The organism is Psychrobacter urativorans (assembly GCF_001298525.1).
Classification (GTDB): Bacteria; Pseudomonadota; Gammaproteobacteria; order Pseudomonadales; family Moraxellaceae; genus Psychrobacter; species Psychrobacter urativorans_A.
In genome coordinates this window covers 1,672,471-1,730,141 of record NZ_CP012678.1, presented here as the reverse complement: position 1 = coordinate 1,730,141, position 57,671 = coordinate 1,672,471, and the positions used below count along the sequence as shown (strand labels likewise).

The window sequence follows — 57,671 nt, the reverse complement described above, 5'->3', positions numbered from 1 at the left end:
TGAGCTTACGCGCAAAATAGCCATCAAGCCAATCCGTAATCGCCGCAATAATAAAAACACCGGTCAATAATAAATGCCGCAGTAAACTGTCGCTAAATTCGCTCATACCGACGCGCGCGATAACGTTATCAGGAATCGCCGGCATATTAATGCCCATTGCAGGCGGCCAATAGGCAATCGCCACAAATAGCGGAATCATTAAGATACGCGCAATGGTCAGGTTATTCGGCAAATTAAAAATGCTTTTATTATTTTGCAGAGGTGGCGGTTCTGGCGTGTGCAAGTGTGTGCTCTCGGTCATGACTAACCCAGTTTAGTGTGGACGTAAGGTTGACTGCTAGCTTAGCATTTTTCAGCCATGCCGTCATGCCTACTCTGTAGGTTCAAGGTTTAAGCAGGAAAATTCTATTATTCCCAACATCTTTCAAAGTGTGACAATGTATTAAAATATCGTTTAACGTAATGGCATGTAACTGAGCGACACTCACCACGCTACATTCCGTTATTATTATTTATAGAAATACAGTTGTACACTCGATATTATCATTAACAACCTTATCATAAATTTTGTAATGAAACCTAAGTACTCATTGAATTGTCAGCCAATGTCCTTATATTTATAGTAAGCATAGATAATCATTAACAATAATAATAAATAATATAATCATCACTTAACGCTATACTTGCTTTCCTCAGCCCACAGTTTCTCCTCTGTGGGTCTTTTTTTTATCTGTTAAATTATTGATATATAAATCTATTCTTATTGTTATGTTTATATCGAAAGACTGTTTATCAATTTTATACATTAAAAAAACCCTTTACCTGTTATACAGATAAAGGGGTTTTTTGTTTTACTGCGCTCATAAAAATAGCGATATGTTATTCATTAATACGCTTACTTAAATGCTTATTTAATACGCATATCGCCAGTTTCTACATAGCGTTGATGCCATGATAACGATTCGTTCAGGATATGCGGGGTTTGCATACCGGCTGTGCTCGATGCGCGATCAAAATAATCTTGCAACATCGGACGATAGTCAGGATGCGCACAGTTATCGATAATCGCTTGCGCACGTTGACGCGGTGCAAGACCACGTAAATCCGCCAAACCTTGTTCAGTTACAATCACCATCACATCATGCTCAGTATGGTCATGATGCGATACCATTGGCGTGATACAAGAGATAGCGCCATCTTTCGCCACCGATGGTGACACAAAGAATGAAGTGTAAGCATTACGCGCGAAGTCACCTGAACCGCCCAAGCCATTCATCATGTTGGTGCCCATGACGTGGGTTGAGTTAACGTTGCCATACAGATCACACTCAATCATGGCATTGATTGCCAATACACCTAAGCGACGCGCCACTTCAGGGTGATTGGTAATCTCTTGTGGACGCAATACGATACGCGCACGCAATTCTTCAAGATTGGCATTGAACGTCTCTAACGCATCTGGGCTTAATGACAGTGCAGTCGCCGATGCCATGGTCATTTTGCCTGACATGATAAGGTCTAACATGCCATCTTGTAACACTTCGGTGTAGCCAGTTAATTGTTCAAACGGGCTGTTCTGCAAGCCCGCTAATACAGCATTGGCAACGTTACCGACACCAGATTGGATTGGTAATAAGTTTTTTGGCAGACGACCCTTTTTAACTTCATCATGGAAGAAATCAATGATATGACTGGCAATTTTGTTTGAGGTTTCATCAGGATCAGCAAATTTACTGTTGCGATCTGGTGAATCAGTCAAAACAACTGCCACCACTTTATCCATATCACAATGTAAGTACGGTACACCAATACGCCCACCTGGAGTGACTAGTGGAATAGGTTTGCGATTGGGCGGCATACCAATGTCATTATAAACGTCATGCATCCCTTCTAACATCAAGCTTTGCTGCGCGTTGACTTCTAAAATAATATGTTTAGCATTGTCTAGCCATGCATTACTCGTACCGATTGAGGTCGATGGAATCAGGCGACCGTCTGGCAAAATACCCGCCACTTCAACGACAGCCATATGCATATCGCCATAGAAACCAATGGTGCTTTGCTGCGCTACATGCGATAAATGCATATCAAAATAATAGGCTTCACCGGCATTGATTTGTTTACGCAGTGCAGGCTCTGATTGATACGGCGTGCGCCATTTGATGCCCTTGGCATCCGCCAACACACCATCACACTCAGTCGCCGTAGAAGCGCCCGTCAACAGCCCGATTTGAAAATCTTCGCCACGCGCGTGTGCCGCTTCCATGTGTTTGGCAAGCGCTGCTGGTATGGCTTTGGGATAACCGGCACCGGTAAAGCCGCTCATACCGACGTTCATATCATTTTTAATAAATTTAGCTGCTTCATCAGCAGACATGATTTTTTTACTCAAACCGTCATGCAGTACGCGACCTTCATGGTTAAGTGATGTCATACCGTTTCTCCTAATAATGTCCATATTAAAATAAATCCTCATATCAATGAGGGAAACATAAAACAAAACCACAAATCCAGTTTCGTCTCAGAATTTTGTGCCATCTTATAATAAGAAACCTCAGACCTGAGGCACTTGGCGTGAGCACCATTATAACGATACTGGTTGTCTCAACAACTGTTTTTTTCATGTTGGCTTAGATTCGACTTAATTTCAGCTTAGTTTCAGCTGAGATTCGGCTTGGATATCGTGATTTATGCCAAATAACCCATAAAATAGGCTTAACAATTCTAACGAGAATATGATTTTAAGCAAGGCTGTCTATCGGCTACTGGTAGAATCTCTAAAAAACCATCACTAAATAGTAGATATCTAGTGGTTATTTTTATAAAAAATTTGCTTCACTCAGTTATTAAGCGCTTCCGTTAGGACTTGCACCGTATGTGCTGCCATCTGATAGCAACTTTCGATATTGCCTTGTCCGCACCAGTCGCCACTGACAATCCATTGATGAGTGTTATCCACTAAGATGCCCAATGCTGGTTTGTTGCCATTGCCATTAGTATCCATAATCGTGGCGGCATAGCGCCAACGATGACAGTCTATTTGGCTCGGTGCAGTATCACTATTCCAGTGTAGGGCTTGCTGTGTAGCTTCTAATAATTGCGCTTTTACTACCTCGATATTTTCATCAACGTGCGCCTCTGACCAGTCGTTACTCGCATGAATGGTGATACTTGGTAACAGTTCGCCATGCGCAGGTTTATGATGTTCGATAAATATTCTATCGAGAATAGGACTATTTATATAAGCCACATCCCATTTTGGCTGAGCATTATTTTTTAAGGTTTCAGGTAGTTGTTCTATATTATCCCAACCAAGCATTAGGGTATAACACGCCTGCATTGTTGGCTGACTAATTTGCGCTTGCTGCGTGAAACCGCTATTTGCCATCAATTCGACTGCTTGACCGTTTGGCGCGGTACAAATGACCCAATCAAAGCTGCCTAAACTTGACCCATGTTCATCAAACAGCTCAGTTTGTTGCTCAGTGTTATGGTCTAAAGCATCTTTTGAACCACTCAGCGGTGCCACGCGCGTTTTAAATTGCATGGTAGTGAAACGTAACTCGTCAGCTAACGCGCGTCCCCAACTGGTCATTTTTGGGGTGCTGATATAGCGGGCATGAATCGTATCCCACTGCTCTTTTTGCTTAATCTCAGGCAACTGGCTATTATCGTTGGTTGGGATTAAATCAACCACTTCTGCGCACCACGGCTGCAATAACCCCGTCGCTAACCACGGCTGAATAAATTGTAAAAAGTTATCGGACTTGGCGGTAAAAAACTGCGCACCAAACGCCCATTGCCAGTTTTTTTGCGTGTGCTCATCAGTGCGATAACGTGTGGCTAAGCGTCCAACGCTGCGAGATTTTTCAAAGACGGTTATCTGTGGCAATTTTTTACTTTCTTGCTGAGCGGATGATTGACCGAATGAGCGCTCTAATAAAGTCGCGGCAAACAATCCGGTTAAGCCACTACCAATAATGGCGATTTTGGGTGCTGTGTTCTTTGTATGAATATCATTGTTATTAACAGTAGAATTAGTGACAGAATAATCGGGCATAGTGATAATAAGCCTTACAATAGTTATTTTGATGAGAGGTTTAACGTATTAAAAAGTCATATTAGGTTCACTAATATGACTTATTTTTATGGTCAGATTGGCTATGTTAATGCGTTATTAACTGAACCGTTAACGGCAGACTTGGCGTTCTGCTTTTACGACCTCGATGAGCTTATTAATCACTGAGCTATCGGCTAAGGTAGATAAGTCGCCGAGTCCAACATATTGACCAGCGGCAAGGTTACGTAAGATACGACGCATGATTTTACCAGAGCGCGTTTTCGGTAACACATCAACGATATAAATGGCATCTAAATTAGCAATCGGACCAATCTCAGAGCGCACATGGCGATTGAGTTCCGCTTTTAATTGCTCACTTGCCACCTCACCCGCTTTAAGAATAATAAAGGCGCAAATACCCTCGCCGCGAATCTCATGTGGCATACCCACCACCGCCGCTTCAACGGTAGAAGGATGGGAATCCACGGCACTTTCAATTTCCGCAGTGCCAAGTCTATGCCCTGAAACATTGAGCACATCATCAACGCGACCCGTAATCCAATAGTGCCCATCTTCATCACGCTGCACACCATCACCGGTAAAATAATAGCCTGGATAAGTGGTAAAATAAGTCTCTAAAAAGCGCTGATGGTCATTATAAATAGTACGCATTTGTCCCGGCCAGCTGTTACTAATGACCAAGTTACCTTCCGCAGGTCCTTCGAGTGCCGTACCATCGGTATCAATAACATCCGGCTTGATACCATAGAGCGGATTCATCGCTGCGCCCGGTTTGAGCGCAACCGTACCCGGTATCGGTGCGAGCAAAATGCCACCGGTTTCTGTCTGCCACCACGTATCGACGATTGGGCAATGCGCACTGCCAACGACATTATAATACCAGTCCCACGCTTCAGGATTAATCGGTTCACCGACCGTACCCAGCAGACGCAAACTTGAGCGATTAGATTCCCGCACGAAGTTATCTCCTTCTTTCATCATCGCACGAATGGCAGTCGGTGCAGTGTATAAAATACTGATATTATGCTTATCAATAATGTGCCCAACACGTGCCCATGTTGGATACTCGGGAACACCCTCGAACATCACCGTGGTCGTGCCATTCGCCAATGGCGCATAGGTCGCATACGTATGCCCAGTCACCCAACCAACATCCGCCGTACACCAATAAATATCGTCATCTTTGATATCAAACACATCACGGAACGTCGATAACGCATACGTAATATAGCCGCCGGTGGTGTGTAAAACCCCTTTTGGTTTCCCCGTTGAGCCAGAGGTGTATAATAAAAATAACGGATCTTCGGCATTCATAACTTCAGGTTTGCAGACCTCACTTTCGCCTTCCACCAAGGTATGATACCAAATATCACGGCGACCACTCATCGGTACTGAATTGCCTGTGCGATGGACGACGATGACATTTTTAACACTGTCTGTGCCTTCCATATCCAATGCGCGATCGACGTTTGCTTTGAGCGGTGTGCGTTTATTACCACGCAAACCTTCATCCGCGGTAATGACCAATTTGGATTGGCTATCAATAATGCGATTGCCCAAACTCTCCGCAGAAAAGCCGCCAAATACCACCGAATGCACCGCTCCAATACGCGCACACGCCAGCATTCCCACTATCGCCTCCGGAATCATGGGCATATACAGCGACACGCGATCGCCTTTTTTAATACCCAATTTGCGCATGGCATTACCTAAACGGCAAACCTCGGCATGCAGCTCTTTAAAGGATATAATTTTATGCAAAGAAGGATGATCACCTTCCCAAATAATAGCGGGCTTATAAGGATTGGCTTTTAGGTGTCTATCAAGGCAATTAACTGAAAGATTCAGCTCACCATCTTCAAACCATTTAATCCGAAAATCGTCCAAGTCATAGCTGACATTACTAATAATGGTTGGCTTTTTTATCCAGTCTATGAGCTCAGCACGAGATGCCCAAAAAGCATCGGTATCTTCTGTTGACGCGATAGATTGTTGATAATCGCGGGCGTATTGCTCGGCTGTGGTGTTGGCGGCCGCAACAAATTCAGGCGCAATGGGAAATGATTTTTGGGTCATGGTCTGTTCCTTTTTTAATTATTATTGCCTGTATAAATGAGTATTGATAATGGCTGTTCATCAGTCACCGCAATCGATACGGACGATGTGATGTCATCTTCCATAATGAGTGACACCCTCGTTCTAGTGTGACAAATAAGAACAGCTGATGCAAGGCATCAACGGCGAATGACAACAATTCCAATGGTCATATGTCGAGCCATTTATTTATGCAATATATCGCCCATTACTTAGCGTTAATCACACTGTCGTTTATTTTTAGCGTTATTGATATTTAATCCTTGTAACCCTACATGAAATATGGACAATAGCCACTATTAAATAATGCTTTCAAATCCTGTTTTTAAGCAGATAATTGACTGCATTATCTCGTTTTTTTATACGTACCGCCTTATGGAAATAACCGCAATGGACAATCACCGCAGCAAACAACCCTCTACCCATTATGATGTCATTATCATTGGCGCGGGTGCGTCAGGGCTATACTGCGCGCTCACTGCGGGTCGCCGTGGTCGTCGCGTCTTGGTACTGGATCATGCCAATAAAGCCGGTAAAAAAATTCTTATGTCCGGCGGTGGGCGTTGTAACTTTACCAATTATTTTGTAGAGCCTGAGCATTTTATCAGCGCCAATCAACATTTTTGTAAATCTGCGCTGAGCCGCTATCCAAGTTGGGAATTTATCAGCATGGTTGAGCATCATAAAGTTGCCTATCATGAGCGTGAGCATGGACAACTATTTTGCGATGATTCCGCGCAAGACATCCTAACCATGTTGCTCGATGAATGCGCTGCTGCTGGCGTACAAATTCGGCTCAATACTGAAATAAAGCAAGTTCAAACCATCAACGATAATGGTAAAGATAATGCACGCTTTGAGTTAATCACGGCTAAAAAACTGGGTAAAAAAGACGTTGCCAATGCAGCAAATACTTCAAAAACTTACTATAGCTGTGAGTCATTAGTCGTCGCTACTGGTGGTCTATCTATCCCAACGATGGGCGCCAGTGGTCTTGGTTATGAGTTGGCACAGCAGTTTGGTCACACGCTGGTGACTACTGACCCAAGCTTAGTGCCGTTTACCTTTACCGATAAAACGGGCGAGTTGCTGCGGGCATTATCGGGTATTAGTATGCCGGTGGTTGCCAGTAACACGCGTACTTCCTTTAAGCTGCCGTTACTCTTTACCCATCGTGGCTTGTCGGGTCCTGCCATGTTGCAGTTGTCCAATTATTGGCAAACTGGTGAACATATTACTATTAATTTATTACCCGATATTAATGTCAGCGACTTACTACTTGCGCACAAACAATCCCACCCCAAACAGCTGATTCGTACGGTACTCGCGGATAATACCGATAACGCATTACCTAAAAAACTATTGACCGCCCTGCAAACGACGCTATGGGACGATATTAAAGACACTGAACTGGCGAATATTAAAGATGAACGTTTAATCGAGCTAGGCGCAACACTCAATGGCTGGCAGTTAAAACCATCTGGTACGGAAGGCTATCGTACGGCTGAGGTGACGCGTGGCGGTATCAAAACTGATGAGGTATCCTCAAAAACCATGCAAAGTAACTATCAAGACGGACTGTATTTTATTGGGGAAGTATTAGATGTCACCGGTTGGCTTGGTGGTTATAACTTCCAATGGGCATGGGCAAGTGGTTTTGTTTGTGGCGAGGTGGTTTAGCCTATTAGTGATAGTTATTAGTAGTCAATAAAATGGTTGTTTAAATTTAAAGACATAATTATTTAGAGACCTTGTTATTTAGAGACCTCATGATTTAAAATAATTAAGCGTGCATTATTCACTAGGCATTAGTGATTAAAAGACTTATGCAAATTAAGCATTAATTCATAACTATTAGTTGATATATAATCCTTATTATAAAAAAATATTATAATAAAGGATGATGATGCGCGTAATTAAAAAAATCCATGGTGATAAACCCAGCTATTGGGTGGGTAATGGCTTTCGAATACAAACTTTGATGAATCACTTAATAGAAAATCCTGATTTCAACTATAGTCATACCGACCCTTTTTTATTGCTTGATTACGGTGTACCAACGACCTTTATCCCTAACCCACACTACGATTCCGCGCCGCATGGTATCGGTCAGCATCCGCATAGGGGCTTTGAGGCGGTGACGGTTGCCTACGCCGGTGAGATCTGTCATGCCGATTCGACAGGCGCTAGTGGCATCATTCGTGAAGGCGATGTGCAGTGGATGACCGCAGGACGCGGCATTACGCATGAGGAATTTCACTCGCCAGCGTTTGGCAAGCGTGGTGGGGTTTTTAGTATGGCGCAAATGTGGATTAATCTACCGCAAACCCATAAATTGACAGAGGCTAAATACCAATCGCTTAAACGCGCGCATATGCCCAATATTGAGTTATATGCGGATAATAATAAGCAAAATCCGATAGGCAGCGCCACAATTATTGCCGGACATTATCAAGGAATAAGTGGTACAGCAGCCACTTTTACGCCGATTAACTTATGGGATATTGCGTTACATACAGCAGGCACAACCACCTTAGACGTTCCTAACCACCATAATGTCATGATACTGGTACAAGAAGGCGAACTGCTAATTAATGATGAGTTAGTCAATGCGGGTAATTTGGTTCAGTTTAAAGCGCCAGTTGATGTGCTAAATAAAACTTCACTTATAGAAGAAGCGGCTGAAATCTCTCTATCGATTGATACTGATAGCATTACCCTAACCTATCCAACCCGCTCAGATTCTGCAGAAAACATACCTACAGTGAAGCTATTATTATTAAGCGGTGAACCGATTGGCGAGTCGATTGCCGCCCATGGTCCCTTTGTTATGACCACGCAAGAAGAACTTAAACAAGCTTTCCACGATTATCGAAATGATAATTTTGGTTAAAAACCTTAGTTAAAGTAAACAGCTACAGCAATCTTCTAAAATAAGCAGATTAATCGGCATAAAAAAGCCACCTGAATTATTGAGGTGGCTTTTCTTACTTTATAGGTAACTTCTTACTTTATATATAAAGCTATCAGTACATTATTGATTTTAATAAATGCTTTATTGCGCGGCATTCATAAACGGATAATCGGTATAGCCAACCGTACCGCCGCCATAAAACGTTTCAGGGTGCTGTTTATTTAGCGGGGCATCTTGACGAATACGCTCCGCCAAATCAGGATTGGCAATATAATCGCGCCCAAAAGCAACGGCATCAATATAACCTTCGCGAATGTTTCTTTCTGCCTTTTCGACCGTGTATCCACCTGCTGCGATAATCATATTATCAAAAGTATTACGCACGCGCTGACGGAAATCATCACTGTAAGGCGTGCCCCCTGCCCAATCTGGCTCAGATAAATGCAGATACATAATCCCGCGTTTATTTATCTGCTCAATCAGCCAAATATTTTCGTCTTCATGGTAGCCTGCTTCGACATTATTAAAAGTGCCAAGCGGTGATATACGAATGCCAACATGATTACTATCCCACGCTTCAATGCAAGCATCAATGACCTCAAGCGTTAGCCGCGCGCGATTTTCCTTACTTCCACCATATTCGTCCGTGCGCTTATTGGTATACTCAGCCCAAAACTGCTGTAACAAATAACCGTGAGCGCCATGAATCTCGATACCATCAAAGCCCGCCTTGCGTGCGTTACGAGTCGCATGTCCAAAGTCAGTAACCACTTGCGCAATCTCATCAAGAGTAGCGGGGCGCGGCTTGGTGGCATCGACACGGATGGCTTGATTGTCACTATCACGCAGCGAGGTGCGAATGCCAACTTCGATATCAGATGCCGAAATCGGCACTTGGCTATTAGGTTGCACACTTTTATGCGCGACCAAACCTGTGTGCCAAAGTTGCAGCACAATTTTGCCACCTTTAGCATGGACATTATCAACAATGGCTTTCCAAGCTATCATCTGGTCTTGGGTATGCACGCCTGGTGCGCCCGCGTAACCTTTTGCTTGAAAAGAGACTTGCGTCGCCTCAGCAATAATTAAACCTGCTCCAACGCGCTGCGAGTAATATTCTCCTGCCAATGCGGTAGGTACATCGCCCGGTTCAACTGCCCGTAGACGGGTCAATGGTGCCATGATAATACGGGTTTTTAACGTTTGCGTACCCATTTTTACCGGTTCAAATAAAGTATCGTGTGCCATAATCTGCCCTATTTGTTGTTATTTATGACGACTATTCATCGTCGAACTTGTGCTTAGTATTTAAAAAAGGCGTGGTAACTTATCCTTTATGAGTTCCTTTTATAGGGCATTGAGGGCGTTATTCAATCAATCATTACAAACAAAAACAACGCTTTCTTTGTACGCTAAAGTCACTGTTTACCGAGCCTTATAAGGCTTTTAAATAGCGCAGCGCAATCCCGAACATTCGACGTACCTTACGCCACTTCCATACCAGATAATCATTGAGTTTTAACCCCGCATCAGTAAAAATGACCGTATCCAATTTATAGCAACCAACCGACAAAGAGAACTATAAATGAAACTACGCATTTTAAAATCTGCGGTGACCAATCCTTGGTTTAACTTGGCAACCGAAGACTGGATATTTAATACGCTTGGCAATGATAAAAAAGCACCCGATTCGCATACGCTATTTTTATGGCGCAATAGAGAAACCGTAGTCATCGGACGCTCGCAAAATCCGTGGGTGGAATGCAAGACCGATAAAATGGAAGAAGACAATGTTTTCCTAGCGCGTCGTCAAAGTGGCGGTGGCGCGGTCTTTCATGATTTGGGCAATACCAACTTTACTTTTTTATCTCCTAAAAGCGACTACGATCAAAACGCAAACTTTACCATTATCATTAATGCGCTTAAAAAGTTGGGTATAGACGCTACGCTATCAGGTCGTAACGATATGCAAGTTGGCGATAAGAAAATTTCTGGCAGCGCCTTTAAACATGCCGCCGACCGCAGCTTTCATCACGGCACATTACTGGTCAATGCCGATATGCAAAAGCTGGGCGATTATCTCAATCCGCATCCGCTAAAATTACAAGCCAAAGGCATTAAATCGGTGCGTTCTCGCGTTGCTAACTTGGTTGAATTTAATGACTCTATCAATCACGAGATATTATCCAATGCCATTATCGAAGCATTTTGTGACTACTACGGGCAAACAGTAGCAGTAGAAGATTTGGATGAAAATACGCTCGCAAAAGAGCCGTCGTTAAATAAATACTATCAGCAAATGGCGGATTGGGAGTGGCGCTTTGGTAAAACGCCTGAGTTCTCGCATCGATTGGAGACGCGTTTTGATTGGGGCATGATTGATTTGCATCTTGATGTGAAGCAAGCGGTGATTAGCGAGGTGGTGATTTTCTCTGACGCGCTCAATGTGGAGTTGATTGAGTTATTAAAAGAGACATTAACTGGCATCAAATACGATAAGCATGAGATTCAAGCCAAGCTCGATAAATTGCAAACAGCGCATTCAGATTTAGCAGCTCACATTAATGATTTTGAGCAGTGGTTAATTAAAGAGATGGAAAGTTAAGTTTGTTTGTTAGCTAATAAGAGTAGATATACTCAGCCGTATGCTTTACACAGCGTGTCAATATCTACCTTATCCAACAACGCTACGATTATTATAAAAAGGTGTGGTTATGAATAAAAAAAATGAATCTCATCGCTGTATTGTCTGTGGACAAAACTATCCGATAAAAATCCTCACACCTCTAGGCGCAGTGCGCAAAACCATTACCGCAGAAATCTCAAATGATTTTCCCGACTATTCACTTAACGACTATATTTGCCCAACCGATTTAAGCAAGTATCGTATGCAGTATGTGCAAGCATCGCTAAAGTCTGAAAAAGGTGAAGTGACCGATCTTGAATCTGAATTGATTAAAAGTATGCAACATCATGAACTCATCACCAAAGATGTAGATACCACCCTCGATCAAGAGTGGACTTTTGGGGAACGCTTGGCAGATAAAATTGCTACGTTTGGCGGCAGTTGGACGTTTCTTATTTGTTTTGCTATTTTTCTCGCCATTTGGATTATCATCAATACCGTGGTGATGGTCGCCCATCCTGCTGACCCTTATCCGTTTATTCTATTGAATTTAATATTGTCCTGTATCGCTGCGATTCAAGCACCTGTGATTATGATGAGCCAAAATAGACAAGAAACCAAAGACCGATTGCGCTCAGAAAATGATTATCAAATCAACCTAAAAGCCGAGCTTGAGATTCAACACTTGCATGAAAAACTCGATCACCTGTTAATGCACCAATGGGATAGGCTGGCTGAAATACAAGAAATGCAACTCGATTTATTATCTGAAATGAGCAAAAAGCATTAGAACTGTACTCCTACTATTCCTATCTTAGCTTTATTAAAGTACAGTCAATATTTAAAAACGAGAATAATATGAAAAAGCTCACCTTAACCATAAGCAGTATTTTAGGCATTTCCCTATTATCCACTTATGCAAATTCGGCAAGTTTTGATTGTAATAAAGCTTCTACTTGGGTAGAAAAAGCTATTTGTAAAAGTCCTGAGCTTTTTAAGCTTGATGATGCCATGGCAAGGAAGTATAGAAAAAATCTTGCGAATGTACCCGATTACGAAGTTAGCAAAGATTATAAAAACAATGTTATTGCGGATCAACAATTATGGTTAAATTTTCAGCGTAATACCTGTAAAGATACCAAGTGCCTTATTCGTGAATATAAAGAGTATATCGAAGATAAAACATACGATGATTGGAACGATGATCTAAGCTCTTCTGACATGCCCGATAAAAATGCGTTTGGAGAATTTTCTAAAAAGCACCAAATTTCAATTTATAATCCTGAAACTAACCGTCAAGAAAATGCAGGAATGGCAAAAAATTCAGCAACTATCAACCGAGTCAATAATAAACCTTATCTTTCGCTCATTGAGGGCGATTTAATTTTTGATAATGCGCATACTTGTGGTATTGAAGACAGTGTAGCGACATGGTCACAAAATCACTGGGTAATTCATGATAATAGCCAAGATAAAGATGCTGAGCTAAGATTATACCCTGCCCCTTATAAAGGTAAAACTCAGTTACTATTAAAAGATATTAATTATCAATTTAGCTCGGGGCGTTGTGGTGTGCGTGGTTATTTTGACGGTATTTTATTAGAGCGTGAGAATTAAACGTAACACGCCATTAGATATTAAAAACAGAAATTGTGTGGGTTACGCTATCGCTAACCCACCCTACGCTTTTTTGTGGCAAACTTTTATCTATATCTTTATCTGATAAATCGTAGCTTTAAAGCTAATTGGAAATACGATTTAAATAACCAACTTCCACAAGCTGATTGTTTTTTATTTTAAAATTTCGTTTAGTTTCTTTTGTCGCACAACATCCTGGATCATCATCACCATACTCATACGAGGTAAGATTAATAACTCCTTTGTTCACATTATTGATTTTTGCATTCACGCCAAGTGGTACTGAACCCAATCGTTTAAACTGATTTTTGCCAAGTCCTTTAAACACCACCAGATCTGAACTGTGTGTTGTACCATGACAACTGGTTTTTTCACAATAAAAAAGTAGAGCTATAGCATCATTAATGCCATCAGCATTTATATCATTCATTACTATGTTTTGATCATTGAAATCAAATACCATAGGCTCATCGTCTAAATACTCTGAATCTTGAATAAAGGTTTTTTCACTTTCCAAATTTAAGAATTTCACGTTACTTATAATTTCTTGACTGATTGCTGATTTCAACGTTTGGGCTTGCGCCGACATACTAAAAGTAGCGGTAAGCAACGCACCAGCAGTCACTTTTAATAAAAAGCTCATGTTCATTTCCTTTGAAAAATAAATAGAGAAAACTAAAAATCCATTTGAATAGATTTATAATTTTATAAAAGTAACTAATGTTCTCGTTTAGCATCGAACTATAGACTATTTACATGAGGATGAACATAAAACTTTTATTGAGAGATTTCTTGCAAAAGATACAGCATACTTCTGAAATTGATGATATCAGCAAGCAGTTTAAATAATAAGTTTAGGGGGGATTACGCTATCACTAACCCCCTCTACTCCTTTAACCTCTTAAATCCCCGCCGCCACTTCAGCCCCATCTCTTATCGCTCGTTTGGCATCTAGCTCCGCCGCTAGTTTTGCGCCACCAATCAGATGATATTGCGCATCAGGCGCATCGCCAACATTCGGCATCAGCTCAACCACAGATTCTTGACCGGCACAGACCACCACGCTATCTACCCGCAATAGCTGACTTTGACCTTGGTTATTGGTGATCCAAATGCCTTCATTGGTGATTTTTTCGTACTGTGCGCCTGAGACTTGGATGACGCCATGCGATTTGACATGAGCGCGATGCACCCAGCCCGAGGTTTTATTGAGACCACTACCCAAGCGACCTTTGGTACGCTGTATCAGATACACTTGGCGCACAGGGGTAATGTCGCCAGTCTCAATGAGACCTCCTTCGGTTTGATAATCAGGGTCAGCAGTCACGCCCCACTCTTCCCGCCACTCGCTGACCGATTGCGCTTTTGGACGATACGTTGGGTCTTTTAACACCTCAGCGCCCAGCTCATCTAATGCCTGACCGTGATTGGCGGTGAGATATTCACTGACATCAAAGCCAATGCCGCCAGCACCGATGACCGCAACGGTATTACCGACTGATTTTTGCCCAGATAGCAATTCTGCATAGCTCATCACTTGCGGCAAGTCAGTGCCTTCTAGTTTGCCTTTTAGGCATCTTGGCACGACACCGGTTGCCACGATGACATGATGAAAATTGCCCGCCTCCAGCAATGCTTTGTCAACTTTGGTATTCAGCTTAACTTCAACGCCTAAATGTGCAAGTTCATTGATATAGTAGCGAATGGTCTCAAAGAATTCCTCTTTACCGGGGATAACTTTGGCGTAGTTAAACTGCCCGCCTAAGATATCTTTGGCTTCAAATAACGTGACGTTATGCCCACGCAAAGCAGCGACATGAGCGGCTGACATACCAGCAACCCCGCCCCCAATAACGGCTACATTTTTAGGTTTTTTAACTTTTTTATAGACCAATTCGGTCTCATAACAGGCTTGCGGATTGACCAAACACGTTGAGCGCTTATTCTCAAAAGTATGGTCGAGACAGGCTTGGTTACAAGCAATGCAAGTATTAATACGATCCACTTCTCCATTTTTGGCTTTATTTACCCAATTCGGATCGGCTAAGAATGGACGAGCCATTTGCACCAAATCCGCTTGACCACTGGCGATAATATTTTCAGCCGTATCGGGCATATTGATACGGTTTGCCGCCATGACTGGAATGCTAACGTGTTTTTTAATTTCGCTCGTAAAATCAACAAAGGCCGCGCGCGGAACGCTGGTCACAATCGTCGGTACACGCGCTTCATGCCAGCCAATACCGGTATTGATAATGGTCACGCCAGCCGCTTCTAAAGCTTTTGCTACCGTAATCACTTCATCCATGATGTTGCCGTCTGTCACTAAATCAATCACCGATAAGCGAAACAGAATAATAAAATCTTCGCCAGCTTCAGCGCGAACGGCTTTGACCACATCAACTGCAAACTTCATCCGATTATGAATATCACCGCCATAGTCATCAGTACGTTTATTCACATGACGCGATAGGAACTGGTTTAGCAAATAGCCTTCCGAGCCCATAATCTCAACACCATCATAGCCCGCTTGCTTGGCCAATCGTGCTGAGCGAGCAAAATCATTAACCGTTTGTTCGATATTCTTAATGCTCATTTTGCGTGGTTTAAACGGTGAAATGGGTGACTTAATCGGGCTTGCTGACACTACAAAGGGATGGTAACCGTAGCGACCACTATGCAAAATTTGCATAATCATTTTGCTGTCGTATTTATGCGCCGCTTTGGTTATTTTTTGATGGTTACGCACATCCATTTTGCTATTCATCGTACCGCCCGCAGGGAGCAACCATCCTTCACGATTGGGCGAAATACCACCGGTAATCATCATTGCCGCACCACCTTTGGCACGTTCGGCAAAGTACGCAGCAAGCTTACCGTAATTATAAAAACGGTCTTCAAGTCCTGTGTGCATTGAACCCATGACCACCCGATTTTTTAAGGTAGTAAAGCCCAAATCTAACGGCTCAAATAAATGCGGATAATGGGCGTTCTTATCGGTAGTGCTAATAGTAGCATCAATGGTAATGCTAGGATTGTGGCTTGCAGTATCGATGCGGGCGCTCATGTCATTATCCTTTTGAATCGATGGAAGAGTACTCTATCAATAAATAATATTAATAGACAGTTGTCACCTATCGTATCACACCGCCATTATTATCAGCCATTCATGCATGCGACTGACGAGTGAGCAATAATTGCTGTTCTTAAAAATTAATGGCGCACAGTGCAAAACGGTTACAAATTCATCTTACTTTTTAGTTCTACTTACCTATAATAATTATGAATACGCTCTCCAACCAATGGCACAAACCAACCGTTCTCATTTAGATAAAGGATTATCACAATGACCGACTTTCATACCGGACTTGGTAAAAATGATGCCAATTACCAACCGCTAACGCCCATTGATTTTATTATCCGTAGTGCGCAGGTATATCCAGACAAAACAGCTATTATCTATGATGACCTTGAACACAACCACTTTACCCAAACGTGGCAGCAGACTTTTACGCGCTGTCGGCAACTGGCGGACGGTTTGCGTAAGCTTGGTATTGATAAAAATGACACCGTCGCGGTGATGATGCCGAATACTCCTGCCATGGTTGAATGTGCGTTTGGCGTGCCCATGTCAGCGGGCGTATTGTGTACTTTAAATACCCGCCTTGATATTAATGCGCTCACTTTTTGCCTGCAACATTCTGAAGCCAAAGTGTTAATCATGGATAGTGAATTTGCCGACCTTGCCGAGCTGATTATTGAAACTTTCCCCAACTTAATCATTATTCATGCCACCGATATCGCTGTTAATGTGGAAAGGTTTGGGCAAATGAGTTATGAAGAATTAATCGACAGCGCAGACAATTTAGACAATTGGGAAAGACCGCTAGATGAGTGGGATGCGATTTCTCTTAACTATACGTCGGGTACAACAGGCACGCCAAAAGGTGTGGTCTATCATCATCGCGGTGCAGCACTTAATGCTATCTCTAATATACTAGATTGGGACATGCCCAAGCATCCGATGTATCTGTGGACGCTGCCATTATTTCATTGTAACGGTTGGTGCTTTCCGTGGTCTATCGCTGAGCGCGCAGGCGTTAATGTCTGTTTGCGAAAAATGGATGCGGATTTAATGTTACAGCTAATTGCCAAATATAAAGTCACCCATTATTGCTCAGCGCCCGTGGTTCATAACATGCTTGCTAATGGTAAACCTGAATATAAAGCCGCGATTACTCATAAGGTTAAAGGCTGGGTTGCCGGTGCGCCGCCGTCAGAGACGATGTTGGCACACATGGAAGAAATGGGCTTTGATATCACCCACGTGTATGGTTTGACCGAAGTGTATGGACCGGTGACGGTTTGCGCGGAACAAGACGATTGGGCGGCGCTCGATGTTGCCGCTCGCGCTCAAAAGAAATCTAGCCAAGGTGTTATATCACATCTCATGACTGGCTTTGACGTCTTTAAACAAGGCACCACCGAGCCAGTAAAAGCTGATGGTGAAGATATGGGCGAGCTTGCTCTGCGCGGCAATATGGTGATGAAAGGCTATCTCAAAAGTCGCAAAGCCACTGAAGCCGCGTTTGCTGACGGCTGGTTTCGAACTGGAGACTTAGGCGTTAAACAGCCTGATGGTTATATTAAAATTATGGACCGACTCAAAGACGTCATCATATCGGGCGGTGAGAATATTTCTAGTATTGAAGTCGAAAATGTCTTATATAAAATGCCTGCGATTCAAAGTTGCGCCGTCGTTGCTGCGCCCGATGATAAATGGGGCGAAGTACCGATTGCTTTTATCGAAATATATGACGGTAGCACCTTACAGCGTGATGCCGTGATTGAGCATTGCCGACAACATTTAGCAGGATTCAAAGTACCCAAGCACATTATTTTCGCTGAAATTCCAAAAACCAGTACGGGCAAAGTGCAAAAGTTCGAATTGCGTCAAGCAGCCAAATCAATGGCGCATGAAACCAGCAAAGTAACTATAAACCCAGAATAATCTTATAAAATAGTAAGTTATTTATGATAAAAAAGGTCACCCTAATAAAAGTTAGGCTGACCTTTTTACTTATTTTTAAAATTTGATATTAGTTTAATTTAGGCTCAAGCCATTGATATATCAGCATGCCAATAATCATGGCAGGAATAAAGACATAGGCTTGCCAAACTCCGGTACCAAGCATTACGATACCAGGTCCAGGGCAAATACCAACCAAGCCCCAACCGATACCAAATAGTATCGCCCCCATAAGCAGTTTTTTATTAATGGTGGTTTTAGTGGGCATCTCTATCGGTGTACCAATCCAGCTGATTTTTTGACGTTTCGCTATTTGTACGCCAACGATTGCCGCTATTAAGCCGCCACCCATCACTAGCGCCAATGAGATATCCCACGCACCAAACACGTCTAAGAACCCTTGTACTTTGGCAGGATTGGTCATACCTGATATAAGCAGTCCAAATCCAAATAACAACCCTGCTACTAGCCCAATCATATTTTTTAGCATAATTATCTCACTTGCCTCGACGCTTATTTTTAAATCAAGTAAATCCTAAAGAACGCCCAATAACTGCCGACCGATATAAACCGTCAAGATACCGAACCCTATAAAGGTCACCGTTGCTACCATCGACCGAGGCGACAGGCGCGCATTACCGCAAATACCATGACCGCTAGTGCAACCCGAACCGAGCCGCGTACCGAAGCCCACAATTAATCCTGCGGCGATTAATAATGGTAAAGAGTCAGTCACTTCCATTGCCGGTAATGTAGCAAACAGCTGATACAACAGTGGCGAAATAATCAGTCCGAGTATAAAAAGAACTTGCCACAGCTCCACTTTTTTGGGCTGAAGTAAGCTTGAAGCAATACCACTAATACCTGCAATACGCCCAATACCTAATAGCAAAATAACGGTTGCAACGCCTAATATTAAACCCCCTACTAACGAGATGGGCGTAAATACTTGCCAGTCTATCTGTATACTCATAACGGTCTACCTATGCTAATTTTTATAAGCGCTAGTTGAAAATATAACTTTAAAATCCAACTTTAAATCTATATGCTATTAAACATTATATTATAAAGTATAATAAATAGGTAAAAAAATACTGAACCCGATATGAATACCAGTGGCTCAGTATTTTTCTTAGCACTAATAATCTGTATTATTTAGCAAACTACTTATCAAATTAATGAGCAAATCATCTGCCAAATGTATGGGTTTATTTAGCCAATACTTGATTCAACACATCTTCAAAACGCTTAACCGCACCGTCAACGTCAGTCAGTTTATCAAAACCGAATAGACCTAAACGGAACGTTTTAAAGTTAGCTGGCTCATCACATTTTAATGGCACGCCCGCTGCGATTTGCATACCAAGCTCACCAAACACTGTACCTTTATTCATGTCATCACGCTCAGTGTAAGAAACCACAACACCTGGCGCTTTAAAGCCTTCAGCAGCAACACTTTCAATGCCTTTGCCTTCTAGCAAGGCACGGATTTTATTACCAAGTTCCCACTGTGCGTCACATAATTTATCTAGACCAATTTCTTTGGCTTCGTTAATAGTGTCACGGAATTGACGTAAGCTGTCAGTAGGCATAGTCGCATGATAAGCATGACCGCCATTTTCATAAGCACGCATCACGGTTAACCATTGTTTTAAGTCAAGGCTAAAGCTATTAGATTCGGTGCTTTCTACTTTTGCAACTGCGTTGTCACTTAACATCACAACACCGGCACAAGGGGTGCTGCTCCAGCCTTTTTGTGGCGCACTGATCAATACGTCAATACCCAATTCTTTCATATCAAGCCAGATACAACCAGAGGCGATACAGTCGATAACCAATAAACCACCAACGCTATGAACCGCTTCGCCCAATGCTTTGATATAGTCGTTTGGCAAAATGATACCAGCTGACGTTTCAACGTGTGGTGCAAAAACGATACCAGGCTTCAATTCTTTGATTTTAGCAACGGCAGTTTCGATATCGACAGGTGCAAATGGTTTTGGCGCATCGGTATCTTCAGTACGGTCAGCCGCTAGAACGGTAGTCGTGTTACCGATATTGTTCTTTTCTAAGATTTGCGTCCAACGATAGCTGAACCAACCATTACGGATGATGACGCAATCTTGGTTTTGTGCCAATTGGGCAGCTACTGCTTCCATGCCATAAGTACCAGCACCGGGAACGATAGCAACCGCATCAGCATTATAAACTGCTTTTAAGTCAGTTGATAAATCGTTCATCACTTGCTGAAAGGCTTTTGACATGTGGTTTAGAGCGCGGTCAGTATAAACTACTGAGTATTCTAATAAACCTTCTGGATCAATATCTTGACGTAATGCAGGCATGGGACATTCCTTGTTTGTTGTTAGATTATTTGCGGGTTGTTAAAATGTGGACACAGTTAAATATCGAATATAGCCCTATGAGATGATACAAAGACTCTACATATCGCTATGAGTACTGCTAATGATAGGTTCAACTAAGGGCGTTGCTAGAAAGTACGACACGGGGTTGACGATATAGCACTTTATCCTAGCGCTATTGCCGTTAGTAAGGGTATATCTGATGCAAGGCTATATATGCTATCAGTACCATTATCATTGCTGCGCGGTGACAGACAGATGATAAGAGGACTGTTTTGGCTCATATTCATTATTTAACTAAACTGGCTTAGCTAGACTTACTTAATGATAGTTATAACATGACCGTTATGATATGACTATAATCTTTCAGTAGACGGTTGGCTAAATTAAGCGTAACCGCGATATAAAGTAATGGTAACAGCCATAATATATTTTTATCAAATAAATCCTAATTTATAACTTAAATTAGGATAACTCTGACAGCTCGATATTAGCATTGATTATGAATGTTGACAATGATTTGTTCTATTAACGCTGATGATAAGCTAACGCTGACGATACGCGTCATGTAGACTGGATACTACAAAATTAAGCAAGTCGCTATCGCCTTCACGTGCCGCCTTACGCATAAGCTTTGATGGGGCGTGATTTAAGGTCTGGGTAAGACGCCGCGACAATTCAGTAATGACCTCTTCAGCACTGCTATCCCCTTGCTCAAGTTGAGTCAGCGAGGCAGTTAATAGCTGCGCTACTTGCTCCTGAGTACGGCTGCGATAGTGCTGAATGTCTTTACCTACTTGCCGCACTTGAAAGCGTCTTTCCATCTCAACCACCAGCTGACTGACCAAGAGTTCCGCATCAACCGCGGCTTGCCGGCGCTGCTCAAGATTACCAGCAATAACGTGCTGCAAGTCATCGACAGAATACAGATATACATCATCCATGCGGCTGATGGTCGGGTCAATATCACGCGGTACTGCCAAATCAATCATCAGCATGGGCTGATAACGACGACGTTTTAGCGCTTGTGCCGTCATGGTTTTGTCAATTAATATATCCATGCTACCACTACAACTGCTGATAATGTCTGCTTCTGCCAATACTTGTGGCAGCTCAGTGAGCGGATAAACATCCACGCGGCGATTTGGTTGCCGCAACGTCGCCGCTAAGGCTTCAGCACGCTCAGGACTACGATTACAGATAATAACCCGCCCCACCCCAAGCCCTGCTATATGGGTCGCTACTAACCGATTCATCTCTCCTGCCGCCACAACCAATAAGGTACGACTGGCTAGATTATCAAAAATTTGCGTGACTAATTTAGCAGCAGCAAAGCCAAGCGATACAGCGTGTGCGCCCACATTGGTCTCATTACGCACGCGCTTAGAAGCAGCAAACACCTGATCGATAATCCAGCTCAGCTGACCACTGATTGCCTGTTCGGTGTGCGCCAAATGTACCGCTTGCTTAATTTGTCCCAGTATTTGCGGCTCACCCAGTATCATGGAATCAAGCCCTGCTGCCACTCGCAACCAATGGGTAATCGCATGAGTATCGCGATGCACATATAGATACGGCTCAACCTCAGCAAGCGGTAGCTTTTTAAAGTCCGCTAGCCAATGCTTAATATGAGAAATATAGTCATTCATGGTTGCCACTGTGACACCAGTGTTTACTGTGGCTTCATTTCTACGATTGGTTTGGACATTATTAAGCGTATCGTTATTGAACTGAGGATGAGTAAGCGAGGCATTATCAACTGGGATATTATCGTCTAGTGGCATCAACGCATAGATTTCAGTGCGATTGCACGTCGATACAATGACACCGCCATCCGTAAAGCTTCTAAGTTGCCCAAGCGCGGTGTTCACATCGTCACCCACAAACGCCAAGCGCTCACGCAAAGCGACTGGTGCGGTTTTATGATTGACCCCAATGACCACTAATCTCATTATTGATAGACCATAAACATAATGCTCACGTACTTGTGAAGCTGCCACGCTGATTTAAAAAGCCTTATTAATTTCGGCTTGCAGCACACTGCCAACAGACACAGGTTATTGAGTCAATTATGCGATATTATTGATTTGAATAGATTGAAAACAGGCGGTGATAAATATAAAACCGCTTATTGTATCACTGTTAGTATTTTTATTTAATACTCAACGCAGTACTGCCATGTGAATTGTCTGTATTTGGGCAGACAAGCTACAAATCAATACCGATTGACTAATGATTAACAATGTTACGTGCAAATGTGTAACATGAGTAGTGTTGTTTACTGCGGTTATCTACTTCTATAATAGCTTTATTATAAGTCTATAATGTCTTTACGGTCACGTCTTAACCATCACGTCTTTACGGTAACCTGTCTCTTTATGGATGAATAATACGGTTTATGGCTTTTTTTGGGTTTCTGTTTCGCTTTATTGCCATGCGTAAAGGTCAATATTGCATTGAGGTTCTCTTGCGAATAATTATGAATAAACGGTTCCAGCGTCGTAAACCAACCTTGTTGTTGGGCGCTTTTCTGTTCCTTAATACCCCTGCACACGCGCATCTTTTAAGCCCGTTGTTCGACGCTTTGCTACCCAGCTCACTATTTATTAATAGTTCAACATCTAACAATTCAGCATCTGACCCCGCAAAGCCACAGACTAGCGAAAATCAAAATAGCCTTAATAATATCAATGAGACACATACCACCAAATCAACGGCAAATGTGAATGGCTTGCCATCGACCATGATATTAAAACCGACTCTAAATGAACCCAGCCTTTATGCGCTTTTAGATGCCGAGTTTGCTGCTGATCGCGGTAATACAGCGCGTGCCCTGACCATTTATAAGCAACAATCTTTTAAAGAAGATGCGACTGTGGTATTTGAGCGGGCACTTGGTTTATCACTGCGCAATGAGGATATTAACAGCTCGCTACAGTTTGCGAAAAAATGGCAAGACCAAAATCCTGACCATGTTCCTGCTTGGTTTTATGTGGCACATTTGGCGCTAAAAGCGCATGATTATACTTTAGCGGGAGAAACGCTAAGTCGTATTTTACGCTATGATCCACGCGCAGATTTGAGTGAGATTTTGATTGGGATTTATCCGACTACCGACAGCGACCAACGCGAGCTGCTTGCCGCCCTGCAACCGATTGACAGCCAACAAAACGCCTCATTATCGGTACTAAAAGCGGGCTTACTCTATCAATTTAACGAACCCGAATTAGCCCTTGTCCATATTGAGCGTGCCTTAATGAGTCAGCCGGACTATGTGCCCTTTATCACATTAAAAGCCGATATCTTACGTAAAATCGAACCTGCGGCAACGGTCATTAATTATGTGAGCCAAGCGCGTTTTCGTAATCCCGCGAGCAAAAGCTTATATCTGTATGAGATTCGTTACTTGCTAGATCTTAAGCAAAGCGATAAGGCGTGGAAGCTGTTGCTTGAGGCACATAATCGCTTCGATGACGATGCTGAAATCACCTTGTTAGCCGCGCTGGTGAGTTTAGATATTGAAGAATATCGTACTGCGGATACGCTGCTCAATATGCTGGCAAAAAACCCAACCTATCTTGATCAAGCTTATTACTATTTGGGCATTAGTGCTGAGCGCCAGCAGCGTTTTGAACAAGCAAAATATTATTTAAATGGCGTCATGCAAGAGGACTTAGTACTGGCGGCACGTAAAAAAGTGGTGGCATTTGAGCTGCTTAATAATAATGTTGATGCCGCTCTAGCCACACTAGAAACGCTACGCCAACAATTTGAAGTCTTTGCGCCTGAGAGCTATGTGCTGCAAGCGGACGTGTTATTACAGCAAGATGAGGCAGATGAGGCGCTACGATTGCTCACACGTAGCAGCCGTAAATATCCTGACAGTGAAATAATATTATTTGCCCGTGCGCAGTTGCTTGATGACGTGAAGGATTATGTAGTTAAGCGCACCTTGCTCAATCACTTACAAGCACTTGATCCGAGAGACTTGTCTTATCAACTGAGTTACGCAAAATTATTATTAGCTAATGACCGTAACTCCGAGCAAGGATTAGCGCTAGCAACTGCCATCATTCAGATTCGCTATGATGACCCACGCTATGACAATGAGCTGCACTTGCAGGCGTTAAATATATTGGCAAGTAGTGCCTTAGCCAACAATAATTACGCCCAAGTTATTGAATATTTACAAACTCCTTATGACGTCTTACCAAGCCTACGCTCAGGCGTATTATTGCTCCGAGCCTATCAGGGTTTGGGTGACAGTGACAAGGTAGCCGCACTATTAGCTGATTTACAACAGCGCTTTTCATTTGGAAAAGATGACGTCACTGACCGTATTCAGCTGTATTAAGCGCAATTTATGCCTAATCACTCAGCAATGACACACGCGGTTTATAAGAAAGAAACAACAGCGCATAACTGAGTAACAAATAACCGTTAAGCTTAGCTGTCAAAATGTTGATTGCCGCTTTTTTTAATGGATAGTCTTTGAGGAAATATCATGTCAGTTTTAAAAATATCTCATTATAACCTTACCAAATTAGCCACATTTGGCACTCTTACCGCGATGCTAGCATTTACCGCGGGCTGTCAATCACTACCTGCTAAAAATACCAGTACGAAACCCACGCCAACTATCCAAGCGCAAAAACTGGATAACTTCAATATCACGGGTAAAATTGGCGTCACTACACCGGCTAATGGCAGCACAAATGCCGCAGCCCAAGGCGGTAGTGCCTTCTATGCGTGGGGACAGCAAAATGAACGCTTTGCTATTGAGCTGATTGGCGCATTAGGAATTGGTAAAACCAACATCGAATATGACGGTCAAACAGCAACCTTAGTCAGCGAAAAAACAGGCGCACTTACCGCCAATAATCCTGAAACCTTGCTACAAAAAGCAACGGGTTGGCAAGCACCTATCTCACAAATGCCCTATTGGATTTCTGGACGTTCTGCACCGTCAGACAGCACCCCACAAACAGATGCGCAAGGTCGTCTCATTAGCTCAGTCAATGGCAATTGGACCGCAAACTTTACCTATAAAGGTAGTGATAAATTGCCCAATAAAATCAGTGCCGTTCAGCCACAAGGTCAAAAAGTAGTGATGACTATTAATCATCAAAGTCGCTAAATTAATCATTAAAGTGGCTAAACGAGTGACTGTTTTAGTAAGTATTGATTGTTTATAAAGACGGATTGTTGCTAGAGAGCACTTTTTATGACTGAAAATACAACGGTTCTACACACCCCTATCACCCGCTTATCACCTGCAAAAATCAATCTGTTTTTGCATATTACTGGTAAGCGTGCTGATGGCTATCATAACCTACAAACCGTATTTCGCCTGCTCGACTGGGGAGATTATCTGCATTTTGTAGTCACCGATCACTTAATAGTGACGGCTGTTAAAAGTGCTACCGATATTAATCATCTCAATACGCTCTGCGGGCAGCTACTCACAGTGGCGGGTGCTGACGCGATAACCACCAGCATAGCCGATAATTTAATCTTTAAAGCAGCACGCGCATTACTCACGTTTGCTATACAGTCAAATAAGCTACCTGAACAGCTGCCACACGTGCAAGTGACCTTAGATAAGCGCCTACCTATGGGCGCAGGATTGGGCGGCGGCTCATCCAATGCCGCAACCACCTTACTGGTATTAAATGAGCTTTGGCAGCTTAATCTTCATAGTGATGAACTTATGGCTATTGGCGCAAAAATTGGCGCTGACGTACCCATTTTTATCTTTGGGCAGGATGCCATTGCAATGGGTATTGGTGAGCAGCTGTCACCGATTGATTTGCCACATCAGCAGTATTTATTATTAACACCAAACGCTCATATTAATACTAAAGAGCTGTTCGCACACCCAAAACTACGCCGCGATATGAATGCGCTGACTACTGCGACGATTAATCAGCAATCAGCGCACTATACACAAGCGCTTGACGCCCCTTATCATAACGTCTTTACCGCAGTGGTCGAAAGTCTAGCGCCAGCGGTGACGCAAGCATTAGCCTATCTGCGTACATTAGAAACACAAGCCTTGGGGGTTGCAAGAATGACGGGGTCAGGCAGTGCTGTCTTTTTACCGGTAGATAGCAGCGTCACTGATAACCAAGAAATACTGGCAGAGTGGATAAATCATGCGCCTTGCCCTGCTTATCTGGTGAATAATTTATAATGTTCAGGACGACAATGTTCAGGGCTACGATATTTAAGGCTACAATATTTAGGGCTACGATATTTAAGGCTATCATTTTCAGGATTACCATACACAAATTATAGTGTTTAGGTCTATCTTCCAAACACTGGATTTAAACCTCTTTTACTGTATTACCGTTTAAACGATGGCATATAATAGGTTTTACGCTCTTAATTTGCTAAAATATCGACTGATTATGAATAAAAGCCCTAAAAAAGCGCAAATGACTTGCAAAAGCAAATTATTTATTTATAATAGGTCGCCACAATAGGGGTATAGCCAAGTTGGTAAGGCATCAGGTTTTGATCCTGACATCCGTTGGTTCGAGTCCAGCTACCCCTGCCATATTTTCAGTTTGTATTGCACAGATATAGGTTATCAACGATAACCTGTGTCATAGTAATTGACAACACCCTTCCAATTTCGGTATAGTTCGCAACGAACACCGTTAGGAAACCTTGTTTATTAGACAGCTTATCTGTTTATTAAATAAGTTAAAACGGCAGCAGCGTTATTCTAATATTAAACCATTAGACCGCAGCGTTTGCACAGCCTAGACGTTACAGGGGTATAGCCAAGTTGGTAAGGCATCAGGTTTTGATCCTGACATCCGTTGGTTCGAGTCCAGCTACCCCTGCCATTTTCTACGAATCATCCATCACAATTTTCTTAATTTGGGCAGTTTGACACTGCTTAGCGGTCTCTGCTTGAGTTAATCAATAGGACTTCAGTCATGCCTTATTTGGCGATTTTTACCGGTACTGCCCACCCTGAATTAGCGAAAACCGTAGCCGACCACCTCCATATTCCTCTTGGTAAAGCTGACATTACTCGTTTTTCTGACGGCGAAATTGCTGTGGAAATCAAAGAGCATGTCCGTGGTAAAGATGTCTTTATCATGCAGCCTACTTGTGCGCCATCTAATGATAACTTGATGGAAATCATGATGATGGCTGATGCGTTGCGTCGTTCAAGTGCCGGTCGTATTACTGCCGTAATGCCATATTTTGGTTATGCACGTCAAGACCGTCGTCCCCGTTCTGCTCGTGTGCCTATTTCTGCCAAAGTCGTGGCTGATATGCTCAATATTGTGAGCATTGACCGCGTGATGACCGTTGATTTGCACTCAGACCAGATTCAAGGTTTCTTTGACATACCTGTTGATAATATCTACGGCACGCCTGTTCTATTGAATGACCTACAAAAACAAGACTATGACAATATCATGGTGGTATCACCTGACGTTGGTGGTGTGGTTCGTGCCCGTGCTATGGCAAAACTATTGGGTGATACTGACCTAGCCATTATTGATAAACGTCGCGCCCGTGCGAATGAATCACAAGTGATGAATATCATTGGTGATGTTCGTGACCGCGATTGCGTCATCGTTGATGATATGGTTGATACGGCTGGTACGTTATGTAAAGCCGCTCAAGCCCTGAAAGATAATGGTGCACGTCGCGTGCTTGCCTACATCACTCATGCTGTATTATCTGGTGATGCGCTAAAAAACATCAGTGAATCATCACTCGATGAAATCGTGGTTACCGATACGATTCCGTTATCTGCTGCCGCAAAAGCTTGTAGCAAAATCCGTCAAGTATCTATCGCACCGATGCTAGCTGAGAGCCTACGCCGTATTAATAACGAAGAATCTATCAGCGCGATGTTTGAATAAGCTATTTGCGTCATTTATTTAAATAAATGAGCTGATTATCAAAGTATGTTGACTAACCCCTAGCACCAAGATCTGATATTGATATTAGACTTTTGGCGCTAGGGGTTATTTGTAAGCCTTTATTATTACTACGAAAGCACGTATAATGCGCGCCTGTGCTGACTATTTGTTCTATGTGAACAAAGCGGTACTAACATAAGTGCTGATCACACTACTCGACAACGTCTGCCACGATACGATATTTCATATCATGATGGATGATTGGCGGTAGCGGATAGTTTAATTTGTTGTGATTCATTGTATGATGGATGAGCACAACTTAGCATTATCATCACGCAATCGTGGATTGGTCGCAAATCCACTTTTTTATGATCAGACACTTCATCACTCTTTTATTAGGATTATATCCATGAGCATTAATCATTTTGCATTAAATGCAGTTGACCGTTCTGCCGAACTTCAAGGTAAAGGTGCGAGCCGCCGCCTACGTAAGCAGAATCTTGTTCCTGCAATCATTTATGGTGGCAACGAAGAGCCTGCATCAATCTCTATCAAAATCAATGAATTGGTAAAAGCGCTTGAATTTGAAGCCTTCTTCTCACATATTTTGACCATTACTGTTGACGGCGTAGAAGAGCAAGCGGTTATTAAAGCCCTACAACGCCATCCTGCTAAAGGTTTCCCAATGCATGCTGACTTCCAGCGCATTGTGAAAGGTCAAAAAATCAACATGAATGTTCCTCTACATTTCACTGGTGCTGAAGATGCACCTGGTACTAAAAAGTCAGGTATCTTATCTACAGTAGTTACTGATGTTGAAATCGTTTGCCTACCATCACAGCTACCTGAATATCTAGCAGTAGACGTATCTGGTATGGAAATCGGTGATTTGTTCAGGTTATCAGACATCAAACTGCCTGAAGGCGTGATCTTATTTGACCTTGATATGGAAGATGCACACGACCGTACTATCGTGAACATGCAGGCACCTACGGTTGAAGAAGTTGATACCGCTACTGTTGATGCTAGCGAAGTTCCTGCAACTGCTCAAACTAAAGATGCAGAATAATAAGCCTGCCGCATACTGCTCGTTAGACGCAAAAATGGCGTATTAGCAGCAGTCTGTTCGCTTGTTATTAAAACCAGCAGGGGATAAATGTCTCCTGCTGTTTTTGTAAGTGGCATTTGGAAATAAGCGCCGTTTGGAACGAGCGCTTTATTCTTGATGCTATAGAGCTTCATGCTCATCGCCCCTCCTTTCATATGACCATTTCCAACTTATTGATTACAAGCAGAGTACCCTCATGTCCATAAAACTTATCGTCGGTCTTGGTAATCCAGGTCAGCAGTATATGTTTACGCGCCATAATGCAGGATTTTGGTTCGTACAGCATTTAGCGCAGCAGTTCAACATTACGCTGAGCCCTGACAAAAAGTTCCATGGGGTGACAGGACGTGGGCAAATTCATGGTCATGATGTACGTTTATTATTACCGCTGACCTTTATGAATAAGTCCGGTGAATCCGTTGTGCCGATGGTTAATTTTTATAATATTGCGAATAATCAACTGCTGATTGCGCATGATGAACTGGATATTCCGGCAGGGAGCATCAAGCTGAAAACAGGTGGTGGTCATGGTGGACATAATGGTCTGCGTGATATCACGCCGCATATTGGTAGCGATTTTCACCGCTTGCGTGTCGGTATTGGTCATCCAGGGCATAAGTCGAAAGTCAGCGGTCATGTGTTGTCGAAAGCCTCTGCTAACGAGCAAATTGATATTGATAGTGCGCTTACTGTCGCTTTTGAGGCGCTACCGTTATTATTAGACGGTGATGTTGAGCGTGCCCGCGAAAAGATTAATGGCTTTAAGCTACCCGACTGATAGGGTCAGATATTTTTTAATTTGATAGAAGCACTTATTTTTAAAGTAACGTCTGCTTTAGCATCAGTGCTAACAGCAGCACGACTTTATATTTTAGAGTAGAACCAATAGTTGAAGTGAAGTTATCAAGACTTTCCCCGACCTTTTATTTCGTTCTATTCGTCCCCATTAACTGATTACTTTTGTTACGCTAAGGAAGCACTTTATGCTACTTAATATGCTGAAATGCAAATTGCACCGTGCCCGCGTCACGCATGCCGAACTCCATTATGAAGGCTCTTGCGGTATTGATAGCGATTTACTAGACCTTGCTGGTATGCGCGAAAACGAGTCGATTGACATCTACAATGTCACTAACGGCAAACGCTTTCGTACCTACGCCATACGCGCTGAATCAGGCTCAGGTATTATCTCTCTCAATGGTGCTGCTGCACACATGGCAGATATTGGTGATATCGTTATCATCTGCGCCTATGCCCATTTTGATGAAGCCGAAGCCGATACCTATCTGCCAAAACTGGTGTATTGCAACGAAGACAATACCGTTAAAGACACCGCCAATATCATTCCGGTACAAGTCGCTTAGTATTATTCAGATAGCCTGATAAAATGGTTAAGCAACAAAAAGGCTGAGTCTCAATGAAGACTCAGCCTTTTTTATTATTATATTTCAATTCCAAGCTATTTTACCTTTAAGCTATTTATCTTAAGGCTATTTATTTTTTTTCCGGTTTCTAAAGCCACGCCATAAGCCTTCTTGCTCTACTTTGGGCATTTTTAAAGTAATGGTATTGGATAGCATATCTTGTACCGCCAACCCGCGACTGTTAAACAGACAGAAGATATAGTTAAAGATAAACCCAAAAAATACACTGGTCAATAATACAGCACGTGAACCACCAATCAAACTCCCAATAACACCGCACAATAAAGGCATCAAACAGGCTGCTAGAATACGTCTAAATGATTGCCCCCAAGTGAGCAAATGACCCGCATTATTGACTGTTTTCAGCCGCCACGTTTGCATACCCAGCGTCTGACCACCACGACGCCAAAACATGCCATAGAAGCCCACCAGCGTCAGTACAAATGAGGGCGTCATAATGAAGTTCTGATACCATGTGGGCAATGACTGCGCCTGTGCCGAGTCTGTACCGGTTTGCATGGTCAGCAAAGTGCCAATAACAGTCAGCACCGTGCCTACCAAGAATAGCAATGCCAATATCAGCATCCCATCATAGACAATGGCAATAACCCGCTCCATTGGGTGTGCAATGACTGGTTCTTCGATATCTGGAGTGCGTCTTTGTGGCACTCTTCTTTGAGGTTTAGACTTAATAGACGTTTTTGGGGTACTTTTAGACATGGCACGAGCTCATAGCAAGCAGTGAATAATGTGGCTATTGTACCGTAATTTGAGGGCTTATCGGATATTATCCTAATAGCGGACTTGGACAATTAAAGATAAAGTAAGAAAGTAGAAAGTAATAGGCATAAAAAAACCGCCAAATTGTCATAAGACAGGCGATTAATTTAGTACTAACTTATTTCTCTATAATAGAGAGTGATGATGCAAATGGTGCGCTTGGAGAGATTCGAACTCCCGACCCCTTAGTTCGTAGCCAAGTGCTCTATCCAACTGAGCTACAAGCGCGTACTTTGCACATCATCTACTACGCGGTATTTAACTTTGTAGTAAATTAGGTTGCTTATTATATAGATAATTCAGTGGTTGTCAACATATTTTTTTATTAGAACTAAATTTTTCTGTTTTAACGTTTATTTAATATTGACAGGCTTATACTGTATTTTAAATCTAAAAATAAACTGAATATAATGGCGGTGAAGGAGGGATTCGAACCCTCGATACGCTTACACGTATGGTTCCTTAGCAGGGAACTGGTTTCAGCCACTCACCCACTTCACCGTACGATAAAAGACTCTTCGTATGACAACTAATTATCATATAAAAAACGGTATCGATGCTAATGATACGTCTTATGTCGTGGGCGAGTAGTATAACAAAAATTATAATAATTGCAAGGCTTCTCAACCGTTTTCGTGCTGATTTTATGATAATTTTAGCTATTTCATAAAATTAATCCAGTAATCACTGTTATTTATATGGTTTTGCCTTAAATTCTAGCGCATTTAGTATAAAAAATAAGCAAGCAGTCGCCTTGTACTATGGCTTTTTAAACATAGGCTAGCTATAGTCATGAGCCGTTATCCAATAACATTAAATGAACCCGTATTAAAACAATCAGTATTAAAGTTACAATATCTTAAGTTATTCAAATAATCATTCTAAAATAAAAAAGGAGAGGCTATGCGTCCAGTTGTGCTGTGTTTTTCAGGGTTAGACCCTTCAGGTGGTGCAGGGCTACAAGCCGATATTGAGGCGATTGGGCAAGCAGGGGCACATGCGGTGGTTGCCTGTACAGCTATTACGGTGCAAAGCTCACAGCGGGTTTTTGGTTTTGAAGCCTGTGACGCTGAATTAGTGAAAGCTCAAGCCACCACCGTGCTCAATGATTTACCAGTCGCCGTTATCAAGTCGGGTATGCTGGGTACGACAGATAATATCGCGATGCTAACGCAACTCTTTGCTGAGCAAATTATCTCAAATGCTATTCCATTTGTACTCGATCCGGTACTGGTTGCTAATAGCGGTGGTAGTTTGGGCGATGAGAAAACTTTAGTAGCAGCCTTTAGAAGGCTACTACCCTACGCCACCTTAATTACGCCTAATACGCACGAACTACGGGCATTAAGTGGCGAACAAGATTTGCATATTGGCGCACAGAAACTTTGCGCGCAAGGGACACGTGCCGTATTGGTTAAGACCTCGCATGATTTTGATAGCGGTGATATTGAACAGTACTTATATATCAAAGGCGAGATGGTGCATAAAAGTATCTTACCGCGCTTAGACGGTGAATTTCATGGTTCAGGCTGCTCACTTGCCAGCTTTATCGCTGGACGCTTAGCCGTTGGTGATGATTTGGTTGCGGCGGTTATTGCGGCTGATAACTGGATTACGCAAACGCTGCATGCGGCTGATGCGCCGCATCCCAATAATGCAAGTGCGCAATTGATACCCAATCGCTTTGTAAAAATTAATTAGCCTGAGTATTATGACATTTTGAATGATAAAAAATGCATAACCGTGAATATTACGTATAAAAAAAACGCGCTATCACTCAATGATAACGCGTCTTTTTATTTGAGATTTTTTGATCTCATTTAAATTAACCGTACTTAAATTATCGGCATTTAAATTAACTGCTTTTAGATTAACCGAGCATGGGCATAAAGTTTGAGGCAATACCACCAATGAAAATCTCTAATAAGTAAAAGGCAAAAAAGGCAATCATCGGTGACAAATCTAGCATGCCTAAGTTCGGCGTGATACGGCGAAATGGCGCTAAAATTGGCTCAGCTAGATTCATAATGATGCCAATAATCGGATGCTGAGACTGGGTAAAGACCACAATCCAACTGACGATGATTGAGCCAATCACTAAATATCGACACATGCGTAAAAAGTCGAGCACCAAACTTATGGAACCGGTAAAAAACAGCGGCACAGGCGCAATACCTTGATGCGTTAATGCGGCTTTACCCGCAATATCAATCAGCCGAATCAGGAACATTAAGACAATAGCGGCAAGGCTGATGCGACCGTGGGCGACCGTAGGAAAAATACGCCCAAAGACATCGACAATATGCGTGGCTTTATAAGCTGGAGCGACCAAGGGGTCACGGGCATCCATCCCCGCAAACTGGAGCATAAAACGGATAAACACCAATAGCATGGCAAAGGTGGTGACCAAATCGAAAATTTGTAATAACGTATTGTTCATGAAGCGCTACTCAATGTGCCTGTGTTAATAAATAAGAATAAAAGCCAGATTAACGGCGGCTAGATACTCGTGACTAGCATTGCTGCCAGTATTCATTTTTTATAATGGCTGTTTTTATAATGATTACTTTTATAGTGATTAGTTTTATAAAGACTGCCACTTTTATTGTCATACTATTTTTCTTATGAGCTTATTTCATCTCTTCGCTAAGTGCTTGGCTACGGTTATAACATGCTTGCATGGCTTCTGCGATTTGACGACCTACCTCATTACTCTGCATGGATTCTATCGCCGCTTGGGTCGTGCCATTAGGAGACGTGACTTTGCGGCGTAGCTCAGCTGGAGTATCTTGACTATCACGCGCCATGGTTGCTGCACCTAAGACTGTTTGCATGGCGAGCGCTGACGCTTGTTCTTTATCCAGTCCCAATGCAACCGCACCATCAATCATCGATTCAATAAAGTAAAATACATAAGCAGGCGCAGAACCTGCAACTGCGGTCACGGCATGCATTTGCGCTTCATCGTTTACCCACATGGTGAGACCTGACGCTGCCATCACAGCGGTTGCCAGCTGTTTTTGGGCGTCAGTGGTGGCGTCAGTGCCATAGAGACCGGTTGCTCCCATTTGTATGGTGGCAGGGGTATTCGGCATGGCACGTACGATAGTTTGATAGCCACCCAACATCTCGGATAATAAATCTGTTGATAAACCTGCCGCCACCGAAATCACCAACTGCTTATCTAAAGCATCAGCAAACTCACTGACGACCGCTTTCATCATTTGCGGTTTGACTGCGAGAATGACCACATCGGCATCTGTCACTGCTGCTTTAGAGTCAACTTTTGCATCAACGACATTTATCTGCTGCGTAGTGAAAATATCACGGGTATTAGCACTCGGCGCTGATACGGTAATCAGCTCAGGCTTGACACCGCAGGCAATTAGCCCGCTAATCAAGGCTTGCGCCATGTTACCACCACCGATAAAGCTTATTTTTTTATTATCCAAGTCGCTGTTCAATACTGACATACCACGCTCCTAATGACCGTCCTCTACTAAAAAACCCAAAGGGCTGACAAGTGATATAACGGCATTTAAAATGTCACTTAGTTTAACATACTGCCACTTTTATCTTTTGCTAAATTAATGACGGTGAAAGTGACTCATCAACCTATAACAGGCAGTCCATTCACAAATTTAGAATCATTTAAATCAATAGGATAACGGTTGTATAAATATTAAAAAACCAATGCGAAAAACAGGCATAACCAATAAAAAAAATGCGATAAAAATGATGCTCACTTTTCATATTAGAGTAATTCATATAACAGTAACTTAAGCTTAATTTGAGTCATCTTGATGACATTGCGATATAGTACGCACCGTCGTCCTAAAACTAAAATCGCTGTCTAATATAGTGCTGGTTATACCTGCCGCAGACTTATCAAACCCTAGCATCCAGCTGTCAAATGGTGAGACTAATAATAAGGGTAATTCCTCATTTGTATGGGTGGATACAACGCTGATAACCACCAAACTATCACGCAGCCAGACTGGCATAGCTAAGGTTTGAGTGAGTTTTTTACCTGCTTGTGGACGAGTGGCAAAGGCGGTTTGTAGCCGTTGTTGCCGACCTAATGGCGCAATTTTTAGCAAAAAATCGGCTTCATTCTCGAATATGTTAATGATATCTACGGACAAGTTTGGGGGCAGTGATTGATGCTCTAATAAGTAGGTTAATAAACGCTTGATAGTATCTGGCGTAAATTGTAATTGCCAACAGAAGCTATCGTTTGACCGCAGGGTAATTGTCTCTGTTTTCTTTTTAGAAGCATTATCAAATAAACAGTGTGAGGATAAAGTTAACGTTTGCTCATTAATAGGTAGTGTTAACCACTGTAAAAATGAGTGACTGAGTCGGTATAGATGCTGTCGATAGCGACGAATGGTATATATCTGCTTGCTAGCATACCAGTCTAGCGTCGTTTGATGGTTGGCATCAGTACGCTGAGTAAGCGCAAGCACATCATCAATGAGTTGCTTTGCTGGCGGTAATGACTCATCTTGTGCCAACCAATAATGTAGCAGTTGCCGTTGTCGGTGCAGAGGCATTGATTGCAGCTTATCAATATCAAGTACGCGCTGAAACGGGGGTTGGCATAATGGACTGATGGCGGTGTATTGACTATCTTGCGCAGCTTGTGTGCTGACAGTTGCGTGCGCATCGGCAAGTAACTGCGCACTACGGGCAATATTATGCACGACATTGGCATTATAAGTGGCTAACAATGGCATGATGTCACGGCGCAAACCACTACGCACATTATCACCGTCATCATTAGTCGGGTCATTAATATAAGGCAGCTTTAATTGTTCAGCATAAGTGGTAATAGCCGTTCTACGCACCGTTAGCCATGGTCGCCATAAGACATGGCAACGCGCGCCCTGCGACTGTTCCCGCCACGGCTGCATGCCCGATAAGCCATTAACTCCAGCGCCTTGCATCAACCGCATGAGCACAGTTTCGGCTTGGTCATCGGCATGATGGGCGAGTAATAAAACATCGTCTTGATTAATATGAGCAAACATCACCTGATAACGCGCTTGCCGTGCTGCTTGCTCATCATGTCCATTCACGGTTGCGCGCAAAATATGACACGGCATCTGCTGCGCCTGCGCCCATTGCGCCACATGCTGTGCCCAATGGTCACTATCTGCTTGTAAACCATGATTAACGTGCAGTAATTGCGGTAAAAATGGTAAATCACCTCGTCGATATAACTGTAAACATAACGCCGCTAACGCCAATGAATCGCGCCCGCCACTACAAGCCAACCAAATTCGGCGACCGTGAAGCTGGTCACGATAGTGCGCCACACTGGCTAGTAAAGCCTCCGCAAGCGACTGATCTATCAATGAATCAGCAGCGATAGACTGAATAGGATATTGGCGAATGGCGCTGCTATTTTTAGCATTGTTATTGTCATCATTATTGCTACTGCTCATAATCAAATCTTATCCATAAAAAAACGTGCCACAAAGTAGCACGTCAATTACTGTTTAGCCCGTAATGTCAAAAATTAAACATCAAGAACTGAACGTCAAACCGCTATGATTCAATGAGTAAATCATTAACCAGGAAGCATCACGTCTGAGTTAAAAGACTTAAATTTCTGATAGCGCTGCTCACAACGAGTATCCGCATCCATATCCTGTAGCTCATCAAGCTGTTCCATGAGCAACGCTTTAAGCGAATTCATGACGGGTTGCGGATGAATATGTGCGCCCTCACCTTCTGCAATTACCGCATCAATCAGGCCTAATTGGTATAAGTTATCAGCATTTAACTTCAATGCTTCACTAGCATCTTTGGCTTTTTCAGCGGTTTTCCATAAGATTGACGCACAACCTTCAGGAGAAATCACTGAATAGATGCTGTTCTGTAGCATATTCACTTTATCACCAACGCCAATTGCCAACGCGCCACCCGAACCGCCTTCACCGATAATGGTCACGATAATGGGCGTTTTTAGGCTAGAAAAGACCGCTATGCTTTCTGCAATCGCTTGCGCTTGACCGCGTTCTTCCGCACCAATACCAGGATATGCGCCTTGAGTATCAACAAAGGTCATCACTGGAATATTAAAGCGTTCCGCCATTTTTACCAAGCGAATCACTTTACGGTAGCCTTCAGGATTTGCCATACCAAAATTATGCTCAATACGCTCGCGAGTACTGCGTCCACGGTGTTGACCGATGACCATGACCGGCTTACCATCTAAGCGCGCCAAACCACCGATAATCGCTTTATCATCGGCATAAGCACGATCGCCATGCAACGCATCAAATTCGGTAAACATCTGATTGACATAATCCATAAATAATGGACGCTTGGCGTGACGTGCTAGCTGAACGCTATCCCAGACGGTACTCATAGACGTATCCTTTTTTGTCGTTTTATAAGGTGTGATAATGATATCTGTTAAGTAAATCACATATCAATATAGTACAGTTGTATACTCAATAAAAGCTATAGTAGCACAGTTAATATGCCATGACATTACTGACAACACTGCTTTTGTAATGCGGTAACAAGGATAAATAATAGCGCAAATGAGTGCCTCTCTGTGAAAAACAATAATACAGCGAAAACTTATTTTTCTTGGGTAGGAATAATACTCAGCTTCACACCCCACTTCGCAAACTGCTCAACCGCAGCATATAAATCTTGCAATAAAAATGCGTAATGCTCACTATGTTTAACGACAGTGAGCTGCCAACTATTCGTATCCGTAATGTTTAATTGTAGCGTCGGCGCACCATACTCACTACGGCTATGGTGCGTTAATACCGCCAGACGCAGCAGCAAACATAAATACACCAGCTGATCGCCGCCGATAAGATGCGTTTGTTCAAGCATATCCGCTTTAAGTTTATGGCGATGATTGAGCATCAACTGCGCCATACGCTTTTGATCAATGTGGGAAAATCCTGGAATATCTGAGTGCTCAAGTAAGTACGCACTATGTCGATGGTAGCTACTGTGGCTGATAGCCAAACCCATCTCATGCAAAAATGCTGCCCATCTCAGTAAGTCTGCGTCATCATTGGTCAAGCCTAATGGCGCTTGTACTTGCTCAAAAAGACGATGACTGGTGCTGACCACCTGTTTCGCCTGACGCTTATCGACTGAATAGCGTTTCACCAGCGCTTGCACGCTACGCTCACGGACATCTTCACTGGTAAAACGCCCCAACATATCGTACATCACCCCTTCGCGCAATGCCCCATCAGAGTAGATAATATTCTCAATACCGAACACTTCCATAATCGCTAGCAATACCGCAACCCCTGCCGGAAAGACCGACTGGCGATGTTCCTTAACGCCTTCTAGTTCAATATCATCGACATGAGCAATATCAATCAAGAGTTTCTTTAGATTTTTAACCCCTTGATAAGTAATACGCTCTTGCTCATCTGCCCAACCTTTAGACACCAAGACATTACGTACTGCCTTAATCGTACCACTCGAGCCAACCACACTACTCCAGCCTGTTTTTTGGTAGCGTCCATTAATAACCAATAATTTTTTACGCGCTGCGGCAATCGCTTTGTCAAAATCACTGGCAGTAATTTGACCGTCAGCAAAAAACTGCTGCGTAAAAGCGACACAACCCATCTGCAAGCTTTCGGTCAAGATCGGATCAAAACTCTGTCCAATAATAAATTCCGTTGAACCACCACCGATATCAATGACCAAACGCTTATCACTACTGGCATTGGTATGCGACACGCCCAAATAAATCAGTCGCGCTTCCTCACGACCGGCAATGACTTCAATCGGCTTGGGTAAAATTTCATTCGCACGTTTAATAAAATCATCGGCGTTTTTGGCTTGGCGTAACGCATTGGTAGCGACCACTCGAATACGCTCAGGCGCTACAGAATCAAGACGGGCGACAAAACGGCTGAGACAATCCAGACCGCGACGCTCAGCCGCCGCCCCTAAAATATTATGCTCATCCAATCCCGCGGCTAACTGCACCTTTTCGGACAAAGAAACCACCTTGCGCACTTCACCATGGTCAAGACGAGCGATTGCCAAATGAAAACTATTCGAGCCAATATCAATGGCAGCCATCAGTTCATCGTCAGCGAGCGCTTTATTTTCAAGAGTGTTAGTGAGCATAGGAAGAATAATTACCTTGTGGAATGGAGCAAATGGAGGAAACACGCGTTATACAGATAGATTTTGTCATTAAAGCATTTATGGCAAATACAGGCAAGCAGGACGCCATACTTACGCAAATATCATGAACAAGTCAGTATTGAATCAGTATATGATACTTTAATTTTCGCCAGTATTTTGGCGCTTTTAACATCATCAGTATGAATTGGCATTTTTTTAAATAAGATAAGTCTACTACTTTTAAATAAGTGTAAAAAAGCCAGCATCATCGATGATACTGGCTTTTTATGTCATATTGATAACAAAGCAAGGGTAGCTCAGTTATGCACTGTATTAGGCATTTGCCATTTCCGCAAAAACGTCATCAGCGGCTTGAATAGACATATCCAAATCTTCCTGACTGTGCTTGCTCGACATAAAGCCCGCTTCATAAGCCGAGGGCGCAAGATAAATGCCGCGATTTAACATACCATGAAAAAAGGTATTAAACGCTTCGATATCGCAATGGGTCACTTCATCGAAATCATGCGGTGTGGCGGTATCGCTATCTTTTACGAAGAACATACCAAACATACCGCCAAGTTTATTACTGCGCAGATGGATACCATGCTTGTCAGCAGCCGCTTGGATACCATCAATGAAGTAATCCACCTTAGCGGACAGCTCATCATAAAAACCGTCAACGATTAAGTCTTCAAACATCGCAATGCCCGCGCGCATGGCGAGCGGATTACCGGATAACGTGCCTGCTTGATAGACACCGCCTAGTGGCGCGATGCAGGACATAATCTCTTCTTTACCACCAAATGCACCAACTGGCAAGCCTGCACCAATAATTTTACCAAAACACGTTAAGTCAGGCTCAATACCAAAATGCGCTTGCGCACCGCCTAAACCAACACGGAAGCCAGTCATGACTTCATCAAATACCAATACCGCACCGTGTTCGGTACACTGCGCGCGCAACGTATCATGAAACGCTTGCTCAGGGATAATCATATTCATATTGCCAGCGATAGGCTCAACGATGACGCAGGCAATCTCAGCGCCCCATTTCGCAAAGCAATCAATGATGGCTTGTGGGTTATTATAGGGCAGCGTAATCGTATGCTTAGCAAAGTCAGCCGGTACACCTTTAGACGTTGGCTCACCGATATCAAGCATGCCTGAGCCAGCCTTGACCAATAAGCTGTCTGAGTGCCCATGATAGCAGCCTTCAAACTTCACGATTTTGTCACGTCCCGTAAAGCCACGCGCCAAACGAATCGCGCTCATGGTCGCTTCAGTGCCTGAGCTGGTCATCCGAATCATCTCAACGCTGGGCACAAGCTCGCAAATCTTATCGGCAACCGTCGTCTCAAATGGCGTTGGCGTACCAAAGCTAAGCCCATCATCAGCCGCTTTTTTAACCGCATCAATGACTTTTGGATGCGCGTGACCCAAAATCATTGGACCCCAAGAGCCGACATAATCAATATAGGCATTGTCTTCGGTATCATAAATTTTACTGCCGTTAGCGCGGTGCATAAATATCGGTGTACCGCCAACGCCCGCAAAAGCACGTACGGGAGAGTTCACGCCACCGGGGATATGTTTGCGCGCTTGAGCAAATAGCTGTTCATTTTTAGTACTCATAACGGTTCTCTACTTAATTATTCTCTATAATTTCATCAACCCTGCAACCACTTACGCTTTTTTGACCACCGATGATTTCAACTTCATTGGACCAAAGCCGTCAAGTCTGCAATCAATATCGTGTCCATCTGTCGCATCAGGCACTAGGCGGATACTTTTTGCTTTCGTACCTACTTTAATGACAATAGATGAGCCTTTCACCTTTAAGTCTTTAATAACCGTGACCGCGTCGCCATCTTGCAGCTCATTGCCAACGGCATCACGAATTACAGCGTCTTGTTCATCAGCATTTGCAGCGTCATTCTCAGCGGCCGTCCACTCATGAGCACACATCGGGCACACCAATAACGCGCCATCTTCGTAAGTATAGTCAGCAGCGCATTTTGGGCAATTAGGTAAGCTCATAATATCCTCGTTAATCATCAACAATGGGGTCTATTTCCGTCCTAGTATTGTACCGTAAGTCAGCATTTTTAACCAATCGCTTCGATTACAAAACAAGTTCTCTATCCAAAGTACAATTAAGCTCAGCGTTTTTGCTGCGCCTGTCTTTTATGGTACTCTTCTGTAGTCAATAAAAGTGCGAACACGCCCACTTTTCATAACGCCATTCCCATCATTTAATTTTTATAATAAGGATAATAACCATGACTCAGCATTTGAGCGCAGCTGCTATGCCACATGTGCCACAATTTCAACAATTAACCCTTCAAGGCGCTGATGCCGAAAAATTCTTACAAGGTCAATTAACCTGCGATGTCACAAAACTAGGTCTTAGCTATCAGGCCGCGGCTATCGGTAACTTAAAAGGACGTATTGAGTTTGGCATTTGGATAAAAAAACAAGCCGAGCAGCATTATGATGTGATCATCAGTACGGATTGCTCTGCATCTTTACAAGCACATTTGAAGAAATATGGCGCATTTTCCAAGTTTACAACCAGTGAACCAATCGCTATTTATCCTTGCGTACTCGATGATATGCCGACCTTTAGCCATCAAGACACCTATAACACGCCAGAGAATACGCAAGCTTGGATGCACTCTAGCCTTGCTCATGGCAACTACTGGATAGTGGCAGCGACCCAAGGCGAATTTCAGCCCCAAGAGCTGCGCTTACACCAACGTGGCGGTATGGACTACGATAAAGGCTGTTATCTTGGTCAAGAAGTTATCGCGCGTATTTACTTTAAATCAGCCCCAAAAGCCTTTTTGCATTATGTTCAAGGATCAGGGAACGTACCAGCCGCCGGTGAAAAGTTAGATAAAATACAAGTAGTCAATGCCATAGCAGACGACCAAAATATTCAAGGTTTTAAAGCACTCGTCGTCGCACGTCCTGAACATCTCGCTGAAAGTGAGTTGACTATATTAGAGTTACCGACTGCTTTACAAGCTGATGTGGCGCGCCCTAAATAAATCAGGTTAATAGACTTTGAACCTTATAAATAAACCGCGTTTTCGTTACGTATCGCAGCAACAACCTATGCCATTTACAACATAACTTGTGTACCTATAACATAGCAGGCGCATTTACTATAATTAAGTAACACTATAAACATTGGGCATACAGACAACACAGTGCTGACTGCTTATATTAGATATCACCAGTTAGCGACACGCTGATTGTGAAGTACCTAAAAAGAGAATAGATATTAATAATAAGTTAAAACCAAAGGCGTTATACATTTAGCCAGCTCAATGCATAATTTCTAAACAAGCTAAATAAAGAACGCAATAACAAAAATAAGGAAGCTAACAATGAACGAACATACTCTAAAAGGTGAATGGAACCAAATTAAAGGCGCAGTAAAGCAGAAATGGGCTGACCTGACTGATGACGATTTATTACACGTAGAAGGTAGCCGTGATAAATTGGTAGGTAAAGTTCAAGAGCGTTACGGTCATAGTAAAGATGATGCTGAACGTCAAGTAGACGAATGGCGTGACGAAAATAAATACTAATATTTAAATGAATAGTATTCAAATTTTTGAATAATTTATAAATGAAAAAACCGCATGATAATACTGCGGTTTTTTTATTGCTTAATTTTTAGTGGCTAGCTTTTTATTGGCTATTTTTGTGGTGGCTTAATGTTTTACAAAAGCCAGATACGATAAAACCGCATAGCAATGAGCTGTTATGCGGTTTTATGGTTAACGATCCGTGTTACCTATCACGACTGCGACCCCTGCATCCTTGCAAGCTACTCAGTATAGTGTGACAGTTAGGCATCCTGCCCATTACTTACTTACAACTACTAGTGGCATTAACTGCCTCAGCATAGATTATGTGTCCTTACTTCAGTGGCTATTATCATCCTGATGCTAGTCACTGAATCATTATCCATAATGCGGTAAACTCAATCCTTGAGTCACATTCCCTAATGCCGTGTGTCTATAATGTCAAATTGTTGCCCTGTTGTTAAGTCGCGTTAGCGTCATTGCGTGTAAGCATATGCTTACACAGACTACCTAGGTCTCATCGTGTTAGCGATAAACTAACCTATCCGCAACCCTATTCTCACGAAAAATACCGTAAGCTTACGCAAGCGTTGGCTTTATTTACAACTGATGAACACTAAAGAAATCTAAGCTCAAGTATTAGGCTTTACTATGGGTATGTAAGAAAATATTTCAGAGCATCTGATAATAATCAATTGTGGTAGTCATCGAAGACTCATCATCAAACTTAGGGTTATATTCCAAGTAATCTATTCTAAGTTGTATCTTCTTTCAACTAAGTTTTTAATAATGCTTTTATTAATAAGCACTAAACTGATAAATCACTCTTTACCCTTCTCATTACAGCAGTATAATTTTAAAAAAACCATATAAATACTAAATTTAAAAATATTATAGGAGACCGTATAATGAAAATATTACAGCATGCAACCCTCAAAACCACCGCATCTTCTGCACTGGTAGTCGCGTTATTAGGCACTACCATCGGTTGTACAGCAATGGCTTCAGACTACGGTAATCAAAACCAAGGTAACCAAAATTATAATAATCAATCGGCTTACCGCGATGGTAACTTCGGTACGATTGCTCAAAAGTTACGCAATGACCTGAGTCGTAGTGGCTATCAGGTCATGGATATTCAATCTGACGATTACCGCGGTGGTCAATCGCTTGTTGTTTATGCGAAGAAAAACAATAAACCCTATGAGCTTAAATATACTTATCCGGGTCTAAAGCTGATCAGCTCAAGCCAAAAAGACTGGTCGAACGTCTGGAAAGATAAGAACCATAATAACGGCAATCGTTACAACACCAATGGTCATAATAATAACGGCAAATATAACAATAATAACTACCGTAATAAAAATAATAATATCGAAGATAACATAAAGAGAGAAGCGCGTTATCCTGCTATTAAACAACGTGCGGTTAGAAAAGTCGAAGAGCTGGGCTATAGAGTCAAAGATATTGAGCTGAAAGAAAAAAACAATCGTGGTATCTTCGAAATTGAGGCAAAACGCGGCTCACAAGACTATGAGATTATCCTTGGCTACCCCGATTTAAATGTTATTAAACTTGAAAAAGACTGATATTTAGATACTAATATTATAAAAAGTCAGTAATGAGTAAGAAAAAAATGGTCATTACTAAAATGTATTTTGCATTATAAAGATAAGTTTTGGCGTCATTTATGACTTGACGCCTTTGGTCAAATAAATCAGTCCTTGATTTATTTGGCTTTTTTTTATAATGTTTTTAACAACTCCTTAATGAGCCGTCCTAAAACTTAACATACCTTACTAAAAACAATAACTTCCTAAAACTTATAATGAGACCTTATTATGACAACCAAAACCTTATTAAAAACGTCTATTGCTTCTAGCCTTGTTGCCGCTTTATTAGCAGTTACCACTGGCTGCGCCACGACACCTGGCTACAATGCTTATGGCGATATTTATGAGGATGTTTATAAAGACAGCAGCTTATATAAAAAACATAAGAAAACGATTAAATCCATTGATAAGGATATTTATCAGCCTGCCATTGAGCAAGCAGCCGCCAATAAAGTCAGCAGCATGGGCTACCGCGTTAAAGATGTGAAATACAAAAAAGGCGACCGCACTATTAAGATAAAAGCCGAACGCAATCGCCAAAATTATAAAATTGAGCTTGGCTATCCCAACTATAATGTGATTAATATCAAAGAAGACTAAAATTATTATTTATTAAAATTGAGCTATTATAAATCAAGTACTTCAATGACATCATAAGCGGGCGTTTCATAAGGATGCGCGCGCTTTAAAGCAGTAATGACTGGTTCGATAACTGCCTTAGCCACCACCATTTCAACGCGCCATTCCTCAACAGTTTCTAGCCTATCTTGCACACCAATATGTGGACGACTTCCCACCAAAGGCATGAATTGCCCTGTGCCTTTTACTTGCCAGCAGCAATATTGATAATCTCCAATTGTGCCAGCGCCAGCCGCGAATAAAGCGCTTTTGACGGACTCTAAAGCCTCTTCTGGAATAAAGACGGTGAGCTTATACATCAGATAGCCTTAATAAAAAATACGTATGGATAAGATAATATTACTTTTATTTTTTTGATAAAGAGGGATGATCGGTCCATACATAACGCAGTAACCAATCCTTGGCTTCACCTGCGTAATCAACACCGATGCGGGGACGCAACGAGATGGGTGGCTGACAACCATCATCCTCAACCCAAACACCAGATTCCGGACAGATAGACTTGCCGTATAAGTCACGATCAATTTGCAAGCGTAGGGTAAGTTTACCGGGACCAGCGAATTGTTTTGGATGGATAAACTGTTTTTCTGGACTCAGCTGTTGTTCTTCTACCAAGCGGTCGCTACTGTCCGTTAAAAACCCAGCACGTATTAGCACTGCTTCCGGCGATTCCTCGTTACCACTGACTAGGTTGAGCATATGGTGGATACCATAAGTCAAATAGACATAGACGACGCCCCCTTGTCGATACATGATTTCTGTACGTGCAGTGCGCGTGCCCGCATGAGCATGGCAAGCCGCATCACCCTCGCCAATATAAGCTTCGGTTTCTGAGATGCGCATACGCAGTACTTTAACTGAACCATCGCTATCCGTCAGCTGGCGACACAATACTTTGCCAATTAAGTCGGCAGCGACCACGCAAGTTGGACGGGTAAACCATCGTGGTTCTAATACCATAGAGTGCAGATGAGAAGACTTAACGAGGGATGATTTAGACGTTGGCATCAGTACGACCTTTTTTATTTTTATGATGGTGTTATTAATATCTAATAAGTTAGCATAAAAAAAGAAGGAGATAGTGTTGACAATGTTTACCCTGTGTTTGAGGACTGTTTAAGAATTTTTAGCAAAAAAACTGAGCGCATATAACCGTAAATATCACACGAGCGCATATTTTAATGAACTGTTTAGAGTAGCGTTAAATAAAGCCTTAGTCGATTATACCCCGTTCGTTAGCTCAATGAGATATTGGAATAGTTAGGGTTTTTAAGATAGACCCCAAAAATATAATCGCTATTATGATGAATTTTGAAATAGCCGATTTATTCAATTTAGAAAACCATTATTGTTATATAGCAAAAAAGACCAAAAGTACTTGGTCGATACCCCATTATTTACTTCCTATAGTAGAAAATAAATAGAACGAAGCAGATATTGACATCATTAAGGGTCAGTAAATATAATTCGATTTATACCGTAAAATATAAATTTATTATTCACTACATTTTTCAACCAAAAAGCTCTCAATGCTTTCTTTAGTATATAAATGATATTGATAGGCAATACTGGTTACGATTCTATTTAGCGAATTACGACATAAATAGTCATAGTCATAATTAAGAATCAAGGTTGCATAATATGCTATTAGACCATAGTCAACGTCAAACGAATCAACAACTTCGCTCTCTTCACCGCAGATAAATATATTTACATCTGACAAATACATAATATCTCTTCTTTATCGATTGAATTTATTGCCAATAGTAGAGAGTGAATGTTACAACTTTATGAATATAATATAGCTTGCCTAAATTTCACTTATTTTAGATTTTTTATTAGTCTCTATAGATATAGACACCATGACTTTCTTTTTCTTTTGGTGTAATAGGGACTTTTAGCCATCTTTGCCAAAAACTAGCTTTTATATGGCGTTACGGTGAATAGTTTATAGTTAAAGTCTATTTAAGTGATTCATTTTCATAAATAACATTTGCTATATCAAATATATATTTTTATATATTTGATATAGCTAGCAATCGTATTGAAAATAGTAATACACTCAAGACTAAATACTTATTAGCCAACAAAAGTGAGGGTATTGCTATGAACCATATTTATCGTATTGTCTTTAACCGCTCGTTGGGTGTCTATCAATGTGTGTCGGAGATTGCTAAGACACAAGGTAAGTCATCTGGTCGTTCAGCGACTACTAAGAGAGGTGCTGGTTTTACCCTACGCGCCTTGTCGGTATCTATGCTCAGTATATTTGCTCTAGGAACGACGACTGCGGCTCTAGCAACGGTTTATAATAATGGGCTGACCACTAATCTAGGAGTCCACTATACCGTTTCTGCTGCTGGCGATGAGGTCAAAAAAGTGAATACTGTGGTGAAGGCGGATAATTTATTTATAAGTGAAACCAGTCTACTTATTACTAATAAAGGTAAGGTTAAAATAGCCAACACTGCAACGATGAGTAAAGACGCTAACTTAGAAATCAAAAATAAAGGTATGTTAACGGCTCAGAAATTAAACGTGGGCGGTGGCGGTGGTATTAATAACAACATCAAGATATCTACTGGTGGTCAACTACAAGCGTCTAATATTTATCTTGGTGAGTCTATAGGCGGCGAAGGTAACTTGACTGTTACTGATATAGGTTCCTTACTGGAAGCTAAAGAGAGGCTAGTTGTTGGAAACGATGGTAAAGGAAGCCTTACAATTGCAGACGGTGGCTCAGTTTCAGTAGTTGATTATAATGATGAACTTGGAGGTTTGGTTGATGTGGGTTCCGCAAAAGGTAGTGATGGGAAATTAATTATTACAGGTGCTGGATCAAATCTGACAACTTCCTATTATGATGCTAATTATGATGTTTATCGTACTTACGGTATTTTGACTATTGGAAACAAGGGTAAAGGCAGCGCAACCATTGCCGACGGTGGTTCTGCCATAGTAGGTGATGTGCATCTTGGTTCCGAAAAAGGTAGTGAAGGCAGTTTAACCGTTACGGGTGTCGGTTCAGAACTGGATAATAATGGCATTTTTATTATTGGAAACGAGGGTAAAGGAAACGTTACCATTAAAAACGGTGCTTTAGCTCGATTAACTTATCCGACTCTTGGTCTCGCAAAAAGAGGTGAAGGCAGTTTAACCGTTACTGGTGCCGGATCACAACTGGATGCGTTTGATGATTTGATTATTGGAAACAAGGGTAAAGGTAGTGTTACCGTTGCAGATGGTGGATTTATTGATGCTTATGAAAGTGTTTATATTGGCGATGCTACCACTGGAAAAGGTAATTTAATCGTTACCGGTACTAACTCTAAACTGATTATTGATACTTTTTTAGGTATTGGAAACGAGGGTAAAGGCAGTGCAACCATTGCTGATGGAGGGTTAGTACAGGCAGTATCTATTAATGTTGGTTTATTAACAGGTAGTGAAGGCAATTTGCTCGTTACTGGTGCCGGATCAAGACTGGAATCCAATGGCTATTTTACTGTTGGACAGGAGGGTAAAGGCAGCGCTACTATTGCCGACGGCGGCTTAGTTTCTACAAGGTATGTTGATAATGGACAAGAGATTAATATTGGTGAGTACGCCACTGGCGAAGGTGATTTGACCGTTAACGGTACTAACTCACAAGTAATTGCGGATAATGTATTTGTTGGTAATGAAGGCAAAGGTACTTTGAACATCAACGATAATGGACACGTTATAACTGGAAGTATTAGCAGAGGTAGTGATTCTAAATTATCAGTGATCAACTTTGATAACGGCACTCTAGAATTATCCGACGCTCAGTCAGCCAACCAGGCCGCCGACCCGTCAGCTGGACGACCCGCCCTATTCGACAACTTCACCAGCGCAAACACGATTAACCTTGCGAGCGGTGGCGGTACTATTGACACCAATGAGTTTGATATCAGCGTATTCAATGACGCCAGAATCACTGGCAGTGGCAACTTCACTAAAATGGGTAGTGGTAAACTGGCCATGAACAGTGCCACTAAAGCGTGGAGCGGCGACACCGACATCAACCAAGGTACCTTGCAGTTAAATGGCGATTACAACATGCGCAAGGGTGAAGTATTAGCGATTGGACTGAATACGCTGACCGACTACGGCCAACTTAAGGTGACGGGTAGTGCTGATATCAGTCAAGGTAAGCTGCAAGTGAATGCCGCAGACGCCGTACAAGTCCTAACCGGTAATCCTGTATGGAATAATGTCGTATCCGCCAATACCCTTACCGGTAAATTTGCAGCTGTTAATGACAACAGCTTACTCGTGAGTTTTTTGACCGACTATAGCGATGCCAATAGCGTACATTTAAAAATGGTACGCGACGCCACCTTCGTTGACGCGATTAAGAGCCAAACTAACCAAACAGCGCTAAATCTTGCTAGTGTATTAGACTTATCAATTACCGATCGCTTGGATAATAACGCCAATGCGCTTGCTGATGCTTTAATTGTCTCAACCATCAACTTTGATCAGCCCAAGCTCGCTGCTGCTGCTAATGAATTGCAACCATTATTGATGGGTGCCACCAATCGACTCATTACCGACAGCAACTACGCGACCACGGAAGCTATTATCGAACGCAGTCTCACCAATCCTAATCGTGGTGTATGGGCGAAAATTATCGGTAGTGACAGCAGTCATGACGAAGAAGATGGTATTGCTGGTTATGATGCAAGTAGCTACGGTGCCATCGTTGGTATTGACAGCCCCATTAACGACAATCTAAACCTTGGTGTTGCGTTCTCTTATATCGACAGTGATGTCGATAGCAATAGCCGTGCCCTTGATCATGAAATGAAAACTAAGAATTGGCAAATACTTGGGTATGGTAATTACGCAGCGAGTGAAGCCACTCAGGTGAACTTCCATGCCGGTGCCGGTAGCAGCGATGTTAAAGGTCAGCGTCATATTACAATATTGACCGACGCCACCGCTAGCTCTGACTATTCTGTTGATACCCTACAGGCAGGATTTGGTATCGGTCATCGTATCGGTAATGAGTTACGTAACTTCACCCCATTTGCACAAATGAATTATGCTCGTGCTGAAAGTGACGGTTATCGTGAAACCGGTGCTGGGGTTTACAACCTAGATGTAGATGAGAATACGTACGAATCGCTACGCTGGACAGCTGGTGTAAAAATGTCACAAGCACTGACGCCTAAATTAGCGCTCACAGGCCAGTTAGCAGCAGCAATAGAGAATGGTGATCGCCGCTCTGATATTACTGCCAGCTTCATTGGTATGCCTAATGCGAACTTTACGACTACCGGGCAAGAGATTGGCCGTGAAATTGGTATTGTAGGTGTTGGTCTAAGCTATATGCCAACCGCCAATACGAAGCTGTCCGCAGGCTATCGTGGAGAGTGGCGTGATAACTACAATGATCAAGGGGCAAGTATTGCTCTGCAGACGTCGTTCTAGAGGGTAGTACGTCATAATCGATAGTCTTATCAAAGAAAAAGCTTGAACTCAGGTCAACTGGGTTCAAGCTATTTTTATAGGTGGCTGTATGGTGATATAGCTTAAAAACAGTGCTTATCGCTATTCATAATGAGTATCAATTATCAATATTAACGTTTATTTTTAATATCTTAGATTATAACTACCCTTAGCAATGAGTCACGAATAAGTATTACAAGGATAGACTAGATCTTAAAAACTACATATTTAAATATCAAATAAAAATATATAAAATGGCTATCAAACCATAAACATAGATATACAAGAATAATACTTTATGGCAATAAAAAACTGAGCCATGGGCTCAGTTTTTTATTGCATGTTAACTTTAGAAAACTCTAATCTAAAAGCTAATCTAAAGGCACACCGATACGTTTTGCTACTTCTTCATAGCCTTCAATCACGTCACCTAGTGACTGACGGAAACGGTCTTTATCCAGTTTTTTCTTGGTGGCTTTATCCCAGATACGGCAACCATCTGGTGAGAACTCATCACCAAGCACGATACGGTCATGGAAAATGCCAAACTCAAGTTTAAAATCTATCAATATTAAGTCACCAGCATCAAAGAGCGCCGTTAGCACCTCATTGACTTGATGGCTTAATTCTTGCATTTTTGCCAGTTGCTCATCCGTCGCCCAGCCCAAAGACACAGAGATAGACTCATTGACCATCGGGTCACCTAGCGCGTCATCTTTATAAAACAGCTCAAAAGTAGGTGGCGTTAGCGCCTGTCCTTCTTCTAAACCAAGGCGACGTACCAAACTGCCAGCAGCAAAGTTACGGACAACGCACTCAACTGGAATCATCTCTAAGCGTTTGACCAGTACTTCGTCAGCGGACAGTTGCTTTTCAAAATGCGTTTCAATACCCGCTTCATCCAGCTTTTGCATGATAAAAGCATTAAAGCGATTATTCACCACTCCTTTACGTGCTAACTGCTCGATACGCTTGCCATCAAGGGCTGAGGTATCATCACGGAAGTGTAAAATTAAAAAATCGCTGTCTTCAGTTTCGTAGACAGATTTGGCTTTGCCTTTATACAGCAGTTGTTGTCTTTGCATTTTGGATTCCTGTTCGTTCAAGCTTATGTGGTAAAAACGCGCAGCTATCACTAAACCTTAAATATCGTTATGTTAATACTCACGATAAAAAGTAGCAGTGATATAAATTGATAGTCATGTTTATTTAGACGGTGCGGCAGTGATAGCTACTGCACGCTCAGGCTTGGGTAATTGGTACTGTTTACCTGAGTCATTTTGTAGCTTAAGCGTATTCTCGCCCACGTTTAGGGTCGGGTATAACGGCACAAACGGTGCTGTCTCTTGGGCAACGGGCAGCTGTAACGGTGCTAATTTCTTGCTATTTTGATAGTCTAGGCTACCATTATCACGCTTACCAATAACGTTTTTTACCGATTGGCAGCCACTCAATACCAAGGTACTGCCCAATATTAAGGTCAACATGGTAGGGAGCATTTTTGCGGTGGTGAATGAGGTTTTCATCATAGTATCTCTACAGGGTATTGCTACGTTATAAGGTCTCTATATCAGCCGTTAAGCAATGGCTGATATAGATAATGCTTACTAATTAAATAATAGTTACTCAATGATTTTTGCCTGCACCAATGCGTTATCAATCGTTGCATAATGCTCTTCTGCTAGCCAGACTAATGGCAAACGAATACCCTTGTCTATCTTGCCCATTTTATACAAGGCATATTTGGTCGGCATCGGGCTTGAATCAATAAATAAGTCATGATGCAAATGCTTAATCACGTCATGTGCAGCATGAGCAGCTTCATAGTCGCCACGCAGGGCAGCAGCAAAGGTTTCGCTCATCGCTTTAGGAGCGATATTAGCAGTCACAGAGATATTGCCTTTAGCGCCGACTTTCATCAATTCTAGCGCGGTATTATCATCGCCTGATAAGACCAACATTCTATCGCCAACGGCTTTAATCAATTGCTCACCGCGCGCTAATGAGCCGGTCGCGTCTTTAATGGCAATGATATTATCAATATCAGCCAAACGCTCAACGGTTTCTTGTGAGATATCGACCACGGTACGACCGGGTACATTATAAAGCATTTGCGGAATATCAACCGCTTCGGCAATGGCTTTGTAATGCTGATATAAGCCTTCTTGTGGTGGCTTATTATAATAAGGTGCCACCAATAAGGCACAATCCGCGCCCGCATCCGCCGCTTCTTGGGTCAGCTTAATGGCTTCCACGGTATTATTAGCGCCAGTGCCGGCAATCACAGGCACGCGACCTTTGACATGCTGGACAAAGAAGCGAATCACATCACTATGTTCTTGCATGGATAAAGTAGCAGACTCGCCAGTCGTACCTACCGCAACCAGACAATGGGTGCCTTGCTCGATTTGCCAATCTATGAGGTCTGCCAGACGTTTATAATCGACCGTGCCGTCGGGATGCATGGGCGTTACCAAGGCTACCATTGAGCCTTGAAGTCGGGTTTTAATGTCGTCGTACGCTGTGCTCATAACTGTGCCTTACTATAGTATCCTAGCTTTTAGGAAAGCTATTACATGATAGGTCGTGGGCAAGGACTTAACCTTGCTCGATAGTGGTGCTATTTTCTTATCCGCCATCTAACGGCTGACACGCGTGTCACGTCTAGCGCTCACGTTAGAAACGCTTGCTAGTGTAGCATATTTTGATTTATCGACGAGCGATCAATTGAACAACGATAGGCTATTAATCTATTAATGTAGCAGCTACTTGTTGTCAGCTCATATTGTTAATTGCCATTATTATGGTCGATACATTTTAAAAGTTAGTGTAGCGCAATTGCTCAGTCGCGGTAAAAATATTTTGCACTATTTTAGACTTTTTTAAGAAATCATTCCTAGAAATCCATCACCAATAGTTAATCATTAAAACGTCCAGCTATACAATGTTATTTGCCACATAATATCCTTTATTACTAACGCTCATGACTATTCAATCCGCAAGCCAATAATGGCTGGGATACCTTGACGCATCACTTCAATGGTCACCACACCTTTTTTGGGTAGCGAGGCTATCGCACTAGAAAAATCAGTCACTTTGCCAATCTTTTTTTGATGCAAATTTGTGATAATGTCACCAGCGAGTAATCCTGAACGCGCTGCTAAACCGGTAGGATCGACTGCAGTGACTAATACGCCCGTCTTGCCATCCGTTGCCAGCTCTACTTTTTCATCAGGGGTCAAGTTACGCAAACGCAGTCCCAAACGTACGTCATTATTGAGCTGATCGCTCCCTTCGGCTGGGACATCACTGGGCGCAGGACTGAGCGTACCGGTCACCACTAACGGCTTGCCATCACGCTGTAATTGCGCGCGGAAGGTATCGTTGGGACGTGCACGATTGATTAAATTCAATAAATCGGCTGCCTCCATAATCTTGACATCATTATATTGCAAAATAATATCACCAGACTTTAGACCTGCTTTTTGTGCCGGAGAATTGGGCGCAACACGAGTCAACAGCGCACCTTGAGGACGCGATAGTTTATAAACTTCCGCTAAATTACGGTCGATATCTTGCGGATAAATACCCATATAAGCGCGGGCGACTGAGCCATTGGTTTTAAGCTGTTGATAAATATCCATTGCCGCATCAATCGGGATGGAGAATGACAAGCCCATATAACCACCCGTGCCACTAAAAATACGCGAGTTAATACCAATCACTTCGCCGCGTTGATTGAATAAGGGTCCACCAGAGTTACCCGGATTCAGCGCCACGTCAGTTTGAATAAAGGGCACGCTGGTCTCACGCGAAAAGTTACGCGACTTGGCACTGACAATACCCGCAGATGCCGAGTAATCAAAACCAAATGGCGAGCCAATCGCTAATACCGGCTCCCCGACTTTTAAGGTATCAGAATTACCAATGGGTAAGGCGGGAAAATTACTACCCTTTACCTTTAATACGGCAACATCTGAACGCTCATCGCTACCTACTAAGGTCACATCAAGCTCGGTGCGGTCATTTAAAGTGACGGTGATTTTATCAGCACCTTCAACCACATGATGATTAGTGAGCATATAACCATCTTTCGTGACAAAAAATGCCGTGCCATAAGCATGCTCAACGGCAGGTGTTGCCGCTTGTTCAGGGATACGCAAACGATCACCAAAGAACTGGCGTAATAGCTCAGCCGTTTGCGCCTTGGCAAGCTCCGCCTCACTCACCGTTTTGGTGACATTGACGCGCGCGACCCCCGGCGTGACTTGCTGCACTAAACCTGAGAAGTCAGCGGTAGTAACCGCGGCTTGGGCACTAGGAGCAAGAGCGATGCTGAGACCCGTAGTCATTGTCATGCCGATGACGAGTGCTAACGCGCTGCGCTGTAGCCAAGGTTGCACTTTTTGTGTGGTTAATTTGCTGTGCATATTATCGCCCTTATGCCGTCTTAATATAGGTAGATTGATGTCAGTTTACCCTGACTTATTGGTTCATTCTAAACGCTAAATAATCTAAATTCCAAATGAATGGCTCGCCATTTAGTGGTCTGGCAGCTGTGTACTTAATTATGCAATAGAACGCCTGCTATAGCTATGTGTATAACAATAAGCCTAAATTGGCTTTAAGATAAGCAAAATAAAATCATGATATGATAACCAAACAAATCATATCTAGCATTCATACAGAATTATTTAACCATAAAAACGTTTTCATGCGCCACATTGAGAGTATCTGTAGCCATTTTATCGCGGCAGTTTGTCATTTATTGCCATTTACTCTTGTTATGATTATGCCGTCAAAATGATATGGGCAGTGTGTCAAGTTTTCAAAAAGGATTAAGTTATGGATACCGCCCTATTGTTATCCGGCGTGGTTGGGCTTGGTATCGCTGCCCAATGGTTGGCTTGGTATTTAAAGCAACCGTCCATTTTATTTTTATTATTGATTGGTATTATTGTTGGACCTGTTTTGGGTTATTTTGACCCCGACTTGGTACTCGGCGAGCTGATGTTTCCCTTTATCTCGCTTGGCGTGGCGATTATTTTATTTGAAGGCTCGCTGACGTTAGAGTTTGATGAGATTAAACAGCACGGTAAGGTCGTGCAGCTATTGGTATCGGTTGGGGTGCTGATTACCATTGCGATTGTCTCCCTTTCAACGTATGTATTATTCGATGTTGATCCGATTATCGCGTTGCTATTTGGGGCGCTGGTGTGTGTGACGGGTCCAACGGTGATTACGCCATTATTGCGTAGTGTGCGCCCAAATAAGACCATCTCGAATATCTTAAAATGGGAAGGTATTATTATTGATCCCATCGGCGCGATTGCCGTGGTATTGGTCTATGAATATATCATCTCAGGTGGCGAGGCAAGCAGTCTGTTGCTGTTTGCTAAAATTGTGCTACTGGCAACCGCATTAGGTTTGGCAGGCGCGTGGGTGCTGGCGTTCTTAATGCGTCGGCATATGATTCCTGAATTTTTGCGCAATGTCTTTACTTTAGCCTTTGTGCTATTACTATTTTCAATATCCAACCATATAGAGCACGAATCGGGGCTATTAACCGTGACCGTACTGGGCGTGGCGCTCGCCAACTGGCCAAAATTCCCGCGCGATACTATTTTAGAATTTAATGAATCGTTGACCATTTTATTGGTCTCCGTATTATTTATCATTCTTGCTGCTCGCGTTGAGCTGACCAGCTTAATCCATGTCGGTTTTGCCGGCTTGGTACTACTGGCTATCGTGATGTTTGTGGCGCGTCCCTTATCCGTTTGGACATCTTCCATCGGCTCAAATCTAAAAACCAATGAAAAGCTGATGATAAGCTGGATTGGTCCGCGTGGTATTGTCGCGGCGGCTATTTCCTCATTATTTGCCATTCGCTTGCAAGATTACGATTTGCAAGGCGTTGAGCTGCTTGTACCCTTAGTATTTATGGTGATTATCGGTACGGTCATGATTCAAGGTTTGGGCGCAAAAATGGTCGGTAACTGGCTGGGTGTGCGTGAGCCTGAGACCAATGGTATTTTGATTGTCGGCTCCAATCCTGTGGCGCTTTTGATTGCGACCTCCTTAAAAGAGCAAGGCTTTGATGTGATTGTCGCGCACAATAACTATACCAATATTGCCAGCGCACGGATGAGCGGTTTGCGCACTTATTTTGGCAATCCGGTTTCAGACCATGCTGACCATCATTTGGATTTGATTGGCATTGGGCATTTATTTGCGTTGAGTATGGATAAAGAACTCAATACCTT

46 protein-coding genes and 4 tRNA genes (2 of these 50 only partly in view) are annotated in these 57,671 nt (G+C 42.5%); 22 read left to right on the top strand and 28 right to left on the bottom strand.

Translation table 11 applies throughout. The features are described from left to right. The 4 genes from pgsA to acs form a co-directional block, all read right to left on the bottom strand. On the bottom strand, positions 1-301 hold the 5' portion of the coding sequence (gene pgsA, locus AOC03_RS07465; protein ID WP_062534710.1) for a CDP-diacylglycerol--glycerol-3-phosphate 3-phosphatidyltransferase. The gene continues 380 nt to the left of window position 1, outside the view; the window shows 301 of its 681 coding nt (coding positions 1-301); it begins with the start codon at positions 299-301; the stop codon falls past the left edge of the window. A 606-nt stretch (positions 302-907) separates the two neighbouring features. Next, positions 908-2,434 carry an acetyl-CoA hydrolase/transferase family protein gene (locus AOC03_RS07460; protein WP_062534708.1) on the bottom strand — a complete coding sequence of 509 codons (1,527 nt, stop codon included), beginning with the start codon at positions 2,432-2,434 and terminating at the stop codon, positions 908-910. Positions 2,435-2,839: 405 nt separating this feature from the next. Next, entirely contained in the window at positions 2,840-4,060 is a 1,221-nt protein-coding gene (locus AOC03_RS07455; RefSeq protein WP_062534705.1) for an NAD(P)/FAD-dependent oxidoreductase, read from the bottom strand. A gap of 129 nt (positions 4,061-4,189) precedes the next feature. Next, complete coding sequence (gene acs / locus AOC03_RS07450; protein WP_062534704.1) at positions 4,190-6,157, bottom strand: acetate--CoA ligase; 1,968 nt, start codon at positions 6,155-6,157, stop codon at positions 4,190-4,192. A 393-nt stretch (positions 6,158-6,550) separates the two neighbouring features. On the opposite strand from acs, the gene AOC03_RS07445 reads away from it, so the two are divergent. Then, the gene (locus AOC03_RS07445; RefSeq protein WP_420480437.1) at positions 6,551-7,855 is read left to right on the top strand and encodes an NAD(P)/FAD-dependent oxidoreductase; all 1,305 of its coding nucleotides are present in this window, start codon (positions 6,551-6,553) and stop codon (positions 7,853-7,855) included. 226 nt (positions 7,856-8,081) lie between these two features. Then, complete coding sequence (locus AOC03_RS07440; RefSeq protein WP_062534699.1) at positions 8,082-9,068, top strand: pirin family protein; 987 nt, start codon at positions 8,082-8,084, stop codon at positions 9,066-9,068. A 162-nt stretch (positions 9,069-9,230) separates the two neighbouring features. Here AOC03_RS07440 and AOC03_RS07435 read toward each other — a convergent pair whose 3' ends face one another. Further along, positions 9,231-10,337 carry an alkene reductase gene (locus tag AOC03_RS07435; protein ID WP_062534697.1) on the bottom strand — a complete coding sequence of 369 codons (1,107 nt, stop codon included), beginning with the start codon at positions 10,335-10,337 and terminating at the stop codon, positions 9,231-9,233. A gap of 337 nt (positions 10,338-10,674) precedes the next feature. Between AOC03_RS07435 and AOC03_RS07430 the strand changes: the two genes are divergently transcribed. The 3 genes from AOC03_RS07430 to AOC03_RS07420 all read left to right on the top strand — a co-directional run bounded on the left by AOC03_RS07430 (position 10,675) and on the right by AOC03_RS07420 (position 13,332). After that, positions 10,675-11,694, top strand: coding sequence for a lipoate--protein ligase (locus AOC03_RS07430; RefSeq protein ID WP_062534695.1), 1,020 nt, complete (start codon positions 10,675-10,677; stop codon positions 11,692-11,694). A gap of 109 nt (positions 11,695-11,803) precedes the next feature. Further along, on the top strand, positions 11,804-12,505 hold the full coding sequence (locus AOC03_RS07425; RefSeq protein WP_062534693.1) for a DUF1003 domain-containing protein: 702 nt from the start codon (positions 11,804-11,806) through the stop codon (positions 12,503-12,505). Between the two features lie 68 nt (positions 12,506-12,573). Further along, a complete protein-coding gene (locus AOC03_RS07420; RefSeq protein WP_062534691.1) occupies positions 12,574-13,332 on the top strand; it encodes a lysozyme inhibitor LprI family protein in 759 nt (252 codons plus the stop codon). Positions 13,333-13,456: 124 nt separating this feature from the next. Here AOC03_RS07420 and AOC03_RS07415 read toward each other — a convergent pair whose 3' ends face one another. After that, positions 13,457-13,996: a hypothetical protein gene (locus tag AOC03_RS07415; RefSeq protein WP_062534689.1), complete on the bottom strand. Its 540-nt coding sequence runs from the start codon at positions 13,994-13,996 to the stop codon at positions 13,457-13,459. A 258-nt stretch (positions 13,997-14,254) separates the two neighbouring features. After that, positions 14,255-16,420 (bottom strand): NADPH-dependent 2,4-dienoyl-CoA reductase, encoded by a 2,166-nt coding sequence (locus AOC03_RS07410; protein WP_062534687.1) that lies wholly within the window; start codon positions 16,418-16,420, stop codon positions 14,255-14,257. 279 nt (positions 16,421-16,699) lie between these two features. Here AOC03_RS07410 and AOC03_RS07405 point away from each other — a divergent pair, with 279 nt between their 5' ends. Further along, positions 16,700-18,364 (top strand): AMP-binding protein, encoded by a 1,665-nt coding sequence (locus AOC03_RS07405; protein ID WP_062534685.1) that lies wholly within the window; start codon positions 16,700-16,702, stop codon positions 18,362-18,364. Between the two features lie 88 nt (positions 18,365-18,452). Here the strand turns inward: AOC03_RS07405 and AOC03_RS07400 are convergent, their stop codons facing one another. The 4 genes from AOC03_RS07400 to hemA all read right to left on the bottom strand — a co-directional run bounded on the left by AOC03_RS07400 (position 18,453) and on the right by hemA (position 22,697). Continuing rightward, complete coding sequence (locus AOC03_RS07400; RefSeq protein ID WP_204247901.1) at positions 18,453-18,872, bottom strand: DUF6691 family protein; 420 nt, start codon at positions 18,870-18,872, stop codon at positions 18,453-18,455. Between the two features lie 45 nt (positions 18,873-18,917). Then, positions 18,918-19,355 (bottom strand): YeeE/YedE family protein, encoded by a 438-nt coding sequence (locus AOC03_RS07395; protein ID WP_062534681.1) that lies wholly within the window; start codon positions 19,353-19,355, stop codon positions 18,918-18,920. A gap of 235 nt (positions 19,356-19,590) precedes the next feature. Continuing rightward, complete coding sequence (locus AOC03_RS07390) at positions 19,591-20,727, bottom strand: aminotransferase class V-fold PLP-dependent enzyme (RefSeq protein WP_062534679.1); 1,137 nt, start codon at positions 20,725-20,727, stop codon at positions 19,591-19,593. Positions 20,728-21,290: 563 nt separating this feature from the next. Then, positions 21,291-22,697: a glutamyl-tRNA reductase gene (gene hemA, locus AOC03_RS07385; protein WP_062536591.1), complete on the bottom strand. Its 1,407-nt coding sequence runs from the start codon at positions 22,695-22,697 to the stop codon at positions 21,291-21,293. Positions 22,698-23,224: 527 nt separating this feature from the next. Between hemA and AOC03_RS07380 the strand changes: the two genes are divergently transcribed. The 7 genes from AOC03_RS07380 (at position 23,225) to AOC03_RS07350 (ending at position 29,706) form a co-directional block, all read left to right on the top strand. Beyond that, on the top strand, positions 23,225-25,099 hold the full coding sequence (locus tag AOC03_RS07380) for a hypothetical protein (RefSeq protein WP_227514208.1): 1,875 nt from the start codon (positions 23,225-23,227) through the stop codon (positions 25,097-25,099). Between the two features lie 150 nt (positions 25,100-25,249). Continuing rightward, complete coding sequence (gene lolB / locus AOC03_RS07375; protein WP_062534675.1) at positions 25,250-25,882, top strand: lipoprotein insertase outer membrane protein LolB; 633 nt, start codon at positions 25,250-25,252, stop codon at positions 25,880-25,882. 87 nt (positions 25,883-25,969) lie between these two features. After that, positions 25,970-26,938, top strand: coding sequence for a 4-(cytidine 5'-diphospho)-2-C-methyl-D-erythritol kinase (ispE, locus tag AOC03_RS07370; protein WP_062534672.1), 969 nt, complete (start codon positions 25,970-25,972; stop codon positions 26,936-26,938). 290 nt (positions 26,939-27,228) lie between these two features. Then, positions 27,229-27,304, top strand: a tRNA-Gln gene (locus AOC03_RS07365). Between the two features lie 219 nt (positions 27,305-27,523). Further along, positions 27,524-27,599: transfer RNA gene (locus AOC03_RS07360), tRNA-Gln, on the top strand. 93 nt (positions 27,600-27,692) lie between these two features. Next, entirely contained in the window at positions 27,693-28,637 is a 945-nt protein-coding gene (locus tag AOC03_RS07355) for a ribose-phosphate pyrophosphokinase (RefSeq protein WP_062534670.1), read from the top strand. A 409-nt stretch (positions 28,638-29,046) separates the two neighbouring features. Next, positions 29,047-29,706 carry a 50S ribosomal protein L25/general stress protein Ctc gene (locus AOC03_RS07350; RefSeq protein WP_062534669.1) on the top strand — a complete coding sequence of 220 codons (660 nt, stop codon included), beginning with the start codon at positions 29,047-29,049 and terminating at the stop codon, positions 29,704-29,706. Here AOC03_RS07350 and AOC03_RS07345 read toward each other — a convergent pair. Further along, complete coding sequence (locus AOC03_RS07345) at positions 29,685-29,885, bottom strand: hypothetical protein (RefSeq protein WP_062534666.1); 201 nt, start codon at positions 29,883-29,885, stop codon at positions 29,685-29,687. The genes AOC03_RS07350 and AOC03_RS07345 overlap by 22 nt on opposite strands. A gap of 56 nt (positions 29,886-29,941) precedes the next feature. Between AOC03_RS07345 and pth the strand changes: the two genes are divergently transcribed. Together pth and panD are read left to right on the top strand one after the other, a co-directional pair. After that, positions 29,942-30,523 carry an aminoacyl-tRNA hydrolase gene (gene pth / locus AOC03_RS07340; RefSeq protein ID WP_062534664.1) on the top strand — a complete coding sequence of 194 codons (582 nt, stop codon included), beginning with the start codon at positions 29,942-29,944 and terminating at the stop codon, positions 30,521-30,523. A gap of 205 nt (positions 30,524-30,728) precedes the next feature. Beyond that, positions 30,729-31,109: an aspartate 1-decarboxylase gene (panD, locus tag AOC03_RS07335; protein ID WP_062534662.1), complete on the top strand. Its 381-nt coding sequence runs from the start codon at positions 30,729-30,731 to the stop codon at positions 31,107-31,109. Positions 31,110-31,235: 126 nt separating this feature from the next. Here panD and AOC03_RS07330 read toward each other — a convergent pair whose 3' ends face one another. The 3 genes from AOC03_RS07330 to AOC03_RS07320 form a co-directional block, all read right to left on the bottom strand. Then, on the bottom strand, positions 31,236-31,889 hold the full coding sequence (locus tag AOC03_RS07330) for an RDD family protein (protein ID WP_062534660.1): 654 nt from the start codon (positions 31,887-31,889) through the stop codon (positions 31,236-31,238). Between the two features lie 211 nt (positions 31,890-32,100). Next, a tRNA-Arg gene (locus tag AOC03_RS07325) sits at positions 32,101-32,177 on the bottom strand. Between the two features lie 183 nt (positions 32,178-32,360). Beyond that, positions 32,361-32,450, bottom strand: a tRNA-Ser gene (locus AOC03_RS07320). 402 nt (positions 32,451-32,852) lie between these two features. Here AOC03_RS07320 and AOC03_RS07315 point away from each other — a divergent pair. Continuing rightward, the gene (locus AOC03_RS07315) at positions 32,853-33,650 is read left to right on the top strand and encodes a hydroxymethylpyrimidine/phosphomethylpyrimidine kinase (RefSeq protein WP_062534658.1); all 798 of its coding nucleotides are present in this window, start codon (positions 32,853-32,855) and stop codon (positions 33,648-33,650) included. A gap of 169 nt (positions 33,651-33,819) precedes the next feature. Here the strand turns inward: AOC03_RS07315 and AOC03_RS07310 are convergent, their stop codons facing one another. From AOC03_RS07310 to AOC03_RS07280, 7 genes are all read right to left on the bottom strand, one after another. Beyond that, positions 33,820-34,389 (bottom strand): YggT family protein, encoded by a 570-nt coding sequence (locus AOC03_RS07310; RefSeq protein ID WP_062534656.1) that lies wholly within the window; start codon positions 34,387-34,389, stop codon positions 33,820-33,822. Positions 34,390-34,579: 190 nt separating this feature from the next. Further along, complete coding sequence (proC, locus tag AOC03_RS07305; protein WP_062534653.1) at positions 34,580-35,422, bottom strand: pyrroline-5-carboxylate reductase; 843 nt, start codon at positions 35,420-35,422, stop codon at positions 34,580-34,582. 312 nt (positions 35,423-35,734) lie between these two features. Continuing rightward, positions 35,735-37,399 (bottom strand): tRNA lysidine(34) synthetase TilS, encoded by a 1,665-nt coding sequence (tilS, locus tag AOC03_RS07300; protein ID WP_062534651.1) that lies wholly within the window; start codon positions 37,397-37,399, stop codon positions 35,735-35,737. Positions 37,400-37,524: 125 nt separating this feature from the next. Then, positions 37,525-38,328, bottom strand: a complete 804-nt coding sequence (locus AOC03_RS07295) for an acetyl-CoA carboxylase carboxyltransferase subunit alpha (protein ID WP_062534649.1) — start codon at positions 38,326-38,328, stop codon at positions 37,525-37,527. Positions 38,329-38,546: 218 nt separating this feature from the next. After that, positions 38,547-40,082, bottom strand: a complete 1,536-nt coding sequence (gene ppx, locus AOC03_RS07290) for an exopolyphosphatase (RefSeq protein ID WP_062534647.1) — start codon at positions 40,080-40,082, stop codon at positions 38,547-38,549. A gap of 333 nt (positions 40,083-40,415) precedes the next feature. After that, positions 40,416-41,717, bottom strand: a complete 1,302-nt coding sequence (gene hemL, locus AOC03_RS07285) for a glutamate-1-semialdehyde 2,1-aminomutase (protein WP_062534646.1) — start codon at positions 41,715-41,717, stop codon at positions 40,416-40,418. A 51-nt stretch (positions 41,718-41,768) separates the two neighbouring features. Next, a complete protein-coding gene (locus tag AOC03_RS07280) occupies positions 41,769-42,122 on the bottom strand; it encodes a zinc ribbon domain-containing protein YjdM (RefSeq protein ID WP_062534644.1) in 354 nt (117 codons plus the stop codon). Between the two features lie 242 nt (positions 42,123-42,364). Between AOC03_RS07280 and AOC03_RS07275 the strand changes: the two genes are divergently transcribed. The 4 genes from AOC03_RS07275 to AOC03_RS07260 all read left to right on the top strand — a co-directional run bounded on the left by AOC03_RS07275 (position 42,365) and on the right by AOC03_RS07260 (position 45,894). Beyond that, positions 42,365-43,135 (top strand): YgfZ/GcvT domain-containing protein, encoded by a 771-nt coding sequence (locus AOC03_RS07275; RefSeq protein WP_062534642.1) that lies wholly within the window; start codon positions 42,365-42,367, stop codon positions 43,133-43,135. Positions 43,136-43,477: 342 nt separating this feature from the next. Further along, entirely contained in the window at positions 43,478-43,681 is a 204-nt protein-coding gene (locus tag AOC03_RS07270) for a CsbD family protein (protein ID WP_062534640.1), read from the top strand. Between the two features lie 908 nt (positions 43,682-44,589). Next, on the top strand, positions 44,590-45,270 hold the full coding sequence (locus AOC03_RS07265) for a hypothetical protein (protein ID WP_062534638.1): 681 nt from the start codon (positions 44,590-44,592) through the stop codon (positions 45,268-45,270). A gap of 252 nt (positions 45,271-45,522) precedes the next feature. Next, a complete protein-coding gene (locus AOC03_RS07260; RefSeq protein WP_062534636.1) occupies positions 45,523-45,894 on the top strand; it encodes a hypothetical protein in 372 nt (123 codons plus the stop codon). A gap of 26 nt (positions 45,895-45,920) precedes the next feature. On the opposite strand, the gene AOC03_RS07255 is transcribed toward AOC03_RS07260, so the two are convergent. Both AOC03_RS07255 and AOC03_RS07250 read right to left on the bottom strand, forming a co-directional pair. Continuing rightward, on the bottom strand, positions 45,921-46,232 hold the full coding sequence (locus AOC03_RS07255) for an NGG1p interacting factor NIF3 (protein WP_062534634.1): 312 nt from the start codon (positions 46,230-46,232) through the stop codon (positions 45,921-45,923). Positions 46,233-46,278: 46 nt separating this feature from the next. Further along, complete coding sequence (locus tag AOC03_RS07250) at positions 46,279-46,941, bottom strand: DNA-3-methyladenine glycosylase (protein WP_062534632.1); 663 nt, start codon at positions 46,939-46,941, stop codon at positions 46,279-46,281. 1,098 nt (positions 46,942-48,039) lie between these two features. On the opposite strand from AOC03_RS07250, the gene AOC03_RS07240 reads away from it, so the two are divergent. After that, positions 48,040-51,390 carry an autotransporter domain-containing protein gene (locus tag AOC03_RS07240; protein ID WP_062534628.1) on the top strand — a complete coding sequence of 1,117 codons (3,351 nt, stop codon included), beginning with the start codon at positions 48,040-48,042 and terminating at the stop codon, positions 51,388-51,390. Between the two features lie 389 nt (positions 51,391-51,779). On the opposite strand, the gene purC is transcribed toward AOC03_RS07240, so the two are convergent. From purC to AOC03_RS07220, 4 genes are all read right to left on the bottom strand, one after another. Next, positions 51,780-52,493: a phosphoribosylaminoimidazolesuccinocarboxamide synthase gene (purC, locus tag AOC03_RS07235; protein WP_062534626.1), complete on the bottom strand. Its 714-nt coding sequence runs from the start codon at positions 52,491-52,493 to the stop codon at positions 51,780-51,782. A 120-nt stretch (positions 52,494-52,613) separates the two neighbouring features. Continuing rightward, on the bottom strand, positions 52,614-52,934 hold the full coding sequence (locus tag AOC03_RS07230) for a hypothetical protein (protein WP_420480436.1): 321 nt from the start codon (positions 52,932-52,934) through the stop codon (positions 52,614-52,616). A gap of 96 nt (positions 52,935-53,030) precedes the next feature. Continuing rightward, positions 53,031-53,939, bottom strand: a complete 909-nt coding sequence (gene dapA / locus AOC03_RS07225; protein WP_062534624.1) for a 4-hydroxy-tetrahydrodipicolinate synthase — start codon at positions 53,937-53,939, stop codon at positions 53,031-53,033. 456 nt (positions 53,940-54,395) lie between these two features. Next, positions 54,396-55,838, bottom strand: a complete 1,443-nt coding sequence (locus AOC03_RS07220; RefSeq protein ID WP_062534622.1) for a Do family serine endopeptidase — start codon at positions 55,836-55,838, stop codon at positions 54,396-54,398. Positions 55,839-56,253: 415 nt separating this feature from the next. Between AOC03_RS07220 and AOC03_RS07215 the strand changes: the two genes are divergently transcribed. Beyond that, on the top strand, positions 56,254-57,671 hold the 5' portion of the coding sequence (locus AOC03_RS07215) for a cation:proton antiporter (protein ID WP_062534620.1). Its footprint extends 775 nt past the window's final position; only the first 1,418 of its 2,193 coding nucleotides appear in the window; it begins with the start codon at positions 56,254-56,256; its stop codon lies off the right edge, out of view.

What these genes read in the sequence shown, in the direction of transcription:
- hemL (WP_062534646.1), bottom strand. Translation starts at nt 41,717, where the DNA reads ATGAGTACTAAAAATGAACAGCTATTTGCTCAAGCGCGCAAACATATC.
- AOC03_RS07355 (WP_062534670.1), top strand. Translation starts at nt 27,693, where the DNA reads ATGCCTTATTTGGCGATTTTTACCGGTACTGCCCACCCTGAATTAGCG.
- AOC03_RS07415 (WP_062534689.1), bottom strand. Translation starts at nt 13,996, where the DNA reads ATGAGCTTTTTATTAAAAGTGACTGCTGGTGCGTTGCTTACCGCTACT.
- AOC03_RS07260 (WP_062534636.1), top strand. Translation starts at nt 45,523, where the DNA reads ATGACAACCAAAACCTTATTAAAAACGTCTATTGCTTCTAGCCTTGTT.
- dapA (WP_062534624.1), bottom strand. Translation starts at nt 53,939, where the DNA reads ATGAGCACAGCGTACGACGACATTAAAACCCGACTTCAAGGCTCAATG.
- AOC03_RS07440 (WP_062534699.1), top strand. Translation starts at nt 8,082, where the DNA reads ATGCGCGTAATTAAAAAAATCCATGGTGATAAACCCAGCTATTGGGTG.
- AOC03_RS07445 (WP_420480437.1), top strand. Translation starts at nt 6,551, where the DNA reads ATGGAAATAACCGCAATGGACAATCACCGCAGCAAACAACCCTCTACC.
- purC (WP_062534626.1), bottom strand. Translation starts at nt 52,493, where the DNA reads ATGCAAAGACAACAACTGCTGTATAAAGGCAAAGCCAAATCTGTCTAC.
- AOC03_RS07255 (WP_062534634.1), bottom strand. Translation starts at nt 46,232, where the DNA reads ATGTATAAGCTCACCGTCTTTATTCCAGAAGAGGCTTTAGAGTCCGTC.
- AOC03_RS07275 (WP_062534642.1), top strand. Translation starts at nt 42,365, where the DNA reads ATGACTCAGCATTTGAGCGCAGCTGCTATGCCACATGTGCCACAATTT.
- AOC03_RS07265 (WP_062534638.1), top strand. Translation starts at nt 44,590, where the DNA reads ATGAAAATATTACAGCATGCAACCCTCAAAACCACCGCATCTTCTGCA.
- panD (WP_062534662.1), top strand. Translation starts at nt 30,729, where the DNA reads ATGCTACTTAATATGCTGAAATGCAAATTGCACCGTGCCCGCGTCACG.
- AOC03_RS07345 (WP_062534666.1), bottom strand. Translation starts at nt 29,885, where the DNA reads ATGAGCATGAAGCTCTATAGCATCAAGAATAAAGCGCTCGTTCCAAAC.
- AOC03_RS07390 (WP_062534679.1), bottom strand. Translation starts at nt 20,727, where the DNA reads ATGCCTGCATTACGTCAAGATATTGATCCAGAAGGTTTATTAGAATAC.
- AOC03_RS07220 (WP_062534622.1), bottom strand. Translation starts at nt 55,838, where the DNA reads ATGCACAGCAAATTAACCACACAAAAAGTGCAACCTTGGCTACAGCGC.
- AOC03_RS07350 (WP_062534669.1), top strand. Translation starts at nt 29,047, where the DNA reads ATGAGCATTAATCATTTTGCATTAAATGCAGTTGACCGTTCTGCCGAA.
- lolB (WP_062534675.1), top strand. Translation starts at nt 25,250, where the DNA reads ATGTCAGTTTTAAAAATATCTCATTATAACCTTACCAAATTAGCCACA.
- AOC03_RS07410 (WP_062534687.1), bottom strand. Translation starts at nt 16,420, where the DNA reads ATGAGCGCCCGCATCGATACTGCAAGCCACAATCCTAGCATTACCATT.
- AOC03_RS07330 (WP_062534660.1), bottom strand. Translation starts at nt 31,889, where the DNA reads ATGTCTAAAAGTACCCCAAAAACGTCTATTAAGTCTAAACCTCAAAGA.
- AOC03_RS07250 (WP_062534632.1), bottom strand. Translation starts at nt 46,941, where the DNA reads ATGCCAACGTCTAAATCATCCCTCGTTAAGTCTTCTCATCTGCACTCT.
- AOC03_RS07395 (WP_062534681.1), bottom strand. Translation starts at nt 19,355, where the DNA reads ATGAGTATACAGATAGACTGGCAAGTATTTACGCCCATCTCGTTAGTA.
- AOC03_RS07430 (WP_062534695.1), top strand. Translation starts at nt 10,675, where the DNA reads ATGAAACTACGCATTTTAAAATCTGCGGTGACCAATCCTTGGTTTAAC.
- AOC03_RS07425 (WP_062534693.1), top strand. Translation starts at nt 11,804, where the DNA reads ATGAATAAAAAAAATGAATCTCATCGCTGTATTGTCTGTGGACAAAAC.
- pth (WP_062534664.1), top strand. Translation starts at nt 29,942, where the DNA reads ATGTCCATAAAACTTATCGTCGGTCTTGGTAATCCAGGTCAGCAGTAT.
- AOC03_RS07280 (WP_062534644.1), bottom strand. Translation starts at nt 42,122, where the DNA reads ATGAGCTTACCTAATTGCCCAAAATGCGCTGCTGACTATACTTACGAA.
- acs (WP_062534704.1), bottom strand. Translation starts at nt 6,157, where the DNA reads ATGACCCAAAAATCATTTCCCATTGCGCCTGAATTTGTTGCGGCCGCC.
- AOC03_RS07460 (WP_062534708.1), bottom strand. Translation starts at nt 2,434, where the DNA reads ATGACATCACTTAACCATGAAGGTCGCGTACTGCATGACGGTTTGAGT.
- AOC03_RS07240 (WP_062534628.1), top strand. Translation starts at nt 48,040, where the DNA reads ATGAACCATATTTATCGTATTGTCTTTAACCGCTCGTTGGGTGTCTAT.
- AOC03_RS07400 (WP_204247901.1), bottom strand. Translation starts at nt 18,872, where the DNA reads ATGCTAAAAAATATGATTGGGCTAGTAGCAGGGTTGTTATTTGGATTT.
- proC (WP_062534653.1), bottom strand. Translation starts at nt 35,422, where the DNA reads ATGTCAGTATTGAACAGCGACTTGGATAATAAAAAAATAAGCTTTATC.
- hemA (WP_062536591.1), bottom strand. Translation starts at nt 22,697, where the DNA reads ATGAGATTAGTGGTCATTGGGGTCAATCATAAAACCGCACCAGTCGCT.
- AOC03_RS07435 (WP_062534697.1), bottom strand. Translation starts at nt 10,337, where the DNA reads ATGGCACACGATACTTTATTTGAACCGGTAAAAATGGGTACGCAAACG.
- AOC03_RS07270 (WP_062534640.1), top strand. Translation starts at nt 43,478, where the DNA reads ATGAACGAACATACTCTAAAAGGTGAATGGAACCAAATTAAAGGCGCA.
- ppx (WP_062534647.1), bottom strand. Translation starts at nt 40,082, where the DNA reads ATGCTCACTAACACTCTTGAAAATAAAGCGCTCGCTGACGATGAACTG.
- AOC03_RS07455 (WP_062534705.1), bottom strand. Translation starts at nt 4,060, where the DNA reads ATGCCCGATTATTCTGTCACTAATTCTACTGTTAATAACAATGATATT.
- AOC03_RS07295 (WP_062534649.1), bottom strand. Translation starts at nt 38,328, where the DNA reads ATGAGTACCGTCTGGGATAGCGTTCAGCTAGCACGTCACGCCAAGCGT.
- AOC03_RS07310 (WP_062534656.1), bottom strand. Translation starts at nt 34,389, where the DNA reads ATGAACAATACGTTATTACAAATTTTCGATTTGGTCACCACCTTTGCC.
- AOC03_RS07230 (WP_420480436.1), bottom strand. Translation starts at nt 52,934, where the DNA reads ATGAAAACCTCATTCACCACCGCAAAAATGCTCCCTACCATGTTGACC.
- AOC03_RS07405 (WP_062534685.1), top strand. Translation starts at nt 16,700, where the DNA reads ATGACCGACTTTCATACCGGACTTGGTAAAAATGATGCCAATTACCAA.
- AOC03_RS07420 (WP_062534691.1), top strand. Translation starts at nt 12,574, where the DNA reads ATGAAAAAGCTCACCTTAACCATAAGCAGTATTTTAGGCATTTCCCTA.
- tilS (WP_062534651.1), bottom strand. Translation starts at nt 37,399, where the DNA reads ATGAGCAGTAGCAATAATGATGACAATAACAATGCTAAAAATAGCAGC.
- AOC03_RS07315 (WP_062534658.1), top strand. Translation starts at nt 32,853, where the DNA reads ATGCGTCCAGTTGTGCTGTGTTTTTCAGGGTTAGACCCTTCAGGTGGT.
- ispE (WP_062534672.1), top strand. Translation starts at nt 25,970, where the DNA reads ATGACTGAAAATACAACGGTTCTACACACCCCTATCACCCGCTTATCA.
- AOC03_RS07380 (WP_227514208.1), top strand. Translation starts at nt 23,225, where the DNA reads ATGAATAAACGGTTCCAGCGTCGTAAACCAACCTTGTTGTTGGGCGCT.